50 protein-coding genes and 2 pseudogenes are annotated in these 47,671 nt (G+C 74.0%); 24 read left to right on the top strand and 28 right to left on the bottom strand.

All coding sequences use genetic code 11. The annotated features are described in order from the left end of the window. The 4 genes and pseudogenes from ACFWOG_RS10170 to ACFWOG_RS10155 form a co-directional block, all read right to left on the bottom strand. Nucleotides 1-624 (bottom strand): annotated as a pseudogene (locus ACFWOG_RS10170) (3-oxoacyl-ACP synthase); the annotation flags it as partial. Between the two features lie 149 nt (nt 625-773). Next, complete coding sequence (locus ACFWOG_RS10165; protein WP_380356636.1) at nt 774-1,613, bottom strand: SDR family NAD(P)-dependent oxidoreductase; 840 nt, start codon at nt 1,611-1,613, stop codon at nt 774-776. A 110-nt stretch (nt 1,614-1,723) separates the two neighbouring features. Beyond that, entirely contained in the window at nt 1,724-2,716 is a 993-nt protein-coding gene (locus tag ACFWOG_RS10160; protein WP_380356642.1) for a 3-oxoacyl-ACP synthase III family protein, read from the bottom strand. A 172-nt stretch (nt 2,717-2,888) separates the two neighbouring features. Next, the gene (locus ACFWOG_RS10155; protein ID WP_380356633.1) at nt 2,889-5,975 is read right to left on the bottom strand and encodes an acyltransferase domain-containing protein; all 3,087 of its coding nucleotides are present in this window, start codon (nt 5,973-5,975) and stop codon (nt 2,889-2,891) included. A 241-nt stretch (nt 5,976-6,216) separates the two neighbouring features. Between ACFWOG_RS10155 and ACFWOG_RS10150 the strand changes: the two genes are divergently transcribed. Next, nucleotides 6,217-7,560 (top strand): hypothetical protein, encoded by a 1,344-nt coding sequence (locus ACFWOG_RS10150; protein ID WP_329951922.1) that lies wholly within the window; start codon nt 6,217-6,219, stop codon nt 7,558-7,560. Between the two features lie 372 nt (nt 7,561-7,932). On the opposite strand, the gene ACFWOG_RS10145 is transcribed toward ACFWOG_RS10150, so the two are convergent. From ACFWOG_RS10145 to ACFWOG_RS10135, 3 genes are read right to left on the bottom strand one after another with little or no spacing between them, the layout of a single operon-like run. Further along, a complete protein-coding gene (locus ACFWOG_RS10145) occupies nt 7,933-8,418 on the bottom strand; it encodes an NUDIX hydrolase (RefSeq protein ID WP_329951921.1) in 486 nt (161 codons plus the stop codon). Between the two features lie 43 nt (nt 8,419-8,461). Next, nucleotides 8,462-8,737, bottom strand: a complete 276-nt coding sequence (locus ACFWOG_RS10140; protein ID WP_329951920.1) for a hypothetical protein — start codon at nt 8,735-8,737, stop codon at nt 8,462-8,464. After that, on the bottom strand, nt 8,734-8,940 hold the full coding sequence (locus tag ACFWOG_RS10135; RefSeq protein WP_380356630.1) for a hypothetical protein: 207 nt from the start codon (nt 8,938-8,940) through the stop codon (nt 8,734-8,736). Before ACFWOG_RS10135 ends, ACFWOG_RS10140 begins: the two co-directional genes overlap by 4 nt. A gap of 171 nt (nt 8,941-9,111) precedes the next feature. On the opposite strand from ACFWOG_RS10135, the gene ACFWOG_RS10130 reads away from it, so the two are divergent. The 4 genes from ACFWOG_RS10130 (at nt 9,112) to ACFWOG_RS10115 (ending at nt 12,172) form a co-directional block, all read left to right on the top strand. Then, on the top strand, nt 9,112-9,939 hold the full coding sequence (locus ACFWOG_RS10130; RefSeq protein ID WP_380356627.1) for a Scr1 family TA system antitoxin-like transcriptional regulator: 828 nt from the start codon (nt 9,112-9,114) through the stop codon (nt 9,937-9,939). After that, the gene (locus ACFWOG_RS10125; RefSeq protein ID WP_380356624.1) at nt 9,936-10,136 is read left to right on the top strand and encodes a DUF397 domain-containing protein; all 201 of its coding nucleotides are present in this window, start codon (nt 9,936-9,938) and stop codon (nt 10,134-10,136) included. Before ACFWOG_RS10130 ends, ACFWOG_RS10125 begins: the two co-directional genes overlap by 4 nt. A gap of 337 nt (nt 10,137-10,473) precedes the next feature. After that, a complete protein-coding gene (locus ACFWOG_RS10120) occupies nt 10,474-11,805 on the top strand; it encodes a hypothetical protein (protein ID WP_380356621.1) in 1,332 nt (443 codons plus the stop codon). A 241-nt stretch (nt 11,806-12,046) separates the two neighbouring features. After that, nucleotides 12,047-12,172, top strand: coding sequence for a DegT/DnrJ/EryC1/StrS family aminotransferase (locus ACFWOG_RS10115; RefSeq protein ID WP_380356639.1), 126 nt, complete (start codon nt 12,047-12,049; stop codon nt 12,170-12,172). Nucleotides 12,173-12,192: 20 nt separating this feature from the next. Here ACFWOG_RS10115 and ACFWOG_RS10110 read toward each other — a convergent pair whose 3' ends face one another. From ACFWOG_RS10110 to rpe, 4 genes are all read right to left on the bottom strand, one after another. Beyond that, nucleotides 12,193-13,071 carry a glycosyltransferase family 2 protein gene (locus ACFWOG_RS10110; RefSeq protein WP_380356619.1) on the bottom strand — a complete coding sequence of 293 codons (879 nt, stop codon included), beginning with the start codon at nt 13,069-13,071 and terminating at the stop codon, nt 12,193-12,195. 218 nt (nt 13,072-13,289) lie between these two features. Beyond that, a complete protein-coding gene (locus ACFWOG_RS10105; protein ID WP_380356616.1) occupies nt 13,290-14,249 on the bottom strand; it encodes a pirin family protein in 960 nt (319 codons plus the stop codon). A gap of 157 nt (nt 14,250-14,406) precedes the next feature. Next, a complete protein-coding gene (locus ACFWOG_RS10100) occupies nt 14,407-15,561 on the bottom strand; it encodes an alpha/beta hydrolase (protein ID WP_380356613.1) in 1,155 nt (384 codons plus the stop codon). Nucleotides 15,562-15,845: 284 nt separating this feature from the next. Then, nucleotides 15,846-16,529, bottom strand: coding sequence for a ribulose-phosphate 3-epimerase (gene rpe, locus ACFWOG_RS10095; RefSeq protein ID WP_329877426.1), 684 nt, complete (start codon nt 16,527-16,529; stop codon nt 15,846-15,848). A 411-nt stretch (nt 16,530-16,940) separates the two neighbouring features. Here rpe and ACFWOG_RS10090 point away from each other — a divergent pair, with 411 nt between their 5' ends. Continuing rightward, nucleotides 16,941-17,798, top strand: a complete 858-nt coding sequence (locus tag ACFWOG_RS10090) for a hypothetical protein (protein ID WP_329947993.1) — start codon at nt 16,941-16,943, stop codon at nt 17,796-17,798. Nucleotides 17,799-17,992: 194 nt separating this feature from the next. On the opposite strand, the pseudogene ACFWOG_RS10085 reads toward ACFWOG_RS10090, so the two are convergent. Continuing rightward, nucleotides 17,993-18,487 (bottom strand): annotated as a pseudogene (locus ACFWOG_RS10085) (DUF4188 domain-containing protein); the annotation flags it as partial. A 115-nt stretch (nt 18,488-18,602) separates the two neighbouring features. Continuing rightward, on the bottom strand, nt 18,603-19,205 hold the full coding sequence (locus tag ACFWOG_RS10080; protein ID WP_329947992.1) for a TetR/AcrR family transcriptional regulator: 603 nt from the start codon (nt 19,203-19,205) through the stop codon (nt 18,603-18,605). A gap of 209 nt (nt 19,206-19,414) precedes the next feature. On the opposite strand from ACFWOG_RS10080, the gene ACFWOG_RS10075 reads away from it, so the two are divergent. After that, the gene (locus ACFWOG_RS10075) at nt 19,415-20,221 is read left to right on the top strand and encodes an alpha/beta hydrolase (RefSeq protein WP_380356609.1); all 807 of its coding nucleotides are present in this window, start codon (nt 19,415-19,417) and stop codon (nt 20,219-20,221) included. A gap of 94 nt (nt 20,222-20,315) precedes the next feature. Here the strand turns inward: ACFWOG_RS10075 and ACFWOG_RS10070 are convergent, their stop codons facing one another. Continuing rightward, entirely contained in the window at nt 20,316-21,269 is a 954-nt protein-coding gene (locus ACFWOG_RS10070) for a helix-turn-helix domain-containing protein (RefSeq protein WP_329947991.1), read from the bottom strand. A gap of 71 nt (nt 21,270-21,340) precedes the next feature. Here ACFWOG_RS10070 and ACFWOG_RS10065 point away from each other — a divergent pair, with 71 nt between their 5' ends. Next, nucleotides 21,341-21,976: a DJ-1/PfpI family protein gene (locus tag ACFWOG_RS10065; RefSeq protein ID WP_380356606.1), complete on the top strand. Its 636-nt coding sequence runs from the start codon at nt 21,341-21,343 to the stop codon at nt 21,974-21,976. Nucleotides 21,977-22,173: 197 nt separating this feature from the next. Here the strand turns inward: ACFWOG_RS10065 and ACFWOG_RS10060 are convergent, their stop codons facing one another. From ACFWOG_RS10060 to ACFWOG_RS10050, 3 genes are all read right to left on the bottom strand, one after another. After that, entirely contained in the window at nt 22,174-23,160 is a 987-nt protein-coding gene (locus ACFWOG_RS10060) for an aldo/keto reductase (protein ID WP_329947989.1), read from the bottom strand. Nucleotides 23,161-23,250: 90 nt separating this feature from the next. Further along, nucleotides 23,251-24,132, bottom strand: coding sequence for an ABC transporter permease (locus ACFWOG_RS10055; RefSeq protein ID WP_380356603.1), 882 nt, complete (start codon nt 24,130-24,132; stop codon nt 23,251-23,253). After that, nucleotides 24,132-25,154, bottom strand: coding sequence for an ATP-binding cassette domain-containing protein (locus ACFWOG_RS10050; protein WP_380356601.1), 1,023 nt, complete (start codon nt 25,152-25,154; stop codon nt 24,132-24,134). Before ACFWOG_RS10050 ends, ACFWOG_RS10055 begins: the two co-directional genes overlap by 1 nt. Before the next feature lie 104 nt (nt 25,155-25,258). On the opposite strand from ACFWOG_RS10050, the gene ACFWOG_RS10045 reads away from it, so the two are divergent. Continuing rightward, nucleotides 25,259-26,047, top strand: coding sequence for a TetR/AcrR family transcriptional regulator C-terminal domain-containing protein (locus tag ACFWOG_RS10045; protein ID WP_329877410.1), 789 nt, complete (start codon nt 25,259-25,261; stop codon nt 26,045-26,047). Nucleotides 26,048-26,175: 128 nt separating this feature from the next. Here ACFWOG_RS10045 and ACFWOG_RS10040 read toward each other — a convergent pair whose 3' ends face one another. After that, on the bottom strand, nt 26,176-27,903 hold the full coding sequence (locus tag ACFWOG_RS10040) for a serine/threonine-protein kinase (protein WP_380356597.1): 1,728 nt from the start codon (nt 27,901-27,903) through the stop codon (nt 26,176-26,178). A 428-nt stretch (nt 27,904-28,331) separates the two neighbouring features. Here ACFWOG_RS10040 and ACFWOG_RS10035 point away from each other — a divergent pair, with 428 nt between their 5' ends. Further along, a complete protein-coding gene (locus ACFWOG_RS10035) occupies nt 28,332-28,946 on the top strand; it encodes a hypothetical protein (protein ID WP_380356594.1) in 615 nt (204 codons plus the stop codon). Between the two features lie 393 nt (nt 28,947-29,339). On the opposite strand, the gene ACFWOG_RS10030 is transcribed toward ACFWOG_RS10035, so the two are convergent. Further along, the gene (locus ACFWOG_RS10030; protein ID WP_380356592.1) at nt 29,340-29,837 is read right to left on the bottom strand and encodes a tetratricopeptide repeat protein; all 498 of its coding nucleotides are present in this window, start codon (nt 29,835-29,837) and stop codon (nt 29,340-29,342) included. Nucleotides 29,838-29,974: 137 nt separating this feature from the next. After that, on the bottom strand, nt 29,975-30,520 hold the full coding sequence (locus ACFWOG_RS10025; protein ID WP_380356589.1) for a putative immunity protein: 546 nt from the start codon (nt 30,518-30,520) through the stop codon (nt 29,975-29,977). A gap of 530 nt (nt 30,521-31,050) precedes the next feature. Here ACFWOG_RS10025 and ACFWOG_RS10020 point away from each other — a divergent pair. After that, nucleotides 31,051-31,554: a carbonic anhydrase gene (locus ACFWOG_RS10020; RefSeq protein ID WP_329877400.1), complete on the top strand. Its 504-nt coding sequence runs from the start codon at nt 31,051-31,053 to the stop codon at nt 31,552-31,554. A gap of 170 nt (nt 31,555-31,724) precedes the next feature. On the opposite strand, the gene ACFWOG_RS10015 is transcribed toward ACFWOG_RS10020, so the two are convergent. After that, the gene (locus tag ACFWOG_RS10015) at nt 31,725-32,393 is read right to left on the bottom strand and encodes an NAD(P)-binding domain-containing protein (protein ID WP_380356586.1); all 669 of its coding nucleotides are present in this window, start codon (nt 32,391-32,393) and stop codon (nt 31,725-31,727) included. Between the two features lie 106 nt (nt 32,394-32,499). Here ACFWOG_RS10015 and ACFWOG_RS10010 point away from each other — a divergent pair, with 106 nt between their 5' ends. Continuing rightward, a complete protein-coding gene (locus ACFWOG_RS10010) occupies nt 32,500-32,991 on the top strand; it encodes a winged helix-turn-helix transcriptional regulator (protein ID WP_380356583.1) in 492 nt (163 codons plus the stop codon). A 94-nt stretch (nt 32,992-33,085) separates the two neighbouring features. Here the strand turns inward: ACFWOG_RS10010 and ACFWOG_RS10005 are convergent, their stop codons facing one another. From ACFWOG_RS10005 to ACFWOG_RS09995, 3 genes are all read right to left on the bottom strand, one after another. Next, entirely contained in the window at nt 33,086-33,895 is an 810-nt protein-coding gene (locus tag ACFWOG_RS10005) for an alpha/beta hydrolase (RefSeq protein ID WP_329877394.1), read from the bottom strand. A 72-nt stretch (nt 33,896-33,967) separates the two neighbouring features. Next, entirely contained in the window at nt 33,968-34,690 is a 723-nt protein-coding gene (locus ACFWOG_RS10000) for a hypothetical protein (protein ID WP_329877392.1), read from the bottom strand. Between the two features lie 10 nt (nt 34,691-34,700). Further along, complete coding sequence (locus ACFWOG_RS09995) at nt 34,701-34,901, bottom strand: hypothetical protein (RefSeq protein ID WP_380356580.1); 201 nt, start codon at nt 34,899-34,901, stop codon at nt 34,701-34,703. A gap of 297 nt (nt 34,902-35,198) precedes the next feature. Between ACFWOG_RS09995 and ACFWOG_RS09990 the strand changes: the two genes are divergently transcribed. Continuing rightward, nucleotides 35,199-36,059, top strand: coding sequence for a helix-turn-helix transcriptional regulator (locus tag ACFWOG_RS09990; RefSeq protein WP_329947979.1), 861 nt, complete (start codon nt 35,199-35,201; stop codon nt 36,057-36,059). Further along, nucleotides 36,056-36,289 carry a DUF397 domain-containing protein gene (locus ACFWOG_RS09985; protein ID WP_380356577.1) on the top strand — a complete coding sequence of 78 codons (234 nt, stop codon included), beginning with the start codon at nt 36,056-36,058 and terminating at the stop codon, nt 36,287-36,289. Before ACFWOG_RS09990 ends, ACFWOG_RS09985 begins: the two co-directional genes overlap by 4 nt. A 78-nt stretch (nt 36,290-36,367) precedes the next feature. Here the strand turns inward: ACFWOG_RS09985 and ACFWOG_RS09980 are convergent, their stop codons facing one another. After that, nucleotides 36,368-36,991 (bottom strand): hypothetical protein, encoded by a 624-nt coding sequence (locus ACFWOG_RS09980; protein ID WP_329947998.1) that lies wholly within the window; start codon nt 36,989-36,991, stop codon nt 36,368-36,370. 137 nt (nt 36,992-37,128) lie between these two features. Continuing rightward, a complete protein-coding gene (locus tag ACFWOG_RS09975; RefSeq protein WP_329947977.1) occupies nt 37,129-37,515 on the bottom strand; it encodes a VOC family protein in 387 nt (128 codons plus the stop codon). Nucleotides 37,516-38,066: 551 nt separating this feature from the next. Here ACFWOG_RS09975 and ACFWOG_RS09970 point away from each other — a divergent pair. From ACFWOG_RS09970 to ACFWOG_RS09935, 8 genes are all read left to right on the top strand, one after another. Further along, nucleotides 38,067-38,183, top strand: coding sequence for a tryptorubin family RiPP precursor (locus tag ACFWOG_RS09970; protein ID WP_355405772.1), 117 nt, complete (start codon nt 38,067-38,069; stop codon nt 38,181-38,183). A 96-nt stretch (nt 38,184-38,279) separates the two neighbouring features. After that, nucleotides 38,280-39,326 (top strand): cytochrome P450, encoded by a 1,047-nt coding sequence (locus ACFWOG_RS09965; protein ID WP_380356572.1) that lies wholly within the window; start codon nt 38,280-38,282, stop codon nt 39,324-39,326. Between the two features lie 236 nt (nt 39,327-39,562). Then, nucleotides 39,563-40,018: an SSI family serine proteinase inhibitor gene (locus tag ACFWOG_RS09960; RefSeq protein ID WP_380356569.1), complete on the top strand. Its 456-nt coding sequence runs from the start codon at nt 39,563-39,565 to the stop codon at nt 40,016-40,018. 144 nt (nt 40,019-40,162) lie between these two features. Beyond that, nucleotides 40,163-40,528 carry a PadR family transcriptional regulator gene (locus ACFWOG_RS09955; protein WP_329877377.1) on the top strand — a complete coding sequence of 122 codons (366 nt, stop codon included), beginning with the start codon at nt 40,163-40,165 and terminating at the stop codon, nt 40,526-40,528. Continuing rightward, complete coding sequence (locus ACFWOG_RS09950) at nt 40,525-41,172, top strand: HAAS signaling domain-containing protein (RefSeq protein WP_380356561.1); 648 nt, start codon at nt 40,525-40,527, stop codon at nt 41,170-41,172. The genes ACFWOG_RS09955 and ACFWOG_RS09950 overlap by 4 nt, the downstream gene beginning before the upstream one ends. Before the next feature lie 253 nt (nt 41,173-41,425). Then, entirely contained in the window at nt 41,426-41,791 is a 366-nt protein-coding gene (locus ACFWOG_RS09945; RefSeq protein WP_329877372.1) for a hypothetical protein, read from the top strand. A 162-nt stretch (nt 41,792-41,953) separates the two neighbouring features. Beyond that, the gene (locus ACFWOG_RS09940) at nt 41,954-42,946 is read left to right on the top strand and encodes a serine/threonine dehydratase (protein ID WP_329947973.1); all 993 of its coding nucleotides are present in this window, start codon (nt 41,954-41,956) and stop codon (nt 42,944-42,946) included. A gap of 142 nt (nt 42,947-43,088) precedes the next feature. Then, nucleotides 43,089-44,285 carry an alpha/beta hydrolase family protein gene (locus ACFWOG_RS09935; protein WP_380356555.1) on the top strand — a complete coding sequence of 399 codons (1,197 nt, stop codon included), beginning with the start codon at nt 43,089-43,091 and terminating at the stop codon, nt 44,283-44,285. Between the two features lie 159 nt (nt 44,286-44,444). On the opposite strand, the gene ACFWOG_RS09930 is transcribed toward ACFWOG_RS09935, so the two are convergent. Together ACFWOG_RS09930 and ACFWOG_RS09925 are read right to left on the bottom strand one after the other, a co-directional pair. Then, entirely contained in the window at nt 44,445-44,660 is a 216-nt protein-coding gene (locus ACFWOG_RS09930) for a hypothetical protein (RefSeq protein WP_380356552.1), read from the bottom strand. A gap of 61 nt (nt 44,661-44,721) precedes the next feature. Continuing rightward, on the bottom strand, nt 44,722-45,789 hold the full coding sequence (locus tag ACFWOG_RS09925) for an ArsR/SmtB family transcription factor (protein ID WP_380356549.1): 1,068 nt from the start codon (nt 45,787-45,789) through the stop codon (nt 44,722-44,724). A 116-nt stretch (nt 45,790-45,905) separates the two neighbouring features. On the opposite strand from ACFWOG_RS09925, the gene ACFWOG_RS09920 reads away from it, so the two are divergent. After that, nucleotides 45,906-47,159: an MFS transporter gene (locus tag ACFWOG_RS09920; RefSeq protein ID WP_329947969.1), complete on the top strand. Its 1,254-nt coding sequence runs from the start codon at nt 45,906-45,908 to the stop codon at nt 47,157-47,159. Between the two features lie 130 nt (nt 47,160-47,289). Then, nucleotides 47,290-47,559 (top strand): hypothetical protein, encoded by a 270-nt coding sequence (locus tag ACFWOG_RS09915; RefSeq protein WP_329877360.1) that lies wholly within the window; start codon nt 47,290-47,292, stop codon nt 47,557-47,559. Nucleotides 47,560-47,671 lie beyond the last annotated feature (112 nt).

Here is a 47,671-nt window from a genome sequence, read left to right as displayed (position 1 = left end):
CGCCCGGCCGCGAATCCGCATTTCGCGCCCCCCCCGCCCGAGGCGGTGGCGGGGGGGGGGGAGCCGCGCCCCGCCCCGGGCGACGGCGATCAGGTCGCACCCGCCGCCGTCGCTCCCCCAGTCGGTCTCCAGCAGCGCCCCGGGCTCGGCGACATCGCCGGGGCGGAGCAGCACCGCTGCCGCCGCGTCGCCGAAGAGCGGTGCCGTGTCGCGGTCGAGCGGATCGGTGATCGCCGAGTACTTCTCGGCCGCGACGACCAGGGGCGCCCGGCAGGTCCCGCTGCGGAGCAGGGCGGCGGCCGTCGTCAGGGCGTAGAGGAAACCGGAGCAGACGGCCGCGAGGTCGAACGCGGGCACGGTCCCCAGGCCGAGGCGGTGCGCGACCTCCGGCGCGGTGGCCGGACAGGGACGGTCCGGTGTGGTGGTGGCCAGCAGGACCAGGTCCGGCCGCGGTCCGGCGGGCCCGGCCGAGGCGATCGCGGCGCGGGCCGCGGCGGTGGCCAGGTCGCCGGTGCTCACACCGGGCCCGGCCACCCGCCGGCGGTGGATGCCGGTGCGGCCGACGATCCACTCGTCGGTGGTGTCGAGGCCGCCGCGCTCGATGACCTGTCGGTTGGTCACCACCAGCGGCGGGAGGCTGGTGCCGATCCCCCCGATCACCGCCGCCGGCCGACGCACCGTCCGATGCGCCGCCCGGCCCGCGCTCCGGTCCGTGGTCGCGCCGCCCGGGGGCACACCGCCCGGGGGCCCGCCCGCGGCGCCGCGCGGGGGCGTCATCGCGCGAGGAACGGGGACGGCGGCTTCGGGATGCCCGCGAGACCGCCGTCGGGGACGGACAGCCCCCCGTCCAGGACGACGGCCTGCCCGGTGAGGAAGGCGGAGGCGGGCGAGGCCAGGAAGAGCGCCGCCGAGGCGACCTCCTCCGGCTCGGCCCAGCGTCCCAGGGGCAGGTGGGCGAGCAGCCAGTCGCTGAGTGCGGCGTCGGTGTGGACGGCGGCCGTCATGTCGGTCCGGACCCAGCCCGGACACAGCGCGTTGACCCGGATGCCCGAACGGGCCCACCCCACCGCGAGGCTGCGGGCCAGCGACACCTGGGCCGCCTTGGTGGCGGCGTACACCTCCATCAGCGGCGTACCCACCAGACCGGCCACCGAGGACATCAGCACGACGCCGGCGCCGTCGGACCGGGCCAGGTACGGGTGGGCGTGCCGGCAGACCGCCGCGGTGGCGTTGAGGTTGACCGCGACCACCTCGTCCCACACCGGCTGCGGGAGGAGTTGCAACGGCGCGAGGAGCGCGCTGCCGTCGGGCTCGGCGGGCAGGATCCCGACGTTGTGGACGACGACGTCGAGGCCGCCCAGGGCCTCCGCGGCGTGGTCGACGAGCACCGCCTGCCCGGTGTCGGCGAGGTCGCCCGGGGCGAGCACGGGGCTGTCGCCGTACTCGGCGACCAGCTCGGCGGTGTGCTTGAGCGCGGCGGCGGTGCGGGCGGACAGCGCGAGCCGCGCGCCGGCCTGGGCGAACGCGACGGCGACGGCCTGTCCGATGCCGCGCGAGGCGCCGGTCACCAGTGCGCGTCGGCCGTCGAGCCGGAACCGGTCGAGGACGGTCATGACGGGGCTCCTCAGATGCTGACGCGCCGCCGGGACGCGCGGGAGGGTCGGGGTTGGGGGCCGGGGGGCCGGAGGGTCGGGATCCGGAGGGATCGGGGGCGCCGGACGCCTCAGGAGGCGGGGGCGCGCAGGGCGGGCGCACCGGTCCAGGTGAGCAGGGCGCTGCCCCAGGTGAGCCCGGCGCCGAGGACGCAGACGAGGAGGCGGGCGCGGTCGGGCAGCAGGCCGCGGGCCGCGGCGTCGGCCAGCGCGAACGGGGCGGAGGCCGCGCCGATGTTGCCGGTGAGGTGCCCGGTGATGTGGAGTCGCTCGGGCGGGATGCCGGTACCGGCCGCGACGGTGCGCAGGAGCAGCGGGTTGGGCTGGTGGGTGATGAAGGCGTCGATGTCCTTGAGGTCGAGGCCGTGTTCGGCGAGCGTCTCCTCGACCATGCGCGGGAAGACCTCGATGATGAAGTCGCGCACGGCCCGGCCGTCCATGTGGATGTGGTGCAGCCCGTCCGCCAGGCTCCGGGGGCCGGCCGGTATCCGGCTCCCGCCGCCCGGGATGAGCACGTGGTGCGCGCCGCGGCCGTCGGAGCGGAGGCGGAAGCCGTGGAAGCCCCCGCCCCCGGGCACCGGGCCCAGCACCGCGGCGGCGGCGCCGTCCGCGAAGAGCACGGCGGTGCCCCGGTGGGAGGGGTCGACGAACTTCGAGTAGGCCTCGACGCCGACGACCGCCGCGTACCGGATGCCCGGGGTCGTGGAGAGCCAGTCGTGGGCGACCTTGGCTCCGAAGAGCCAGCCGGAACAGGCCGCGCTGACGTCCAGCGCCACCGCGTTCACGGCACCGGTCAGGGCCTGGACGCGGCAGGCGGTCGCCGGTCCGAGCTCGTCCGGCGTGGAGGTGGCCGCGACGACGACGTCGAGCAGGTCCGGCGGGATGCCGGCGGCCTCGCACGCGGCCAGCACGGCGGCGGCCGCGAGGTCGGACGCGGCCTCACCGCTCGCGGCCACGTGCCGTTCGACCACTCCGGTGCGTTCGAGGATCCACTCGGCGGACACCCCCGCGAGCCGGCCGATCTCGTCGTTGCCGCGCACCTCCGCGGGCAGGTACGTGCCCATCCCCAGCACGCCGATCGCGGAGGAGGTCCTCCCGGCCACCACGGGCCCCTTGTCCGGTCTCACGGTGTGCTCCTTCTCTGGTCGGCCCGGGGGGCCGGAACGGGGTGTGGAACGGGTGACCGCACGGGACCCGGAACGGGGCCGTGGGGATCACCGGGGGCAGCACGGGGCATCACGGGCCGGTGTCGCGGGTGCAGCCGTCGACGTCACGGGGGCCGTGGGCGTCGAGCAGTGCGGCGGGGTGGTCGGCCCGGTCGAGTGCGGAGAGGGCGAGGCCCCGGCCGGGGTCGAGGGCGTCCACGATGTCCGGGAGGACGGGTCGCAGCCGGTCGCAGAGGGCGTCCGTCGCGGCCGGGAACGCGCGCACGGTCGCGGGCGCGAGCACGCCGGCCGCCAGCAGCGGGCCGGCCAGCCGCCGGGCCCGGCGGAGTCCCGCGAGCGCCGCGAGGTCGTCGGCCAGGGGCACGGTCCACCCCGGGCCGTCCGCGCCGGCCGCCACGACACCACCCGCCGCCGCGTCGGCCGCCAGCCGGCAGGCCAGGACGTCCCCCAGGTCCAGGGCATCCGCCAGCAGCGGGTTCCAGAGGTCCAGCGCCCGGCGCCCGGCCGCGACGCCGGCCGCGTGCGCTGCCGCGAGGTCGTCGGCGAGCCGGTCCTGCAGGGTCGCGACGACGTGCGGCCACCACGCCACGTGCAGGGGCTCGCTCAGATCGTTCGGATCGCCCAGGTCGTTCAGGTCGTTCAGGTCGTTCAGATCGCTCGGCTCGCGGGCCGCGTCCGCCGGACGGACCGGGCGCTCCTCGACGAGGGCCCGCCCGGCGTCGAGGAGGATGAGGGTGTTGTCCCCGCCCGCGTTGTCGAAGGCGCGGGCGAAGCCGAGGTACCCCGCGAACCGGTTGCCGTCGAAGAAGCCGGACACACCGCACCGGTGCTGCAATCCGTCGATCAGTTCGGCCACCGACCGCGTGCTGTACGCCTTGTAGAGGGCGAGCGCCCGGTCGACGCCCGCCCACGGGGAGAAGGTCATCGCCGTCTCCGGCCGCTCGGCCGGCCCTGCGGCGCGCCCGGCCGCCCACGCGGCCAGGGCCGCCCGTGCGGTGCAGCGCAGCGCGTACGCCTCCGCCAACCCGCCGATCACGGCGTGCTGCTGGGGGCGGTACTCCAGGACGGGTACCCCCGGAGCCAGCCGGCCGTGGGTCCGACGGCCGGCGCTGAACCGCCAGGCCATGGCCGCGCTGCGGCCCGCCAGGCCCGCCATGGCCGAAGGCAGGGTGGCCCACAGACCCTGCCCGCAGCTCAGGGTCCGTCGGAGGCGGGCGTCGGGACCGGCCGACGGGTCGTGCAGCACTCCGGCGTCGTCGATCGTGGCACCGTCCGCGAGCCAGCGGTCGACGGGCACGCGCACGCCGTCGAAGCGAACCAGGCCGTAGGGCAGCGGGAGGGCGTCCACGGCGACCGGGGCCGAGATCGAGACGCCCGGCGCGGGCCGGCCCTCGGCACCGGTGATGTCGACGAGGAACGAGAACACCCCGCCGTCCCGGCCCTGTGTCAGCAACCGCGCGCACACCACCGCCTGCTGGGGCAGCCCCGCCGCGGCCACCGAGGAGAACTTCGCGGCGCGCTCGTCCGGGGTGCGGAGGACGAACGCGCGGCGCGCCACGTCGAAACGTGCCTCGGTACGGATGCCGAGGTGGCTGCCGGCCTCGCCGATCTCGGTGACCATGAAGGAGCCCTTGGTCCGGGCGTGTGCCAGCGCCCCGGACGGGTCGGCCTCCTCCCCGCCCAGGAGGACCAGCGATCCGACGCACAGCGTGTAGTGGGAGAGGAACGTCTGGTAGAGCGGCGGATCGGCGAGGACCGTCGCCTCCCCGAGGGCGGCCAGGAGTTCGGCATCGGCGACCACCTCGGCGGCGGGCGGCAGCAGGGCGGCCAGCCTGGTCAACCGTCGGTGGGCGCGGGTGTCCGTCCGCAGGTCGGCGGGACCGCCCCGCGCCGGCCCTCCCGGCTCCTCACCTCCCGCCTCCGCACCTCCCGGCTCCGCGAATCCCGGCTCCGTGTCTCGCCTCTCCGGCTCGTCCCGGATCGGATCCTCCGCCAGCACCTTCCCGAGCTCGTCCCCCCGTCCCGGTGGAAGGAGTGATGTCAGGCGCGCCACGACGTCCGCGGCCCCGCGCCGGTGCCCGTCCCGCTGTCCGGTGTTCACGACGCCTTCTCCCCTCTGCCCGCCCGGCCCGCGCCGGGCGAGGTCCGGCGGGGACGGACGCCCCGGGTCGTCCGCGTGCCCTCCCGTCCCGGCGGTGGGCCACCCGCCGTCGAAGACCGGTGCCAGGGCCACGACGTGCGGCATGGCGAGCCGCACGCTGGTGGTGAGCGTCCGGCCGGTGCCGGCTTCGAGTACCTGTGAGGCTCCGACCAGCGCCGGGCCGATCACCTCGGGCAGCGCGAAGGCGCGGACCAGGCAGGCGGACAGCGCCCGCGGCAGGTCCGTGTCCCGCCGGTGGAACCGCCCGGCGACCGCCGAGTAGACCGGCCGCTGCGGCGGGCCCAGGTGCAACTGCCGTGCGTAGTGGGCGAACGCGCCGGCCTCCCGGGCGAGCGCCGGGTGGTGGCTCATGAACGGCAGCCGCAGCCGGTGGACGACCACGCCCCGGCGCCTGGCCGACGACTCGACCGCGGCGAGACCGTCCGGGCTGCCGGAAAGCACCGTCTCCCCGGCATGGTTGACGCAGGCCACCACGACCGATCCCGCCCCGGGTCCGGCCTCGGCCATCAGTCTGCGGGCCCGGTGCTCCGCCGCGCCCAGCAGCGTCATGCCGCCGCCCGCCCCGGTCAGCAACTGCCCGAGCCGGCAGGCCAGACGGGCCCCGTCGGGGATCGAGCAGGACCCCGCCGCGGCGAGCGCGGGTATCTCGCCGAAGCTGACCGCGAGGATCCGGTCGGCCCGGAACCCGTCCGCTTCGAACGCCCGGTGCACCGCCATCGACACGCCGAACAGGGCGAGTTGGACGGTTCCGGGCGGTTCGCACGCCAGTACGCCCGCGCTGAGCACCCGCCCACCCGCGAGCCGCGGACCGATCGGCGCCACGCCGAACTCGGCGGCGACCGTGTCGGCTTCGTCGAAGACCTCGACGACCGCCCGCGCCAGCGACGGGACACGGGGAAGGATCCGCAGCAGCGGGGTCAGGCTGAAGTCCCCCTGACCGGGGAACATGTGGACCACCCCGCCGGGCGCCGCGGAACTCTTCGGGCCGGTGATCACGGGCGCCGCCTCCACACATCGGGGCGCTCCGGGAAGGACCCGCCGGTACCCCCGATGGTGTCGCCGATCACCGGTCGCACCGAGCCCCCGGCGGCCTCCGGCCCGTCAAGACTTGGGGGCCGTCAATTTTCTTTGTAGTCAAGAACCTTGGGGCCTGGCTGGCTAGCATGGACAGTGAGCGCAGGGGCCTTCCCCGTCGGGGATCCCCGCGTCCGGCCCACGGGACCTCCCAGGGGGAGACATGACCGGCCGCCGCATTCCCAACACCCGTCTTCGCGAACTGCTCGGGGAATCCCGCTGGAGCGGTGAGGAGTTGGCCCGAGCCGTCAACCGGGCCGCCGCCGAGGCCGGGACGAGCCTGGCCTACCGGCGCGCGTCCGTCCACCAGTGGCTCACCGGCGCGGCGCCCCGCAGACCTGCGGCGCACTTCGTCTGCGCCGCCCTGACCCGGCGCCTCGGGCGTACCGTCACCCTCGCCGACGCGGGATTCACCGGAGCCGGGGCGGAGGATCCGACGGAGGTGTCCGACCAGGAGGCGCTCCGCAGCCTCGCCGCGGCGGTGGCCGTTCCGGACCGGCACGGCGAGCTCCTCCCCTACCGCCCGCTCACGGCCGAGGAGTACGTCACCGCCCTCGTCCGGCCGACGAGGGACGGCGCCCCGCACCACCTGTCCGACCACTCACCGAAAGCCGAACCGGACACCGACCCGGACGTGCTCCGGCAGTTGCTGACCGTCTTCGCCACCGTCGACCGCACCCAGGGCGGCGGCCAGGCCCGCACCGCGCTCGCCGGGCTGCTCGGCACCACGGTGGCCCCGATGCTCGGCCGGCCCTGCGGTCCCGTGCGGCACACGCGCCTGCTGGGCGACGCCGCCCGGCTCAGCTACCTGTGCGCGTTCATGCACGTCGACGACGAACTCAACGGCCTGGCCGGCTGGTACTACCGGATCGGCCTCGCCCTCGCCCGCCGCGCCGGCGACACCGCCGCCCAGGCCATGGTGCTCAGGGCCATGAGCACCCAGGCGTACGAACTCGGCCGCCACCGCCAGAGCCTGCGGCTCGCCCGGGCCGCCGCCGCCTGCCCGATCGGCGCGGCGCCACCACGGCTCCGCGCCTCGGTGCTGGGGCAACTCGCCCTCGCCGAGGCCGCGTCGGGCGACGGCGCGGCGTCGCTCCGCCATCTCCGCGACGCCCACGACCTCCTCCCGCAGATCGTGGGCCCGCCACCGCCGATCGGCGACTACCACCGCGCGTCCTGGGACCACCAGCGCGCCCTGGTGCGCGCCGAACTCGGCGACCCCGCCGGGGCGATCAGGTCCCTGGAGACGTCCGCCGCCCGCCGGCCCCGGGCGGAACCCCGCTCCCGCGCCGTCGTCCTCGGCCGGCTCGCCGAGTGGCAGCTGGCCGCCGGGCACGTCGAGGGCGCGTGCGCCTCCTGGCACGCGTTCCTCGACGTCTACCCGCTGTTGTCCTCCCGCCGGATCCACGCGGCCAGGGCGCGGCTCCCCCGCCTCCTCCTCCCCCACCGACGCCGCCCGGCCGTCGACCACCTCATCCAGCGCGCCACCGCCCTACGCCCGTCCTGACCGCCCCCGGACACCCCGCCCGACGACACCCCGCCCGACGACGCCCAGCACCCCGCGCACCCCGCAGGGTCGGCGCACGCGCCCGCGCGCCTTGAGGGGGTGACGGAGCTTCCGCCGGACCGCCCGGACGGCATTCGCCCACCGGGCTCCGCCCGGCAGACGGTCGGCGCCGTCGGAGCTCGTCGACCGCCACGAGCGCGGCGTCCCAAGGGCAGGCCTCCGCCCGTCCCTGGCCCGCCGTGCCGGCTCCTCGTCCGAGAGGGCCGACAACTGCCCCCCGGGGCCCGGTCGCCCCGCCACCGACGCGTAGCGATCAACGGCCATCTGCCCGCCTGGCTTCGTGCGCCAGGCGGGCACGTGCGTTCACCACTCCTACGCCGCCGGGACACCCCGGAGGAGCATGGGCAGGTGGGCGCCCCGGCCGAGAGCGTCGAGGGCCTGTTCCAGCCGGCGGTGCTGGTCGGCCTCCATCAGGTCGCCGAGTTCGGCGCGGTGGGCCCAGCGGAGCTCGACGATCTCCGCCGGCGGCCGGTGGCGTCTCACGATCTCCTCCTGGGTCGGCACGAGTCTGCCGCCCCAGTAGACGAAGTTCACGCCCTCGGGCAGGAGTTGCATGCTCACGTAGTCCACGGCGAGGACGCGGGCGAGCGGGAGGGCGAGGCCGGTCTCGGTCTCGGTGTGGCGTCGGGCGGCGAGGTGCGGGAGTTCGTTGCGCTCGGCGCTGCCGCCGGGGAGCATCAGGCCGTTCTTGTAGGTGGTGCCGATCAGGAGCACGGCACCGTCCCGGTTGAGGATGAGGGCCTGGTGGCCGAGGCGCCGGCCCGGCGGGTCGGTCAGGATCCTGGGCAGGGAGGTCATCACGGGTTCTCCAGCGGAGTAGGTTGCGGGGAGGGATCCGAGCTCAGGCTGACTGCCCGCGGCTCTGGACGTGGCGGAAGCGGCGGCGATCTCGACCGGTGTCTTCCGGCGGCGCCGTGTCCTCGGGGCGGGGAACCCAGACGCCCGGGGCCGGCAGTGCACCGATCACTCCGGTCGCGAAGACGAGCCCGACGACCAGGAGCCACGGGCCGAGGGGTCCGTGCCTGATCGGCCAGCCGACCGCCAGGGCGGCGAGTGCGCTGAGCGCCACGACGACGGCGTACACCAGTGGCGCCATCACCCCGAGTCGGGGTTTCACGTGACCTCTCCGATCGGGGCCACCGAACGCGGCGGGCTCGGGTGCTGCACGTTGACGAAGCGGGGGGCGTCCAGCCGCCGGACGCTCTCCGGTCTGGTGGTCCACTCGCAGCCACCGCGCTCGGAGCGGAGGTAGTAGAGCCCGGCCAGGCAGTCCATGCAGACGCCCTCCACCGGCTCGCCTCCCAGCCCTCGCTTGGCCAAGTCACGGACGATCTCGCCGATTTGGGGACGGTACGCGGGGTTCGACTTCATTCGCGGCATAGCGGCCACTCCCTTCTGTAGTCGGTTCACTACCTGGGGTGGCCAAGACTGACGTACAGTCGAATCAGCCTTCAACGTGTCAGACGTGGTCGCAGAGTAAGGACACCAGCCGTGAACAAGCTTGAGCTGGACCCCGATTCGTCTCCCGCAGCCGCCTTCGGCGCGTTTCTGCGCACCACACGCGAGGCCCGGGGCTGGACTCAGGATGATCTCTCAGAGGCCACGGGCTACTCGTCCAAGCACGTCTCGGCCGTCGAAACTGGTCGACGGCCGCCAACTCTTCGTCTGGCATTGCGACTCGACACGGCATTCGGCACGGATGGCGTTTTCAAGCGACGGGCCGGCGACGTGAAGTACACGGCCTTGCTGGAGGGATTCGCGGAGTACGTCAGCCAGGAGCGCCGCGCCGTCGAGCTTAGGCTCTTCGATCTCGGCATCGTTCCTGGCCTGCTACAGACCAAGGAGTACGCGACAGCCATCGCTGCGGGGGCAGTGCGCCGGGGCAGCATCTCGCCGGAGCAGGCCAACGAGCGCGTGAAGGTCCTTGCCAGCCGGCAGGCACAGTTGCGCCGAGAGCCCTCTCCCCTGGTTCACGTCGTGATGGATGAGAGCTGCATCCGCAGGCCGGTCGGAGGCCCTTCGGTGATGGCGGCGCAACTGGACCACCTGATCGCGTTTGCCGAGTTGCCGCACACCGTCCTTCAAGTGGCACCGTATGCCATAGGCGAGAACCGGTCGTTCGACCTCCCGGTGAACGTGCTGACGCTTCCCAACCGCTCCCTCATGTCCTATGCAGAGTCCGCCCAGCAAGGGCATCTGGAGCGGGAGAACGACGCGGTGACACCAATGTTGACGGCCTACTATCAGCTACAGACCCTCGCACTCTCCCAGGCCGAGTCCGTGGCTGTGATTCGCCAGCTAAGGAAGGAACTACCGTGACCACCGAACCTCAGTGGTTCAAGTCCTCGTACAGCAGCAACGGCGGCAACTGCGTCGAGGTCGCACGGAACACCGCCGACGGCGTCGTCCCCGTCCGCGACTCCAAGGACCCGCAGGGACCGGCCCTCGTCTTCCCGGCCGCCGAGTTCGCGGCCTTCCTCACCGCCCTCCGGGCAGGCGAGTTCGGCGAGATCTGACGGCCGGCATGCAGGAGGCCCCCGCTCGATCGAGCGGGGGCCTCCTACGGCTCCCCCCGTAGCCGACGGAGGAGGAGACCCTGGCGCCGGGTTCGAGAGCGCCGCAGCCCCGGGCCCGCATCACCGGCACCACCGGCACCGGGCGCGCCCCGGCGCCGGTGGCTCTGTCACAGGACGGTCCCCGCTCGGTGAACGGATCCCGATCGCCGTTCCCAACTACCTTTCACAGCCCCATTCTTGGACCGGCGACCGGACGTCACGACCCGTCCGGGCGAAGGCGGAACGCCGGAGCGGGCCCGTAGGGCGGGACCCTCCGGGCGCGAGCGTAGGGGGACGGATGAGATCGGTCACGGTCATCGGCGCCGCCGCGGTGTCGGACGAATCCCCGCCCGAGTGGATGTGGAGGGTGATCCGGGGCGGGCAGCACGTCGCCGACGCGCTCGGCATCCCCATCCATCTGACCACCGGGGACCCGTACACCTCCTTCGGGGTGATCGTCATTCCGGTCCTCCTGGTTCTCGTCCTCGTGGGTGTCCAGGCCGGGCCCATCGCGCGCGCCCTCACCTCCCGGGACTTCTGGGACGACACCGGCCGCCTGCTCGGCGTAGCCCAGTTGCTGCTGCTCATACTGGCCTACGCCTTCGGATCGGGAGGGCAGGCCCGCTCGTTCGGCGCCGCCGTCGGGAACCTCCTCTCCGGGCAACTGGCGGACCTGCTGCCGATGGCCGTCGCGACCCAGTTTCTGTTGCTCTCCGCGCTCTGGCTGGTGGTGGGCGCGTCCGCCGGAGTCCGCCGTTCGGACCTCACGGCCCCGTTCGACGCCGTCCGGGGCATGGCGCTGATCGCGGTCTTCGTCGTGGCGTTCACCGCCGCCTGGATGGCGCCGCCCCTGGGCGAGGGACCCACCGCCCGGCTGCCCGCGGCGGCAGCGGTCGGCGCCGCCCTCCTCCTGTTCGGCTACCTCAGTGCCGTCAGCCGCGGACACGAGCAGCGGCCGCACATCGTGCGTCGGCGCCGCGAGATTCTGGAACACAGCTTCCGCAGGCGCGGCGAGGCACCGGGACCCGGCCCGGATGACCGGCCCGAGGACGCGATGATCGCCGCGCTGCTCGCCCGGACGCAGCAGCGGCCCGCACCGTCGGCGGGCAGCATCTGGCGGCCCGCTCCGGCCCTGGTCCTGCGGATGTGCCTGCTCTGGTCGGTGCTGCTCGGTGTGCCCGCCGCAGCCGTCACCTGGGTCTTCAGCACCGGACACTTCCCCCCGCCCGACTTCCGGGGCGTCATGCGCGTCGAGCTGGCCGTCCTGTCCGTCATGGTGCTGATGATGGTGTTCTCGTTCCGGCGCGGGCTCGACGGCCGGATCCGGGTGCCCCGGGCGGTCCCCCGGCTGATCGACCTCAGCCTGATCCTCTCGGTCGGCTGGCTGGGTCTGTCCCGCGCCTGGAGTTCCCCGGTGACGCTCGGCCCGCTGCCGGCCTGGGCGGTGGCGCTGGGGCCGCCACTGGTGATCGCCTCGCTGGTGCTCGTCCTCGGCGTCCTCCCGCACTGGCGGGAGACCCCGCGGCTGGCCGTCGCCCTGACCGTGGCCGTGGTCGCGGGACCGCTCGTCCTACCCCTGCGCTCGGCCCTCGAACACCTGCTGGGCGGCATCGTGAACGTCCTCGGCTAGCCCCCGCCCAACGGGTCCGCCGAGACCATCAACTCCGTTGGGCAACAGATTGGTTGTCATCGCGCGACGAATGTCGCGATCCGGGCCCGGTACTGGCGTGAGGCCCGGTGCGCGGGCCGCGGCTCATCGACCCGGCTCCCGGCCGTTCCCGGGACTCGGTGGCCGAAGCACTGCGGGACGTCCACGGCGTCGGCACCTGCGTGCACTTCCAGCCCGCGCATAGGCCGCCGCGTACCGCCGCATCGAATACCACCTGCCGGTGACAGAGCAGGCCGCCGCCCGGCAGCTGTCCCTGCTCTGCTACCCGGCGATCACCGACGACGAGGTCCAGCACGTCATCGGCGCCCTGCACACCGTCCTGTCCTGACCCGCGCGCCGGGCCGGTGGTCAGAAGATCGGTGGCCGGCCCAGCTGCGCCATGCGGCGCACCGTGCTCCAGCGCATCGGCCGCCGTGGCGGGCACGGGACCCGAACGCCCTCGAAGAAGCCGCCCCACCACGCCTTCAGCCCGTCCATCGGCGGGCGGCGCAGCAGGGTGTAGGCGATCCAGGAGGTGAGGTAGACCGGCACCAGTGGCGCGGGCAGGTGGCGCTTGGCGAGCCAGACGCGGTTGCGGGCGGTCATACGGTAGTAGGCCGCATGGCGGGCCGGGTCGGTGCGGGGGTGCTGGAGGACCAGGTCCGCCCGGTAGTCGATGCCCCAGCCGGCGTCGAGTGCGCGCCAGGCGAAGTCGGTCTCCTCGTGGGCGTAGAAGAACTCCGCGGGGAAGAGCCCGACTTGGTCGATGACGCTCATGCGGACGGCGTGGCCGCCGCCGAGGAAGGTGGTGACCGGGCCGGACTGCATCGGGTCGGACTTGCCGAGGCGGGGGACGTGGCGGCGCTGGGTGAACCCGGTCTCGTCTGCAATGCGGAAGGAGACGATGCCGAGGCGCGGGTCCGTCTCGAAGGCCTCGCGGATCAGGCGGAAGGTGTCACGCCTCGGGAGCAGGCCGTCGTCGTCCAGCACCACCAGCACCTCGGTGCCGCCGAGTTCGCGCAGCCGCTCGACGCCGGCGTTCCGCCCGCCCGGGATGCCGAGGTTCTCCGGCAGTTCGACCGCGTCCACCCAGCGGGGAAGCTGGGGCAGCTCGACGCCCTGGCCGAGGACGACGGTACGCACCCCGCTGTCGCTGCCCTCCTGTGCCCCGACGGAGTCCAGCAGCGCGCACAGCTCCGCCGGGCGATTGCCCATCGTCAGCACCACCACGCCCAGCGTGACGCCCATAGGACCGACTCCACTTCCAGGGAACCTCATGACCACGTCGACACTCCCGCCCGAGCCGGGCCGGACGCTGCGGGAGCTGGCCGAGGCCGGGCGGCTTGCGGGCCACCAGCTGATGGACCGGCCGACGTTGGACTGCATCGCCCGCAACCGGCCGGCAGGCGCGGGTGTCCCGGCCAGCGTGCCACATCGCCCGGCGCCGCTGGTACCGGACGCCCAGGTCAGCGTGCCCGACCCCGTGGTTTCAGGGGAACGGCGGGCAGCTGGGGAGCAGCCAACCGGGCACCGTCGTAGCCGTGGACTTCGCCGAAGCGGGTGCCGGTTTCCCAGTCGTTGCGGGCCTGGGTGATTTCTTCGCCGGTGCGGCCGATGAAGTTCCACCACATGACGAGTTTCTCCTCGAAGGGGTGGCCGCCGAGGAGGAGGAGGGTGGCGTCGGTGTGGGCGTGGAGGGGGAGGTGGGGGCGGCCGGTGCCGAGGTAGAGCATGGCGCCGGGGTCGAGGCGGAGGCCGTCGACCTCGGTGTGGCCGGACATGGTGAGGACGGCGTACTCGAAGTCGGGTTCGAGGGGGAGGCGGTGGTGGGTGCCCCGGGCGAGGGTGAGGTCGGCGCCGACGAGGGGGGTGTGGGTGGTGCCGGGGGAGGTGGCGGTGTCGAGGGTGCCGAGGATGACGGTGGCGTCGAGGCCGGGGGCGGTGACGTGGGGGAGGTCGGGGTGGTGTTCGAAGGCGGGGTCGGTGTGGCGGTGGGTGTCGGGGAGGGCGACCCAGAGTTGGGCGCCGTGCAGGAGGCGGGCGTGCGGGCGGGGGGATTCCTCGGAGTGGGAGATGGCGCGGCCGGAGGTCATCAGGCCGAGTTCGCGGGGGCGGACGGTGGCCAGGCTGCCGAGGCTGTCGCGGTGCAGGACCTCGCCCTGGTGGAGCCAGCTGACGGTCTGCAGGCCCATGTGCGGGTGCGGCGGGACCTGCATGCCGGGCTCCTCCGCGATGTCGTCCGGCCCGTAGTGGTCGACGAAGCACCACGCACCGACCATCCGGCGCCCGAGGCTGGGCAGCAGCCGGCGCACCACGGTGCTCTCGCCCAGCTGGACGCTGCGGGCGGGCAGGAGTTCCTTCACCGGGCCGGTGCCGGCCTCACCGCCGCAGCTGGTCGCGGCGGGCCTGAGGTCGAGGTTGCTCACGTCGGATCCACCACCGTCGGGGAAGGGTGGGCCGGGGAGGCCGGACGAGGGGTCGTCCGGTCGGCCGTCCGGCCCGGTCTCGGGGTCGTCGGGAACGATCCTCCACCAGGGCCGGGTGATCCTCCACCCGGGCGGTCCGGGCGGCGTGAGCGGCCCGTCAGCCGGCGGGGCGGTTCGTCAGGGCGTGGCCGACGAAGGAGACCACGTCGGGGAGTATGCGGCGCCAGTACGCGGCGTCGTGCGCCCCCGTGGTGAAGCGCGCCTGGACGGTGTCGCCGACCAGCTTGCGGGCGGCGTCGCAGAACGGGTCCTCGGTGCCGCACCAGACGCCGATCGGACGGCCGTGCGGCTGCTCCTGGTGGAGCAGCGGCTCGTGCTCGCGCCAGTCGGCCTCGTCCTTGAAGACTCCGACGGCCCGGGCGTCGCTCCAGGTGCGGAACAGCGCGGGGCTGAGCGCGGCCACCGGGCCGAAGCCCGTGCCCCGGTTGCGGGCGTAGCGCAGCGAGCCGAAGCCGCCCATCGAGATGCCCATCGCGGCGCCGGGGACGCGCAGCCCGCGGGCGGCGAGCCATCCGGGGAGCTCGTCGAGGAGCATCCGCTGCGGGTCGTCGCCGGACGGCGTGCGCCGCCAGTACGTCGCGTCGCCGCCGTCGAGGGCGACCACGGCGAACGGGGGGACGCCGGCCGCGATGGCGGCGACCAGGATCTGCGGCAGGCCGAGCTCGGTCCACGCCTGGGCGGTGGCGCCGCGCCCGTGCAGGGCGATGCAGACCGGCAGCTCGGCGGCGGGCGGGACGGTGGGGCCCTGCGGCACGATCGTGATCATCTTCACGGTGGCGCCGTTCCGGGCCGCCGAGCGCTGCTCCTCGTTGCGGAGCGAGGGGACGACCGCCGGGACCGCCGGCGCCGAGGGCGTGCCGGGCCTGCCGGAGGCGGCTGCGGACGTCGGTCCGGCTCCGGCGCCGGGCGAGCCCGAGGCTCCCGGGGCGCCGGTCGGGCCCGCTCCGGATACCGGGTCGGGCTCGCCGCCGGAGAACGCCAGGGTCGCGCCGGTGCCGACGACGGCGAGGCCGCCGAGCCCCAGTCCGGCCCTCAGCAATCCGCGCCTCCCGAGCGTCCGGGTGCTGCCCGGCAGCCCCGGGCCGCCCGACGCCTCGAACCCGGTCGCCGACCCCGGCGCACCCGCCGGCGGGTCTCCGGCTCCCGGGGGCGGTGCGTCGGCGCCGACGGTGGGCGGCGAGGACGGCGGCGGCGGTACGGCGGCCATGGCGCTCGTTCCGGTCCGTCCACTCCCCTGGTGGTCCAGGTCCACGATTCTCCCCTCCGACAGTCAGCCAGCACTGTACGTCGAGCGGCCGCGCCCATTCGCACCGAACCGGTCGCAAGCCGTCGAGAGGCGGAGGAGAAGTGGTGGAGAACGGTCGGAACCCGGCAGGTCGGGCCCCGGCCGGACGGCAAAGCACCGGAGGCAGAGCGCCGGACGGCAGAGCGCCGGACCGCCGGGCACCGGACGGCCCGACACCCGGCGCCCGGGCACCGTCGGGCGCCCCGCTCAGCCACCGCGCAACGACAGGTCGGCGACCGCGCAGCACCCGCTCAGTGCCCGCAGGCCCACCAGGCGTCCGCCGTCGCCCCGTCCGCCAGCGCCCGCAGCTTGGCGACCGCCCCCGCCGGGTCCTCCGCGCCGTACACCGCCGAGCCGGCCACGAAGACGTCCGCGCCGGCCTCGGCGCAGCGCTCGATGGTGCTCGCGGCCACGCCGCCGTCCACCTGGAGCCACAGCTCCAGTCCGTGCTTGGCGATCAGCTCCCGGGTGCGGCGGATCTTGGGCAGCATGATGTCCAGGAACGCCTGACCGCCGAAGCCCGGCTCGACGGTCATGATCAGCAGCATGTCCAGCTCGGGCAGCAGGTCCTCGTACGGCTCGATCGGCGTGCCCGGCTTGAGCGCCATCGAGGCGCGGGCGCCCTTGGCCCGGATCTCGCGGGCGAGCCGGATCGGCGCGGCGGCGGCCTCGACGTGGAAGGTGACCGAACCGGCGCCGGCCTCGACGTACTGCGGGGCCCAGCGGTCCGGGTCCTCGATCATCAGGTGGCAGTCGAGCGGGATGTCGGTGGCCCGGGCGAGCGACTCGACGATCGGCACGCCCAGCGTCAGGTTGGGCACGAAGTGGTTGTCCATCACGTCGACGTGCAGCCAGTCCGAGCCCCTGACGGCCTCGGCCTCCTCGGCGAGCCGGGCGAAGTCCGCTGACAGGATGCTGGGGTTGATCTGCGCCATGGGGGCTGGTACCTACCTCTTCTTGCCTTCGTGCGAGGGCCGTCGTGCGAGGGTCGTCCTGCGAGGGTTCGGGCACCCGGACCGGGCGCCTCGCCCCATCATCTCGCGCTCCGTCGCAGGGGCGTCACCAACGAGACCTCCCCGTGACCCTCATCACACCCCCGAGGGGGTTATCGTGACCGCCGCCGTGGTCATCAGCCTTGTACGACAACCCCCGTACGGTGCGGCACCTGCACCGGTACCACCCCGCCGCGTCCCCGCCGATCCCTCCGCGTACCACCTGCTCCACCCCGCACCGCCCGGTAGCGCCAGAACCACCGGTCACGCCGGAACCACCAGTACCGCCCGCACCTCCCTGTACCTCCCCGTTTCCCCCGCGCTCCCTGCGCGCCCTCCGAGGAAGGTCTTCCGTTGGCCGATCTGGTCCACCCCGCCCGTGCCCTGTGGTGGCTCTTCGAGCCCGTACACGCCGTCACCTACTTCACGCCGGAGGGCCGCGCCGCGTTCGAGGCGGCCGGGCTCCACGGCGTCGCGCGCGGCTACTTCGGCGGCCGTGCCGCCCCGCTGGGCGAGGTCGACGCGCCGCCGGTGATCGCCGCGTTCTTCAACTTCGCGCCCGCGCCGATCGAGCGCGCCCTCCCCGCGATCTGGAAGCTGGCCGATCCGGACACCGCCCTCGCCGCCCGCGCCGAGGGCGCCTCGGCGGCCCTGACCCGGCTACTGGAGCACGTGAAGCCGGCCCAGGTGGAGCTGGTGGCCGACCTGCTGGAGACCGCCGTCTCCCGGCTCGACTGCGCCGGGCGCGTCCTGGCCGCCGCCAACGCCGCCCTCCCCCGCCCGGCCGGTCTGTACGGGCGGCTCTGGCAGGCGGCCACGGTGATGCGCGAGCACCGGGGCGACGGGCACGTCGCCGCGCTGGTCTCCGCCGGACTGGACGGCTGCGAGGCCCTGGTGGTGCGCTGCGCCCTGGACGTACGGCGCGAGGTGCTCCAGCCGCTGCGCGGCTGGACGGACGAGGAGTGGGACGCGGCCTCCGCCCGGCTGATCGAACGGGGCTGGATCACCGAACGCGGCACCATCACCGAGTGCGGCCGGATCCGGCACCAGGCGCTGGAGGCGGCCACCGACCTGGCCGCCGCCCGGGTGTGGGAGAACAACCCGCGCGCCGAACTCGACCGGCTCGTCGCGGCGCTCAAGCCGATCTCGACGCTCTGTCGCACCGCACTGCCCCCGATCAACCCGATCGGGCTCCCGGCCGCCACCGCCTGACCCCCGGGTCCGTCCGGTGGGCGCCGCGGTGGCCACCGGACGGACTGCCGCTACCGCGGGGTTCCGTCGCCCGGAGCCGCCTTCTCCACCGGGCCGGCCCCCGCAGGCGTCTCCGCCACCGGGCAGCCCGCCGCCGGTTCAGCCGCCGGTTCCGCCCCCGCCGCGCCCCCGGGCGCCGTCCGCGCCCCCTCGGGCGCCGACCGGAAGGCGAACCTGTCCTTGGCCCGCCGACCCCGGTTCTCCAGCGGCAGCACCCCGGTGGCGCCCGCCAGCCCGAAGGGCGGCATGTCGAAGTAGATCGACTCGTACGACCCCTCCGGCACGACGTACGTCTCGTGCCAGAGCCCGACGTGCCCCCGCACCCGGCCCGCCTTCAGCTTGCGGTTGACGATCCCCCAGGCCCGGTGGTGGAAGGCGTCCGGCGCGGCCGCGTACCGGTACAGGCTCTCCTTCGACTCCCAGTACTGGACGACGTAGTACGTGCGCGGCGAGGCGGTCAGCAGGATGCGGCCGCGCAGCCCGCGGCCCGGGTCCCCGGCGAGTTCGTAGAGCATCCGGAACATCGCCAGCATCACGGGGCCCCAGTGGTGGACGGCCCAGAACCGGTTGATCCGCATGCCGATGAGGAGGACCACGGTGTCCCCGGTCGCAGCGGAGGTGGTGTAGCCCGGCGTCGGTTTCGCGAACACGTCTGCCCCCGGTTCCCCGCGCCGTCGGCGCAGTCGTCGGCCCTCATGTGAGCAGTGATTACATCAGCGCGCACCAACCCGGTCAACCCTCTGCGCAGGCACAACAACCCTGCTTTCAGGGCAGGTTGGCGACGCCCCGGCCGAAGGTGTCCAGCACCTGCGCGGCCAGCTCCTCGGCCTTCTCCGCCGGCAAGTACCCGTCCGCGATCATCTGCGCCAGCCCGTAGACCAGCGCCTGCCCCGCCAGCCCCACCAGGGCCGGATCACCCGGCCGCAGCCGCCCGGCCTCCTGGTCCGCGACGATGACCTCGGTGTACGCCTGGTCGATCCCGGACAGCCGCTCCCGCAGCTCCGGGTGCCTGGACGCCGCGAACACCCGCGACCGCACCAGCTCGAACCGGTGCGGGTACCGGATCGCGTACCGGACGAAGCCCAGCCCGACCGCCCGCAGCGCCGCCCCCTCGCTGCCCTCCACCTCCGCCCACTGCCACCGTTCGAAGTCCGCCAGTACCCGGTCCGCGACCGCCGTCAACAGCGCCTGCCGGTCCGCGAAGTGACGGAACGGCGCCCCCGCCGACACCCCGGCCCGGCGCGCCACCTCCCGCATGCTGATCTTGTCCTGCCCCTGCTCGTCCAGCAGGTCGAACGCCACCCCGACCAGCGTCTCGGGCAGCGCCCCGTGGTGGTAAGTCCCCCGCCCCGCGGGCCTCTCCGTCATGTCCGCAGTGCTACCAGCTACCCACCAGGAGGTCCAACCGGCCACCGGCGACGGAGCGGACGCTCGCCGCCCCGGTTCGACGGCGCACGGCGGTGGCCGCCTGCCGCGGAGTACCCCGGAAGGCGGCGCCCCCCGATCGTTGGTGCAATGGGAGGTAGTGCACTTCAGGGCGGGATCCGATGATCACCAGCCATGTCAGGAGCCGCACCATGACGTCCCCCTCCCCGACCCCGGTCATGTTCATCCACGGCCTGTGGTTGCATTCCACGAGCTGGGAGCCCTGGGCGGACCTGTTCCGCCAGGCCGGGTACGAGCCCCTCACCCCGGAGTGGCCCGGCGTCCCCGACACCGTCGCCGGGGCCCGTGCCGACCCGGAGAGCCAGGCCGGCAACGGGCTCGCCGAGATCTCCCGGGAGCACGCCCGGATCATCCGCGAGCTGGGCACCAAACCGATCCTGGTCGGCCACTCGGTCGGCGGGTTCATCGCCCAGCACCTCCTCGGCCAGGGCCTGGGCGCGGGAGCGGTCGCGATCTGCCCCGGCCAGATCCGCGGAGTGAAGGCGGTCGGACCGGCCCAGGCCAAGTCGACCTTCGCGTTCCTCAGCCACCCGGGCAACACCGGGCGCGCGGTCTCCCTGGACGCCGAGCAGTTCCGCTACGCGTTCGCGAACGCCGTCAGCCAGGAGGAGTCCGACGAGCTCTTCGAACGGTGGACCATTCCCAGCCCCGCCCGGCCCCTGTTCCAGCTGGCGCTGTCGAACTTCGCCCGGAACTCGCCCGCACGGGTCAACACCCACAACAGCAACCGGGGACCGCTGCTGCTCCTGTCCGGCAAGCTCGACCACACCGTGCCCGACGTCCTGACGCGTTCCACGTTCAAGCAGTACCGCAAGTCCGACGCCGTCACCGAGTACCGGAGGTTCGACGACCGCGGGCACTCGCTGATCGTCGACAGCGGCTGGCCCGGCGTCGCCGACACCGCCCTCGCCTGGCTCAGGGAGAAGAACCTCACCTGACCCGCTCCCGCCTCCCACCGCCGGCGCCGGCGCGGGACGGCAGCCGCGCCGCGCGACGCCGCCCAGCACCGCTCCCCACCACCAAGCCAGCCGCTCAGCGCCGGAACTGGCGCCGGTAGGTCGAGGGGCTGACGCTCATCGTCTCCCGGAAGTGGTGGCGGAAGCCCGCGACGGTCAGGCCCACACGACCGGCCACCGCGTCGATAGGCCGGTCCGTGGACTCCAGCAGCTCCGCGCCGGCCCGGACCCGCTGCCGGGTGATCCAGCGCCCCGGGGGCAGACCGGCCACGGCGGCGAAACGCCGTTCGAACTGCCGTACCGACAGGTGCGCGACACCGGCCAGTTCACCGGCGGTGAGACGCCGGTGGAGGTTGTCCAGCACGTACCGCATGGCGCTGCCGATCGGGTCGTCGGACGGCGCCGGACTCACCGGACGCTCCGCGAACTGCGCCTGCCCGCCCTCGCGGTGCGAGGCCACGACCATGCGGCGGGCGACGCGTGCGGCGATGTCGGGGCCGTGGTCCCTGCGGACGAGGTGGAGACAGGCGTCGATGCCCGCGGCGGTGCCGGCGGCGGTGACCACCGATCCGTTGTCGATGTAGAGCACCGACGCGTCGACCGTCACCTCCGGATGGCGTTCCTGGAGCAGGGCGGCGTGCCGCCAGTGCGTGGTCGCCGTGCCGCCGTCCAGCAGGCCCGCGGCGGCCAGGGCGAACGCGCCGCCGCAGATGGAGACCATGCGCGCGCCGCGCGCGTGCGCGTCCCGCAGCGCCTTCAGGACCACCGGGGAGACGTCGCGCCGCACGTCCGGGACCCCGGGGACGATGACGGTGTCGGCGTGGCGGAGGCGGTCCAGGCCGTGGTGCACCACGATGTCGAAGCCGCCCACGACGCGGTGCGGCCCGGGCACCTCGGCGCAGACCTCGAACCGGTACCACCGGTCCACGTCCAGCTCCGGCCTGGAGACCGCGAACACCTCGGCGACCGTGGCGAGCTCGAACGGTGCCATCCCGTCGAAGGCGAGGCAGGCGATCCGGTGGTGGCGCACGACGGGATCCTAGCGGTGCGTGCCGTTTCCGGCACTCGTCGGGTGCCTCCACGAGGTCCGAGCCTTGGGGCATGCAACCTGACGCCGCTGCTCCCCTCACCTTCGGCATGCTCGTGTTCGACGAGGTCGAGGTCCTCGACGCGGGAGGCCCCTTCGAGGTCTTCAGCACCGCCGGCCGGCTGGCCCGGACGGCCGACGACGAACCGCTGCTGCGCGTGGTGACGGTCGCGGCGGCCGACCGCCGGGTCCGCGCCCGCGGCGGGCTGACGATCGTGGCGGACCACACCCTCCGGGACGATCCGCCCTTCGACGTCCTGGTGATCCCCGGCGGCGTCACCACGGCCGTCGAGGCGGACCCGGACGTCGTCGACTGGCTGGACCGGCGCCGGCGGACGTCGGCGCTGACGTTCAGCATCTGCACCGGGGCCTTCCTGCTGGCCGCCACCGGGGCGCTGGACGGCCGACCGGCCGCGACCCACTGGGAGGACCAGGAGGAGCTGGCCCGCCGCCGGCCGCGCATCGACGTGCGCACCGACGAACGGTGGGTCGACGACGGCGACATCGTCACCTCCGCGGGGATCAGCGCGGGCATCGACGCCGCCCTGCACATCGTGGGCCGGCTCTTCGGCCGGCAGCTCGCCCTTCGGACCGCCCGCCAGATGGAATACACCTGGCGGACCGACCACGCGTCCGAGGTCCGCACCTGAGGCACCCGCGCCGAGCCACGGCGCACCGGCCGTATCGCCCGGCCCTCCTGGGCGCGACCGGGCCACCCCGCGGGCACCTGCGGCCTGCGGGGTGGCACCGTGCGGTCCGCTGCGCGCGCCCGAACGGCCGACGACTCACGGCCGACGACCGACGGCCGACGACCGACGGACGCGGCAGCCGGACGCAGCCGACGGGCCTACCAGGCGTAGTCCTCCGGGGCCGGCTTGTGGCCGGGGAAGAGGTCGTCGAGCCGGGCGAGGAGGTCGTCGTCGAGCTTGACGTCGAGGGCGTGGACGGCGGCGTCGAGGTGGGTCAGGGTCCGGGGGCCGACGATGGGGGCGGTGACGGCGGGGCGGCTGAGGAGCCAGGCGAGGGCGAGGTCGGCGGGGTGCTCCCCGATCTCGTCCGCGAGGTCCTCGTAGGCCTGGATGCGGTCGCGGTTGGCGTCGAGGATCTCGCCGGCGTGCTGGAGGGCGCCGCGGACCAGGCCGCCCTCGCGCTCCTTGCGCAGGGCACCGCTGAGGACGCCGCTGCGGAGCGGGGACCAGGGGAGGAGCCCGAGGCCGTAGTGCTGGAGGGCGGGGACGACCTCCAGCTCGATGGTGCGGTCGAGCAGGTTGTAGAGGGACTGCTCGCTGACCAGGCCGAGGAAGTGCCGGGCGCGGGCGGCCTCCTGGGCCTGGGCGATGTGCCAGCCGCCGAAGTTGCTGGAACCGACGTAGATGATCTTGCCCTGGGCGACCAGGACCTCCATCGCCTGCCAGATCTCCTCCCACGGGGTGTCCCGGTCGATGTGGTGCATCTGGAAGAGGTCGATGTGGTCCGTGTTGAGCCGGCGCAGGCTGGCCTCGACGGCGCGGCGGATCGCCAGGGCGGAGAGTCTGCCCTCGTTCGGCCAGTCACCCATCGGGGCATAGGCCTTGGTGGCGAGCACGGTCCGTTCCCGTCGCCCGCCCCCCTGGGCGAACCAGCGACCGATGATCTCCTCGGTGCGGCCCTTGTGGTTGCCTTCGGCGTCACGGCCGTAGCCGTTGGCGGTGTCGAAGAAGTTGATGCCCCGCTCGTGGGCGTTGTCCATGATCAGATGGGCGTCGGGCTCCTCGGTGTGCGGGCCGAAGTTCATGGTGCCCAGGCAGAGTCGCGAGACGGTCAGGCCGGTGCGGCCGAGGTGGGTGTACTCCATGGGGCCCAACCCTCCGACGCACCGGCTGTGGTGTCCAGCACATTTCGTATCGTGACACCCGGGTACCGCAGGTTTCGCACACCCGGTCGATCACCGGCCGTGGGTGGCGAACTTCCTTACGGCGAGCGGACCGCAGAGCGCCAGCAGGGCACCGCACCAGAGCACGGCGGCGAGACCGGCGTGCTGCATCGGCCAGGCGGAGCCCGGCGCGGACGGGTTGCCGAAGAGCTCGCGGCCGGCCTGGACCACCGCGCTCATCGGGTTCCAGTCGGCGACGGTCCGCAGCCAGCCGGGCATCCCGCCGGTCGGCACGAAGGCGTTGGTCACCATCGCCAACGGGAAGACCGCGATCGCGAGTTGTCCGGCCGCCTCCTCCTTCCCCACGGCTAGGCCGAGCAGCTGGCCGAGCCAGGTCATCGTGAAGCGGAAGAGCAGCAGCAGCCCGAACGCCGTTGCGGCGTCGGCCGGTCCGCCGCGCATCCGCCAGCCGACGGCGAGTCCGACGGCGGCCAGGAGCGCGAGGACGAGCGCGCTGATCAGCAGGTCGGCGAGGGCCTGGCCGAGCAGCAGGCCGGTGCGCGAGACCGGCATCGAGCGGAGCCGGTCGGTCACGCCGCGGCCGACGTCACGGGCGGCGCCGATCATGGTGGGCATGATGCCGTTGACCGCCACCAGGGCGAACAGGCCGGGTATCAGGAACTCCCGGTAGCTCCCGGCGCCGGCGCCACTGCCGCCGACGCCGCCGGACGAGGAGTCCGGGATCCGGACGGCACTGCCGAACACGTAGCCGAACACCACCACCATGACCACCGGAACGGCGAGCGAGACGGCCAGCAGCCCGGGCGAGTGGCGGTAGTTGAGCAGGACGCGGAGCATCGACGACCAGGTGTCGGACACCAGCCGGACCGCGGCGGGCGGGATCACCGGAGCGGGTGCGGCGGGCCGGGCGGGCGGCGTCGTCGCGGCGGCCATCAGGCGGCCCTCCCCTCGGTCCCGGCGGCGCCCTCGACCGCCGCTCCGGAGGCACCGGCGGCGCCTCCGGAGCCCCCGGTGAGCGCGAGGAACACGTCGTCGAGCGACGGCGGGCGCAGCGCGACGTCCAGCGCCACCACCCCCGCCGCGTCCAGCTCCCGTACGAGCCCGGGCAGCAGCACCTCCACACCCGGCCGCGAGACGGCCTCGACCGTCCGTTCGACGTGGTCGACCCGCACGTCCCCCGTCCCGGCGAGCGCCGCCAGGACCACGGCGGCCCGGCCGAGCCGGTCGGGGTCGGCGAGGGTGACCGAGATCCTGCTGCCGATCGCCGCCTTGAGCCGCCGGGGCGGCCCGGTGGCGATGGCGGCGCCGTGGTCGACGACCACGACGGTGTCGGCGAGCCGGTCGGCCTCCTCCAGGTACTGGGTGGTGAGCAGCACGGTGGTCCCGCCGTCCGCCAACTCCCGCACGAAGGACCAGATCTGCTGCCGGCTGCGCGGATCGAGGCCGGTGGTGGGTTCGTCGAGGAAGAGCAGGGGCGGCGCCGTGACCAGGCTGGCGACGAGGTCGAGCCGGCGCCGCATGCCGCCGGAGTAGGTGCGGACGAGCCGGTCGGCGGCCCCGGTGAGGCCGAAGTCGTCGAGCAGCCGGTCGGCGCGGGCCCGGGCGGCGCGGGCGCCGAGGTGGTGCAGCCGGCCGAGGAGGCGCAGGTTGTCGCGGCCGGTGATGCCCTCGTCGACGGCCGCGTGCTGGCCGGCCAGGCCGATGCTGCGGCGGACGGCCTCGGGCTCGCGGACCACGTCGTGGCCGGCGACGAGGGCGGCGCCCCGGTCCGGGGCGACGAGGGTGGCGAGGACGCGGACGGCGGTGGTCTTGCCGGCGCCGTTGGGGCCGAGCAGGCCGCAGACCGTGCCCGCGGGGACGACCAGGTCGAGGCCGCGCAGGGCGCGGGTGGCGCCGAACCGTTTCTCGACGCCGATCATCTCGACGGCGGTGGTGGACCGACTGGTGTCGGACATGGCTCTTCCCTCTCACTAGGTACAGCGTACGCAGAAGCGAGCGTGAGCGCATCGTACTACGTACGCCGTACGTATCTAGAATGGGGAACCGAGGTGATCAATCAGTGCCGACCAGCAATCCGCCGTCCGGACACCGGACCGGCGAACGACCCGCGAGCCGACCCGAAAGCCCCGGCGGCAGAACACCCGCCCCCCTGCCCGCCGAGGCACCCGAGCTGATCTGGCTGCGCCCCGAGCGCACCGGACGCGGCCCCCGGCCCGCCCACAGCCGCGCGTCGATCGCCGCCGCCGCGATCGTCGTCGCGGACGCCGAGGGTCTGGACGCCGTCTCCATGCGCCGGGTGGCCGCCGCGCTCGGAGCGGGCACGATGTCGCTCTACAACTACGTGCCGAAGAAGGAACACCTGCTGGACCTGATGCTCGACGCCGCCGTCGGCGAGTACGACTACAGCACCCTCACCCCGACCGGCGACTGCCGCGCCGACCTCCACAGGCTCGGGCACGAGCAGCTCGCCGCGCTGCGCCGGCACCCCTGGCTTCCCGCCCTGGTGATCGCCCGCCCGGGCCTGGGCCCGAACGCGCTGCGCTACACCGACCACTTCCTCGCCGTCACCGAGCCCAGCGGCCTGGACGGCGGCACACGCATGGAGGCCCTGGCGCTGCTCAACGGGTTCATCTGCCAGTACGCGCAGTACGAGCGGACGGCGGCGGCCGGCGCCCAGTGGCAGACCGACCTCGTCGGCTACCTCGCCCGCGCCGCCGGGAGCGGCGAATACCCGCACCTGGCCGCCGCGTTCGCCACCACCGGGCCGCCCGCGAGCGACCTGGACGCGACCTTCGACCGGGCGCTGAACCGGGTGATCACGGCCGTCCTCGCACCACCGGAGGAGTAGCCGCGTGCAGCGGCCCGCCCGCACCCTGCCGGGGCGTCAGCTCCGGCAGGGTGCGGGCGAGCAGGGTGCGGGCCGACAGGATGCGGGCCGCGAGCGTACGGCCCGGCCGCGTGCGGGCCGGCAGGGCGTCAGCTCCGGCTGCGGGCGGGCCGCTGACGGCTTCCCGGGACCACCAGCCAGAGCAGCCAGGCACCGGTGCCGAGGATCAGCATGTTGACGGCGATCTGCCACGGGAGGGAACCGAAACCGGTCTCCCAGTAGCCGAACCAGTACTCCAGCAGCGACCCGGTCAGCCACCAGAGCCCCACGTCGGCGACGACGGCCACCGCCCAGACGGCCATCGGGTGCCAGCGCGGACGCGGGACCGCGTGCACGAGGGCCAGCGCGGCCGTGACGCCGAGGGCGACCGGCACGAAGTCCCGGTCCACCAGGTCCAGGTAGTTCCACGGCAGGGTCGACCCGACGATCCAGATCAGCGCCATGCAGCCGATGAAGCGCACCAGCATCGCCGACGCCGGATGCGGCACCGGACGGTCGGCGGCGGCGGGAGCCGGGGTCGCGGTGGGGGCGGTGGCGGGAACAGGTGTGCCGTGGCCCGGGGCCGGCGCGGAGTAGCCCTCGGCGGGCGCGCCGTAGCCCGGGACGGGCGTCCCGTAGCCCTGGTTCGGGCCGCCGTAGCCACCGGGCACGCCGTAGCCACCGTAACCACCCGGCCCGCCGCCGTGACCACCGCCGGAACCACCCGCACCGCCGCCGTAACCACCCCCGTAGCCACCCCCGTAGCCGCCTCCGTAACCACCGAACGCTCCGGTCGGCGCGCCGACGGCACCGTCGAACGGCTGCGCCGGCGGGCCCGCCGTCACCGCCGGTACGGCGGACGGCTGCGCCGGGACCCACGCCCCGCCCGCCGCCCGGGACTGCCACCCGCCCGCCGGCGCCCCCGACGACGCGCCGGACGACGGCGGCGACGGCGACCCGCCCAGGGCCGTCGGCGTCGGCTCCACCGGCCGGACCGGCCCCGTCACCAGCCCCGCACCGGCCCGTACGACCGACTCCAGCGCGGCGAGCGCCTGCTCCGCCGTCGGCCGCTGCGCCGGGTCCTTGGCGAGCAGCGCGCCCAGCAACGGCGTCAGCCCGCCCGCCCGCAGCGGCGGGCGCGGCTCCTTGGTCACCACGGCCACGCACAGCGCCCCGAACGTGTCCCCGCTGAACGGCGTCTCGCCCTCGACCGCCGCGTACAGCGTCGTGCCGAGCGACCACAGGTCGTTGGCGGGCGCCGGCGGCCTCCCCTCCAACTGCTCGGGGGCCATGTAGGCCGGCGTGCCGATCACGGCGCCGGTACGGGTGAGCGCCGTGGTGGCGTCCGCCATGTGCGCGATGCCGAAGTCGGTGAGGATGACGCGGTCGCCCATCAGCAGGACGTTGTCCGGCTTGAGGTCTCGGTGGACGATGCCGGCCGCGTGGGCCTGCTGGAGCGCCTTGACCATCGCCACGCCGATCAGCGCGACCCGTGACAACGGCAGCGCGCCGTCCCGCGAGATCGCGGCGGCCAGCGAGACACCGGTGACGAACTCCATCACGATCACCGGTGCGCCCTCGTGCTCGACGACGTCGTGCACGGTGATGATCCCGGGGTGGTTGAGCCGCGCGGCGGCCCGCGCCTCGCGCAGCACGCGCTGGACCAGTTGCTCGCGTTCGGCCTCGGTGACGCCCTGCGGGAGCAGCACCTCCTTCACGGCGACGTCACGTCCCAGGGTGGTGTCCCAGCCGCGCCAGACCCGCCCCATGCCGCCCTGGCCGATCAACTCCCGCAGCTGGTAGCGACCCCCGACCAGTGCCCCGTTCACCCCTGTCACGGAGGTCACCCTAGCGGCACCGAAGCTCCTCCCCGGGTCCGCGTCGTCAAATCGTTTCCGCCCGCGACCACTGCCGCGTACGGTGACGTGTCGAGGATCGTGGGCGCGGCCTGCCGGAGGTCGAGCTACCGCACCCGGCCCGGCCTGCGGAGGCCGAGGGTCCGCCGATGCCCGGACCGGCGGCCCGCGGACCTGCATCGTGACGATGAACGGCGTGCTGGTCCTCCCCAGCCGGGGCACCGCTACGGACGACCGGCGCGAACTCTCCTCCGGGGAGGGCTTCCCGGGCTTCGCCATTGGCTCCCGGCGGGCTCCGGGGTGGTGCCGGATTCCAGCAGGGAGGGCACATCGACGTCTCGGCACCGGAGACTTCGTGTGCTGCCCCTCAGCGTGCCCTCTCTATTTGCCTCCTGTGTCAGGCTGGGGACGTGCTCTCCGACTCCGCCACCCCCGACGACTGGCACACCCCGGCCGAGCTGACGCCACTCGACGGCAACGAGGCGTTCCGAGGCATGGGTGTCGGTACGGTGCTGGACTTCTGGCGCTACGCGATGCCCGACCTCCGGACCAACACCACCCGGGGCTTGCTCGCCGAATTCCTGGTCCACAGGGCGGTCGGCGCCGTGGCACACACCACGGCGTGGGAGAGCTTCGACGTCCTGACTCCGGACGGGCTCAAGGTCGAGGTCAAGACCAGCGCCTACCTCCAGGCCTGGGGCCAGCCCCGGCTGTCGGAGATTCGCTTCTCCCGGCTGCGCGGGCGCGCCTGGAATCCCGAGGACGGTGGCGCCGCAGAGCAGTCCTACAACGCCGACATCTACGTCTTCGCTCTCCATACCGCTCTCACCCACGCCGACTACGACCCGCTCGACACCGGCCAGTGGGGCTTCTACGTCGTCTCCCGCCCTCTCGTGGAGGCCACCGGACAGGCGAGCCTGGGCCTGGCCTCCGTGCGGCGGCTCTGTGGCGAGCCCGTCGCCTACGAGGAACTCGCGGATCGGATCGCGACCTGTGCCTGCCAACCGCTCCCGTTCACGCCCTGACGCCGCCTGTCCGATCTGCGGGAAGGATCCGGCCCGGAGGTGCGGACCGCTGCCGCCCTGGTCCGGTCCTGCACGCTCGGCTCCTGCACGTGGACGACGGCAGTCCTTCGGACGAGCATCGCGGCAAGGTCCCCGCATCTGCCAGTTCGGCGGGCACGTCTCCCGGCCGGGAAACGTGCCCGCCGGGGGCCTACGTGCCGTCGCGGTCGGGGTCGACCGCGAGGCCGATGACTCCGAGGTAGCCGTCCCCGCTCTCGGTGATCTTGAGCAGCGTGCTCGGCCGGTAGACGCCGTCGCCGTCGCTGAACGTGTCACGACCGGTGTGCGCCGCGAGGAGCGCGCCGCGGCCGATGCTGGTGATGCCGGCCAGTGCCGTCCGGGGCCCCGCCGCTCCTACGGGGTCTCGTCCAGGTGGTCGGCGTAGTACCCGACCGCCCGACGGTACTTCCGTACGCCCGGGTCCGCGCTGGTCTCCCCCGTCACCTGGAGCAGGGTCCGCACCGCCTCCCGCGATTCGCCGACGTTGTACAGCGCCATCGCCAGGAAGGTCCGGAGCGCGGCGTCCCCGGGGAACTCCTCCAGACCGCGGCGGAGCGTCCGAAGCGACGACTCGTAGCGGCCCAGCACCCGGTAGGTGCTGCCGAGCCCCAGCAGTGCCCCGTGACGCTCGCTCTCCGACAGACCCGCGGCGCCCAACGCCCGTTCGTAGCAGGGGACGGCCTCCGCCTCCAGGCCGAGGGAGTCGTGCGCCCATGCCGCCTGGTACGCGATCGCGGCGTCCTCCGGGTAGCGGTCCGACAGGGCGATCAGTTGCTCGCACGCCTGCCGGGTCCCCTCCTCGCGCAGCCGCACCGCCTGTGCCAGGGCCGTCCCGTGCTGTTCGTCGTCCATCCGCCGCACGCTGCCACGGCGCCACCCGGACCGCAACACCTCCGGGCCGGTCCCCCGGCGGATCGCCGGACCGGGGTCCTGGACGGGGCTCCCGACGGGGAGTCCGGGCGGCCCGGCGGCGGCACCGCACCTCGCGGTCAGGTGCGCAGGGCCTCGTCGAGGCGGCGGCGGAGTACGGCCGGGCGGGTACGGCCGGGGGTGCACTCCGGGAACCGGCCCACCAGCTCGCGGACGGCCGGCGGGGCGTGTTCGATCGCCCAACGGATCTCCGCGTCACCGACGTCGGTGGCGGCGTCCGTGGTGACGTCGCCCCCGTCGGCCGCCGCGAGTTCGCACGCGAGGGCCGCGTGCGTGGCGGGCTCCAAGGCGTGCTTCACCTGGTGCGGAGTCGCCAGCGGGTGGATGTAGGGGGACGCCGCCGCGTAGCCCGCGGCCCGGGCGGCGGCCGCGGCGGCGGGGTCGTCGACCTCGCGTGCGGCAGCGAGCGCCGCGTGGGCCTGGGCGCGCAGGAGCGCCGTCCGCTTCCCTTCGCGGGCGAAGGTGCGGACGCCCTCGATCGCCTCGCGCGGACGGGTGTCGGCCGGGGCCTTGGCCTCGAACAGCGCCAACGCCCGTTCGGCGCAGTCGGCGGTCCAGAGCCCGAGAAGGCGACGGTCCTCGTCGCTGATGATGACCTCGTTCATCCGTTCATCCTGCCGGTTCCGCCCTCCCGTGTCGCCCGGGTTGTGCGGACGCGGCCGGCCACGCCGGGCTCTCTCCGCTCCGGGGCCCCTCCCTCACCGACCGTGCCGTGTCAGGGTCGGCGAGGGAGGGGCACGGCGCGGCCCCGCAGGGCCCTGTGAGGCCGCGTGAATCCAGCACGAGTCCGCGTGAGACCACGGGCGGAACTGACGGACGGTCACCGAACGTCGACGCGGTCACGGCGTCCAGGCCGGTCGGCGATCCGCGGCCGGGCCGCGAACTCCCCTCGTTCGGGTGGGGTTTGGGCATTGCCGTGGCGCCGCGCCCGTGCGGCGCACTACCGTCGCCGTATGACCGAGCTTGTCCGCCGTCGTCATGTGGACTACGGCTACATCGCCGGCGCGGGCTGTCCCGCCGGCCGCTGACCGCGCCCGCCTCCTCCGGCCGCACGGTCCGGGCGTCGAGGCCCGTACGCCTCCGCCCCGTGGTGCCCTCCCCTTCCCCGTTCGCATCCTTCCCTCAAGGGACACCCATGACCGCGTTCAACTCCGCCACCGAGCACTACCTCCACAACAACAGCGCCTACGCCTCCGGCTTCGAGGGCCCGTTGCCGCTGCCCCCGGCCCGCCGGACCGCCGTGCTCGCCTGCATGGACGCCCGACTGAACGTCTACGGCGTCCTCGGCCTGAACGAGGGCGACTCGCACGTGATCCGCAACGCCGGCGGCGTCGCGACCGACGACGCGATCCGCTCGCTGGCCATCAGCCAACGACTCCTCGGCACCGAGGAGATCATCCTCATCCACCACACCGACTGCGGCATGCTGACCTTCGGGGACGACGCCTTCCGGGAGTCGATCCGCGAGGAGACGGGCGTCAAGCCGCCGTGGGCCGCGGAGGCCTTCGCCGACCTGGAGACCGACGTGCGGCAGTCGATCGCGCGGATCACGAGCAGCCCGTTCGTCCCGAAGACGGACGCGGTGCGCGGCTTCGTCTTCGACGTGGCCACCGGCAAGCTCGCGGAGGTCGTGCTGTAGACCGTGCTCCGGGCCCTGCCCCAGGTCGTGGAGCCGGCGGTGCCGTGTCGTCGGTGGTGCCGTGTCGTCGGCCTGCCGGGCGGACGGGCCGGATCGAGCTGCCCGTGCAGGGCTCACCTCCCCGAAGCGGTGAGCCCTGCACGGGCCGGCCCCGTCCCCGCCGTCCCGGATCAGACCTGCTCGTCGTCCACCGCGCCGGGCGCCAACGGCGGTGCCGGGAAGGCGTGTCGGGCCTCGCCGCCGTCCCACCACACGCCGATCGCGAACACCGCCGCCGCCTCCAGCAGTGCCGCCCGCTCCAGTCCCCCGCAGCGGACGGCCGTACAACCCATCGACGCGACGAGCTCGGTGACCAGTTCGGCCGCGGCCGGCGCGTCCGCGCAGAAGGGCACGGTGAGCGGCACGCCCTCGAAGGCCGGGCGCGGCATGGTCCAGATGCTCTCGTGGCAGATGCCGAACACCTTGGCCACCCGGGCACCGGGCGCCGCGGCCGCGAGCCGGACCGCCATGGAGTCGCCACCGCCGGCCGTGGTCAGGACCGGGCCGCCCGGGCCGGGGGCCATGGGCACGGTGCAGTCGAGGACGGTCCGGCCGGCCAGGTCCCCCGCAAGCCCTGCCACCACCCCGGCCGCGACCTCGGCGGGCAGGGCGACCAGCACCGCCTCGCCGAACCGTGCCGCGTCCGCCGGGCCGCCGCTGCCGACGGCCCGGATACGGGCGGCCGTCCTCGCTGCCGCGCCGGGGTTGCGCCCGCCCACCACGACCTCGTGTCCGGCCCGCACCCAGGCTCCGCCGAGGCCCGCCGCCATGGCGCCCGTTCCGAGAATGCCGATCCGCATACCGTGCTCCCCACCACTGTCCCGATGGCGGCCGACTGCCGCACCCCGGACCCTAGGCGGGCCGATACGCACCATCCGGTAGGCAATGGACCGGCAGGATGTGCGTATGGGAGACGCCGAGAGCCTGCGCAGCCTGCACGGACCGGTCGGGACCGTCGGAGTGGCCGGGGCTGTCGGGGCGGCCGGGCCTGACGGACCGGACGACCTCGGTGGAGACGTGTTCGCGGCCGACTGCCGGGCCCGGATCGCCTTCGAGGTGATCGCCAACCGCTGGGACAGCGTGGTGGTCTACGTCCTCGGCGAGCAGGGTCCGATGCGCCCGCGCGCGATGCTCGCCCGGATCGGCGGGATCAGCCCGAAGGTGCTGAACGACGCGTTGCGGCGGCTGGAGTACAACGGGCTGGTCGAGCGCCGGCGCTACGCCGAGAGCCCGCCCCGGGTCGACTACACCCTGACGGCGGCCGGTGCGGCCCTGATCGGGCCGATCCGGGCGCTGGGCGCCTGGTCCGCCGTCCACGGCGACGCCGTCCTCGCGGCGCAGGAACGCTTCGCGACCGAGGATGCCGACCGCGCCGCCCGGCGCTCCCCGCCCGCGTGAGCCGACGACCCACGACCGACCCACGACCGGCCCACGACCGGCCCACGACGCCCCTGGGGCGTGAACCCCGCCCCGCACGCCCCCACCGTGCGCCTCACCCCAAGACGCGCGGCAGCATGACCCGCACCCATTCCTCGGGTTGCGACAGATGCGGAGCGTGACCGGCGCCGTGGTAGAGATGGCGTTCGGGCTTGGGCAGCGAGAGATCGATCAGGTCCAGCACCTCGCCGTACATCGGCTGGCTGTCGTCGCTCTGGGTGAGCAGCACGGGTTCGGTGAAGCGGTTCAGCGCCGTGAGGTCGAGGTCGAGCGCGTCGGGGTCGCGAAGCTCGTCCAGGTACGTGGGCGCGTTGCGGATGTACGTGTGCCGGACCGGCGCGGGCAGCTGCTCCCACGCCCCCGGGCCGAGGGCGATGGTGTCCACGTACAGCTCGGCCGCCGCGGCCGACTCCGCCTGCTCCAGCAGCTCCCGGACGGCGCTGATCCGCTCCGCGAAGGCCACCCCGATCGGACGAAGCTCGGGGTCGGCGAGCAGCACCCCGGTGGCGGGCGGTTCGTGCACGGCCACGCCGCGCAACAGGTCCGGCCGGGCGGCGGCCAGGCGGAGGGCGACGAGCGAACCGTAGGAGTCGCCGCAGACGTACGCGGGCGCGAGCCCGAGGCCCCGGATCAGGCCGGCCAGGTCGGCGGCGTCCTCGTAGACGGAGCCCTGGGTGAGGAGGTCCTCGCTGCGGCTGTGCCCGCGCCGGTCGTAGGCGACGACGGTCGTCTGCTCGGCGAGACCGGGCAGGACGCGCGCCCAGCTGTCGGCGTCGGTCCACGACCCGTGGACCAGGACCAGGCCGGGCCCGGCTCCCCGGGTCTCGTAGTACAGCGACACCCCGTTCACCCTGATCTCGGCCATCGCGAGCCTCCCGACCTCGGTCGTGCTCCAGCCCCGCCCCACCCCCCAGCGTGACACACCCGGTCGAACCGGTCAGATCAGCGGACCGAAGACCCCGCGTTCCCAGTGGCCGAGCCAGGACGCGGTCACGGAGTGCTGCGTCTGGCCGTCGGTCGACTCGTCGTACGGGAGGACGGCGGTGGGCGCGAACCAGCCCTCACCCGGGTCGATGCGCAGGCGCAGGACCCGCAGGGGGCGGCGGAGGGTGACGTATAGGCCCAGGTCGGAGGTGGCGGGGCGGTGGCTCTCGTAGCGGTCGTGGACGGTGCGGCAGACGGACTTGATGTCGGTGTCGGCGAGGAGGACGTACCGGCTGCCGGGGCCGAGGTTGACGCAGAGGCGTCGACGGGCGGTCTCGCGGTCGGCGTACGCGAGGCTCTGGTGGTTGTCGACGTGGAGGCCGGGACGGAGGCCGGAATCGGGGCTGACGTGGGTGACGGGCAGGCCGGGGGCGTCGCAGGTCTCACCGAGGGTGACGGGGAAGGGGTCGCCCAGCCCGTACACCAGGGTGGCGAGGGTGCGGATGTCGACGACCGAGTCGGGGAGCCGGAAGAGTTCGACCAGCCCGCCGTCCCGGGTGAGGAGGCCGGGCGCGAACCGCTCGGGGTAGCCGGCCGGAAGCGGTTCCCAGGCGCCGTCGGGGAGGACGACGGAGCTCTCGTACCCGGGCTGGAAGGTGAGGCGCCGGACGCCGGCGATCTCGCAGCGCGCGTGGAGGCGGCCGGGGTCCTGGAAAGCGATGGCAGCGGGGTGCATGGGGCGGGTGTCACTCCCTGTCGTGGCGGCGGGTGTCGAGGAAGTCGTCGGACCAACGGGTCTCCCGGTTCACGGCAGTGGCGAACGTCATCCACCGGATGGGGCCGGCGGAGGGCGGATCGACGAGGGAGAAGGCGAGGGAGGAGGCGAGGGACCCGAGCCCCGCGGCGGCGACCTCGACCGGGGCAGGCCGGTCGCCGCTTCTGGACATGGGGTCAACTCCGGATCTCCGGAAGTGGATTGACTCGCTCGTCGAGCAGGACCCGCACCCACACCCGCTTGCCGACCCCCCGCCTGATCACGACACCGAAGCCGAAGGCGAGCCGGCGGACCATCGATCGCCGGACGCTCGGTCAGAAGCATTCTCGTACAGTCACGTTGAGTGTGGGTCTCCTTGATTCGAAAACACAACAGAAAGCCGAAGAAAATAGGTGGATCTTGAGGGCGCTTGAGTGCCGCCGCAGAACAGAGCAAGACTGTTCATCAACATCCGAAGGGAGGGACCCACTTGACCACTGACCTCTCCGCGATCCGGCAGATCAGACTCGGCGACGAACTGCGAGCCCTACGACTGGATCAGAACAAGAAGCTCCTGGAGGTGACGCGCGGACTGAAGGGCTGGAGCGCCGCCAGGCTCAGCAAGATGGAGCGAGCCGACCAGCCTGTCGGTCCCCAGGACCTCGCCACACTCCTTGACTACTACGGAGTCGGAGGAGCGGACCGCGAGTACTACGAGAACCTCCTCGGCAGCGGCCCGCCCAAGCAGTGGTGGCGCAACCTCGACTTCGCGAACTCCATCACGGCAGCCTTCGCCGAGTACCTGGCACTCGAGGCCGACGCCTCGCACATGCTGGAGTACTTCCCATCCGCCTTTCCAGGGCTTGTCCAGACTGAAAGCTACGCGCGGGAGATGATCGCCGCCGGCCTCAGCGCACCCAATGACGAGCAGATCGAGACCGCAGCCGAAGTTCGAATGATGCGGCAGCGTCGCCTGGCCGACGAGAATCCGCTCGATCTGGAGACCTACTTCGGGGAGGTCACGCTCCTGGTCGCAGGCGACCGAGACACGCTCATCGCGCAGATCCGCCACACCATCGAGGTTGCGCAGCGTCCGAACGTCACGATCCGGATGGTCCCTCTGAGCGCCGGACGCCAGGGGATCCTGACTTCAGGACTCGTACTCATGAGATTCCCCGACGACCTCGAAAATGGCTTCGTATTCATCGAAGCCGTCGGCGGTACGCTCCCGCGTAGAACGGGACGCGATGTACGCCGTGCCGAACGGGCCTTTGCCCGCGTCAAGGCGTGCGCGCTGTCACCGGAGGAGACCATCGCCGCACTTGAGCGCAGGCTGGAAGAGATCACGTGAGCGAGAAGCACGACCCGTACGACCACAACCCCGCCGACGCCGTTTGGGCAAAGTCCCCGTTCTCCGGCGACGACAACGGCTCCTGCGTGATCATCGCCCGCTTCTCCAACGGCGATGTCTGGCTCGGCGACGACAAGAACCCCGACCGCCCCCACCTCGCCTTCGACCAGGCCGAGTGGGCCGCCTTCGCCAAGGCCATCACGAGCGGCTCCCCCGACTTCACCGCCTGACCGACGGCCGAAGGCCCTACCCACCCCGGCAGGGCCTTCGGCGGCGCCGGCCCCTGCCCCGACCCAACCTGCGCCGACTCAACCGACGCCGAAGGAGGCGACGACGCGGGCCGGGGCACGGAAGGCGTTGCCGTCGACGGGGGAACCCTCGACCGTGAACGTGACCGCCGTACCCGGGCCCGGCCTGTCGTACCGCCAGGCCGGCCCCCTGAGGGCCGGGCCGCAGAGCCCCTCGGGCAGCTCGCGTTCGTCCGGCCCCAGACCGTACGAACTACCGCCGTCGCCCCTGTCGAACAGGGACGTCCCCTTCGTGACGAACCCCGCACGGCGCAGGTGGTCCGGCATCCGGTCACTCAGGAAGGAGACTCGGGCGACGCCGGCCCTGGTGAAGTAGTGAATGTCCGAGGCGTCGGCGGGGAGCGCCGTTCCCCCGGCCGAGATGACCGGCGGCAGCATGGTGTCACTGCCCTTGCACGCCCGGGTGTCCCCGAACGGGTGGAACAACTGGTCCTGGAGCACCCAGACGACGCCTCCCGCCACCAACCCGACGACGGCCACCACGAACGCCAGGCACGACAGCGGCCCCACCCGCCCGGAGGCCGGACGGGGCACGTCCTCCGCGAACTCCGACCAGGCCCCCTCCTCGTCGAGCCCCTCCGGATCGGGCAGAAACCCCGGATCCTCCCCGCCCTCGGACCGCATCAACTCCCCCTCCGTACACGTCCGTCCGCAGCATAGTCCGGACCGACGCGCACCCGGCGGGAACCCCCGGAACGCGCCACGCACTCCCCCCGCGCACGGGAAGTCGGACCCGCCGACTTCCCGTGCCGGCCGAGTCCCTACGCGTGGTGGGTGATCTGGATCAGGTTGCCGCAGGTGTCGTCGAGGACCGCGACGGTGACCGGCCCCATCTCCTGCGGCTCCTGGGTGAACCGCACCCCGAGCGCGCGCAGGCGCTCGAACTCCGCGGGCACGTCCTCGACCGCGAACGAGGCGGCCGGGATGCCGTCCCTCACCAGCGCGGTCTTGTACGGCTTCACGGCGGGGTGGCCGTCGGGCTCCAGCAGCAGTTCGGTCCCGTCCGGGTCCTCCGGCGAGACGACGGTCAGCCAGCGGTCCGCACCCACGGGGACCTCGGTCTTCTTCACGAAGCCCAGCGCGTCCGTGTAGAAGCGCAGGGCCTTGTCCTGGTCGTCGACGAAGACGCTGGTCAGGTGGATCCTCATGGGGTTCTCCGGGACATCGGGCCTGAGCCACCGTGCCACGGTGCACCCAGGGAGGCTTAGGCGTTCCGACCATGAAACCGGGTGTCCCGGCCCCGCCCGGCCAACGACACGGGCCGCCCCGGCCGACGACGCGATCCCCCCGCCGCACCGGCCCGCGCCACTTGATCGCGTACTGCCCAAAGGGGCATACCTAACGTTCGGTCGGGCAGCGGGCCATCCCGACGCCGAGTCGGCGACATGTTGCCGCAATGCCCCGTTCACGTTTCCGCGGGCTGCGGGCGCAGCGTCTCCGACCAGCGCTGTCGCGTGCACCTCACGTCGCAACAACCACCCCCATCGGCAGAATCCACCTGAATCGGACCATCTCCCCCATTCCGCCACCAACCAGATCCCGGCGAACTTCAAACATGCAGCCTCGCGGCAATCGGCAGATGGAACCGACCACTTGACGCTAAATCCCGACGAAGATTCACTTCTGGGCGACGGGAGGCGGGCCTCGGATTCCACGGGATCCGCAGGGCTTTCCACCGCGACCCGTCGAGCACCGTTCCATGAATCGCCCGGTTCGCCGGCTGTCGAAGGGATTTTCCATGAAGCTCGTGCATTTCGTGAGGAAGGCCATGCCGGAGAAGAGCCTGAAGGCCTACGCCTGGTACCGCTGGATCTGACCGTCCGGCCCCCCTTCCTGATTCGTGCCCGGCGGACTCGAACCCGCCGGGCACGATCCGTTCACGAGCCGGCCGCTCACCCCTGGAGTGCAACCGATGTCCCTGTCCAGCACGGGAAGAAACGCCCGGGTCACCGTCTTCGCACCGCGGATCGAAGAACTCCTCCGCACGCACCGCGGGGCGGACCTCTTCCGCCTGGAGCGCGACACCGTCGGGGTCGCCGGCGCCGACCTGTTGGACGGCCTGCTCCGCGCCAGGCCGGCCAACCCCGAGGAGCGGCCCACCTTCAAGCCCGTCCTGGGGAGGCAGATCAGCCGGACGGACGCGTCGGCCCTCATGCAGGCCGTGTCGTCCGACGTCCGGGCCGCGCTGAAGAAGCCCCTGGACGAGACGGACGACCTCACGGGGAGGTGGCCGCACGCCCCCCACGTCCACCTCCGGGACCTCGTCTTCGGCCGGGAGAGCCTGCGTTTCAGAATCCTCGTGGACCGAAAGCTGGAACTCACGCCCAAACTGACCTGGATGGCCGTCGCGGCGGGCACCGCCATGCTCGGAAAGCCCGGGACGGAAATCCCGCTCTCCCATCTGGCGGCCCGGGTGATGGAGGCCGATTCGTACGCCGACCGGCGCTACGCCATGTATTTGTACCGGCGGGTCGCCGCTCCGATCTGCTTCACCGTGGCGGCACTCGTCACGAACGCGGTCTGGCTGGGTTCCCCGTTCGACGACGACGTACCGAACCGGGACATCCTGTGGGAGACGCTGCGGCTGCTGCCCCCCTCCTGGAACATTCTCCGGGTGGCCTCCCCCGAGTTCCACGCCCTGGACGACCGGATCGGGGTGCGGGACGACATCCTGATGCTCCCGCTGCTGAGTCACCGCGACCCCCGACTCTGGGACGCCCCCGACGAGTTCCGCCCGCAGCGGTGGGCCGAGCTCGACCCCGAGAGCCACCCCGGGTACCTCCCGTTCGGGCACGCCAACGAGCGCTGCTGGGGGCGGCACATGGTGCTGCCGCTGGCGGAACGCCTCCTCGACATCGTCCGCCGCGACGGGCTCGTGGTGAGCCCCGACCAGACCGTCGGGAAGGTCGAACTGGACGGCCTGCTGGAGGTCTCCGGCGTCCGGATGGTCCGCCGCTGACCCGGTCCGGACCTGATCCGATCCGATCCCCGGTCCTGCGCCGGGGCGCCACCCGGCCGACCGTGAACTCCCGCCCCTCCGGCCCGTCCTGCCACGGGCCGCACGCCGAAGGCGCACCCCGAGGCTTCGCACCAGGACTGCGCACCGGGACTGCGCACGGGACTGCGCGCCGGATCGCGGGCCACGCACGCCGGGCCAGGGGTTACCAACGTCCGCACACGCTCGTTTCCCGGGGTGTGAAGACCCGAGCCTCCGCCTCCGCCGCCGTCGCGGCCGTCCTGCTGTCCGTAGGCCTCACCGCTGCCGCCGTGACCGCGACGACGACCGCGACCGCCGCCGAAGTCGACACCGGAGCCGCCGCCGCAGCCGATGTCGAAGCCGTCACCAGCCTCCGTCTGACCGTCACCCACGGCGCGACCCCCGTCGCCGACACCCCGCGCCTCGCCACCCTGGAGTGCCCGCCCGGCAGCGCCACCACCCATCCGGACCCGGCCACGGCGTGCCGCCTCGTCGACGCGGTCGACGGCGATCTCGACCGCCTCGACGTCGACCCCGGCATCTGCACCGCCGAGTACGACCCGTACACCGTCACCGCCTCCGGCACGTACCGGGGCCGGCCGCTCTCCTTCCGGCGCACCTACGGCAACCGTTGCACCCTGGCCCACACCACCGGCGCCGTCTTCGCCTTCTGACCCGGCGGGCGGACCCTCCCCCGACGGCCCCGGCCCACGCCCGCCACGGGCGGGGCCGGGGCCGCCGCACGTCTCCCCCGGGACCGCGTCACCCACCTGCGGATCCTTGCTTCGCCTGCTATCTTGCTGTGCATGGTACCTGGTATGACAGACCCTGACGGGGCCGGCGCAGCCGACGGGTCGGTGGCCACCCAGCTGCGCAAGGGAGTGCTGGAGTACTGCGTGCTGGCCCTGCTCCGGGACGGCCCGCGCTACGGCGTCGAGCTGCTCCAGGAGCTCGGCCGGTTCCCGATGCTGGCGACCAGCCAGGGCACGATCTACCCCCTGCTGTCCCGGCTGCGCCGCACCGGCCTGGCCGACACCTTCCTCCGCGACTCGGCCACCGGCCCGTCGCGCCGCTACTACACCCTCACCCCCGCCGGCCGGAGCGCGCTGGAGGAGTTCGCCACCCTGTGGCCCGACTTCCGCACGGCCGTCGACCACGTCCTCACCCCGGGAGAGCAGTCATGAACACCCCGATGGAGCACCCGCTGGTCCTGGCCTACCTCGACGAGATCACCCGCCGCACCACCGCGTTGCCCGCCGAGCGCCGCCGCGAACTCCTGGCCGACCTGCGCGAGCACGTCGAGGTCGCGCTCGCCGAGCACGGCCACGGCGACGGCCCCGTCGACGACGGTGCGGTGCGGCAGGTCCTCGACCGGCTGGGCCGCCCGCAGGAGGTGGCCGGCGCCGCTCTCGCCGAGGAGGGCCAGGGGCGGCCCGAGCCGGAGAGCGCCGTCCGCACCCACCTCACGCTCGGCCTCGTCCTCCTCTCGCTGCCGCTGCTGGTCGTCCCGGCCGTCGGGCCCGTCCTCGCGACGGCTGCCGCCGTCACCGCCCTGGTCAGGATCTGGCGGTCCCCCCAGTGGGACCGCCGGGAGAAGAGGCAGGCGACCCTGCTGCTGCTCTCACCGGTCCTGGTCACGCCCCTGGTCGCGGGCGCCCTCTCGATGTCCTCGATCGGCCTGGGCCCGCTCGCCGTCCTCGCCGCCTGCCTGGTCGGCGCCTGCCTGCCCGGCATCGCCGTGATCCGGCTGGCCCGCTCCGCCGCCCTCCTCCGCGCCGACACCGGCCGAAGCGGCGGCGGCAGCAGCGGCAGTGCCGTGACCGTCTGACCCCCGGCCGCCCCACCACCGCTGTCGCGCCCGCCCGCCGACGCGGCCCCTGCGGGCGAACCGGTGCAGCCGTGGACGCGGACCACGTGGTCATCGGCGCGGCGGAGCTCGGTCAGGTCGTCCGGCACGGCACCGACCGGGCCACCGGCCGAACCGCCCGGGGGCGCGGCCCTTCAGGACCCGCCCGACTGCCGCCGCGATCATGACCTGTGGAATGCTCTTCCCTTCCACCACACCGGGGACAGGGGAGGCCATGGCGGTAGCGGAGCTTCTGCAGGACCACGACGAGCGGGCGTGGCGGAACGCCCACCGCCGCCACCGCTGGGGCGTGAACCTCCTCGGGGTCCTGGCGGTCGTCGGGTGGATCTGGGCGATCGGCCTCGCCTTCCTTCCGGTCGCGGCGGGCAGTAGCAGCTCGACCGGCTGCGGGTCGCCGGCGCTCGTCGACGACTCCCCGCGCACCTACTCCCGCGAGCGCTGCGCCCGCGTCATCGACGGGCGCATCCGCGGGGCGGTCGGCCTCACGGTCCTGACGGTCCCGCTCTCCGCGGCGTGGATCTGGGGCGCGGCCACCCTCCGCCTCCAGCGCCTCGCGGACACGGCCACCGCCGAGCGGTAGCCCCCGGGGGACGACAGGGCCCGGCGGGACAGGGCACAGCACCGGCACAGCACCGGCACCGGCACCGGCACCGGCAAAGGATTTCCCCGACGCCGCGGCGGCTGCGAGGCTGGACCCGATCCCCCCGCCACCGGCCGACCGTTTCCCCACAGGAGCAGCGACGTGCACGACCTTTCGTACGACGACATCAAGTCCGCCGCCGACCGGATCGCGGGGCACGTGCGCCCGGTCGCGATAGCCCCGGGGCCGGACGGGGTGTGGCTGGCGCTGGAGCACCTCCAGCACACCGGCTCGTTCAAGGCGCGGGGCGCGCAGAACTTCCTCCGGGCCCACCGCGAGGCCGGCACCCTCCCCGACGCGGGGGTCACCATCGCCTCCGGCGGCAACGCCGGCCTGGCCTGCGCCTGGTCCGCCCTCCGCCAGGGCGTGCGGGCCACCGTCTTCCTGCCCGCCAACGCGCCGCGCGTGAAGGTCGCCCGGCTCCGCTCGTACGAGGCCGACGTCCGGCTCGTCGGTACGGAGTACGCCGAGGCGCTGGCGGCCTGCGAGGAGTTCGCCGCCGCCTCGGGTGCGCTCGCCAGCCACGCCTACGACCACCCGCTGATCGCCGCCGGGGCGGGCACGCTGATGGAGGAGATCAAGCAGCGGATCCCGGACCTGGACACGGTGGTGGTCGCGGTCGGCGGCGGCGGGCTGTTCGCCGGGGTGGCGACCGCCGCCCGGCAGCACGGCGTCCGCACCGTGGCGGTCGAGCCGGAGAACTGCCGCGCGCTGGACGCCGCGATCGCGGCCGGCGCGCCGGTGGACGTCACCGTCGACTCGGTCGCCTCCGACTCGCTCGGCGCCCGCCGCGCCACCTCCCTGGCCGTGCAGGCCGCCCGCCGGGGCGACGTCCGCCCGGTGCTCGTGCCGGACGGCGGGATCGTCCGGGCCCGCCGGGCCCTGTGGGACGACCACCGCCTCGCGGTCGAGCACGCCGCCGCCACCGCGCTCGCGGCCCTGCCCGCCGCCTCCGACCCGGCCGCCGGCCCCGGCACCGCCGCCTACCGGCCCGAGGACGGCGAGAAGGTCTGCGTCATCCTCTGCGGCGCCAACACCGACCTCCGCACCCTCACCGACGACGAGCGGGACGGGACCGACGGTCCGGTCACGTAGCAACGCCTGTCCGGCAGTTCACGTCGGATCGGCACGCGGGGTCAAGGGGTGTGCGCCGGACGGGGCGGGTGCGCACCCCTCCCCCCTGTCGCCTTCCGGAAAATTTAGGTAAGCCTTGCCTATGTTCTCTAGGATGCGATCCATGAAGAAGATCATCCGAACGTTAGCGGCCGTCACCGTCGGCCTGATCCTGGCCGCCCCCGGTGTCGTCGCGGCCCCGGCCACCGCCGCCACCGGCCCGTCGGAGAGCCCGGCCGGAAGCCCGGCCGGAAGCCCGGCCCGGCTCGAACTCCCGCGCCCCACCGGCGACCTCGCCGTCGGACGGGACACCCTCCACCTGGTCGACCGGAGCCGCAAGGACCCCTGGGTACCCACCGAGGACCGGGAGCTGATGCTGTCGCTCTACTACCCGGCGGTCGCCCGCACCGGATCCCCCGCCCCCTACATGGCCGTCGCCGAGGCCAGGGCCCTGCTCACCGACCGGGGACAGCTCGGCGAGTACACCACCCCCGAGCGCGTGGCCGCGACCCGCACCCACGCCCGCACCGACGCGGTGCCCCGGATCTCCTCCCACCGCTACCCGCTGGTCGTGCTCTCCCCCGGTTTCACCATGCCGCGCGCCGCACTGACCAGCCTGGCCGAGGACCTCGCGAGCCGCGGCTACGTGGTGGCCGCGGTCGACCACGCCTACGAGTCGGACGGCACCGTCTTCCCGGGCGGACGGGTACTCACCTGCAAGGCGTGCGAGCAGGTGTTCCCCGACGGCTCGCTGCACCGGGTGTCCGACGGCCGGGCCCGCGACGCCTCCTTCGTCCTGGACCGGCTGACCGGCCCGCACCCGGCGTGGCGGTACTCCTGGCTGATCGACGCCCGGCACATCGGCATGGCCGGTCACTCCATCGGCGGCGCGGCGGCCTCGGCCACCATGGCCACGGACCCGCGGGTGGACGCGGGCGTGAACATGGACGGGACGTTCTTCACCCCGGTCCCCGAGGCGGGCCTCGGCGCTCGCCCCTTCCTGATGCTCGCCGGTGACCCCGCCCTGCTGCCGCCGGACTTCCCCGACACGTCCTGGGAGGACACCTGGCCCCGGCTGGACGGCTGGAAGCGCTGGCTGACCGTCACCGGGGCGGGCCATCCCGCCTTCACCGACTGGCCGGTGCTCGGCGACTCGGCCGGCTACCCGCACCCGGAGACCCCGCTCTCGGGCACCCGCTCGCACCAGATCACCCGGGGCTACGTCGGCGCGTTCTTCGACCTGCACCTGCGCGGCCTCGCGTCGCCCCGGCTGGACGGCCCGACCGCGGCCGACCCGGAGGTCGTGTTCCACCGCCCCTGAGGCACGGGCCTGGGGTGCCTGCCTGCGGCGGGCACCCCAGGCCGGAGGAACAGGGCGCCCCTCCGGGGCCTGCTGGAACGGGCCGTCGCCTCCCCGTGAGCCTCGCGCGGGTGAGGGGCAGCTCCGGGCCCGACGCCTGCGCCCGGCCCGGCGGCCGGGTCACTCCCCGTCGCCTCCGTCACCGCCCCGGTCGGCCGTGATCCCCCTCCCGCCCCGCCGCCGGTTCCGCCCGGACCGGCGCACCAACTCACCGGCGCCGAGCGTCACGGCGGCCACCCGACGCGCCCAGCGAGGCCCGCCGCGCTCCGCCCACACCACGCACGCGCACCCGCCGATGACCACCACCAGGATCCCCAGCAGCACCAGACCGATCATGCCTTCCCACCTTCGTACTCGCACGGTGCCGGCGATACTCCCAGACCGCGGCGGAAACGCCTCACGCTTCCGGCCGCGTCTTCCCGTTCCGCGACTCGGCCACGCCCGCCAACCCCGCCGCACCCGTCCGCGCCTCGTCCGCCTCGCCTGCCGCGCCGGTCAACCCGTCGCCCAGCGCGCTGCGGCGGTAGAGCACCTGGCGGCCGTCGCGGGCACGGGTCAGCAGGCCCGTGGCGTGCAGGACGCGGAGGTGCTGGGAGACGGCGCTCGGGGTGACCCGGAGGCGGCGGGCGATCTCGACGGTGGGCAGGGGCTCGTCCAGGAGGCCGAGCAGCCGGGCCTTGGGCGCGCCGAGGAGCGCCACCAGCGCGGCGGAGTCCGGGGCCGGCGGCCGGAGCCAGAGCGTCGCCACGCCCCGGCTCGGGTAGGCGAGCGTCGGCGCCTCGTCCGGACCGACCGGGGGCGCCGGCTTGTGGGCGAAGACGGACGGCACGAGGAGCAGACCGCGGCCGGACGCGGCGACGTGGTGGTGGCTGATCATGTCGGCGATGTGCAGGGCCCCTTCGTGCCACCGCAGGTTCGGGTGCATGTCGGCGAAGAGCAGCCTGGCCCCGCCGAGGGCGAGCCGGCGCGCGCGGTAGGTCATGTCGGCCTCCAGCACCAGCCGCATCTGCGGCCACACCGGCCGGACGGCGATCTCCCAGTACCGGCCGAGGAGTTCGCAGATGTCGTCGCGGAGGCGGACGACCGGCGCGTCGGCGGCGTCGCCGGCGGCCGCAAGCAGGGGCGCGGGCAGCGGGTCCGGTGCGTGGGTGGCCAGCAGGTCGCGGCGGACCACCTCGGGGGCGGTCCGGCGGACGGCGGCCAGTTCGTCCTCGAAGGCCGGGGCGAAGACCACCGGGCGCGGCGTCAGGAAGTCCGGCACGGTGCGCCGCACGGCGACCAGGGAGAGCAGCAGACGGGTGTCGAGCGCGCCGAGGCGGCCGAGGACGGCCCGCCGCCACGGCAGGTGCAGCGCGGAGAGCCCCGGCTCGCGCAGGACCCGGAGGCTGAGCACGGTCTCGTGCAGGGGCGAGAGCGCGAAACGGGTGTCCGCGAGATCCTCGACGCCCAACCCGAAGCTGATCATTGAGCCCCACGCTACATCGGTTGGCGGCGGCGCGGGGATGCCGTGCACTTCGGGTATGACACACCCGGCAACCCGGACGCAGCGCCCCAACGCCCCGCTCGGGGCGGTGGTTTGAGGTGAGCCGCCGGCTTCTCCTGCTCCTGTCGCTGACCTGCGCCGTCGGCGTGGGCACCCTCTACTTCCCGCAGGCGATCACCCCGTTGGTCGCCGACGGCCTGGGCGAGCCGACCGACGCCGCCGCCCTCGTGGTGACCGCCACCCAGATCGGTTACACGGTCGGGATCTTCCTGCTGGTCCCGCTCGGCGACCGGCTCCCGAACCGGTCGCTCCTCGTCACCCTGCTCGGCCTCACCGGCATCGCCCTGCTCGCCGCCGGCTGCGCCCCGGTCCTCCCCGCACTCGTCGCCCTGAGCGCCGTCATCGGCGTCACCACGGTGGCCGCGCAGATCATCTCGCCGATGGCGGCCGGACTGGTGCCCGCCGACCGGCGCGGGTCGGTCGTCGGCACCCTGATGAGCGGGTCGATCGGCGGCATGCTGCTGGCCCGCACCTTCGGCGGGACGCTCGGCGAGTGGCTGGGCTGGCGCGCCCCGTACCTGGCGGCCGGCACCGTGGTCCTGCTCCTCGCCGCCGTCCTGGCCCGCGTCCTGCCGGCCGGAGCCGCCCCGCCGGCCCCGCACCGGCCGTACCCCGCGCTGCTGGCCGAACCGCTGCGCCTGCTGCGCACCGAACCGGAGCTGCGCCGCTCGTGCTTCTACCAGGCCACGGTCTTCGCGGGGTTCTCGGCCGCCTGGACGTGCCTGCCGCTGCTGCTCACCGGCCCGGCGTACGGGCTCGGCGCGCAGGCGGTGGGCCTGCTCGCCCTGGTCGGTGCGGCGACCATGGTCTGCACCCCGCTCGCCGGGCGTCTGGCGGACCGTCGGGGGCCGGACCCGGTGAACCTGGTCTGCCTGGTCGGGACCCTCGCCTCCGCCGGGGTGCTCGCCGCGGGCGGGTGGGGCGGCGCGGCGGGCATGACGGCCCTGGTGGTCGGCACGCTGGTGCTGGACGTGGCGATGCAGTCGGGCATGGTGGCCAACAAGACCCGGGTGTACGCGCTCGATCCCGACGCCCGGGGCAGGCTCAACACCGCCTACATGAGCTGCGCCTACCTGGGCGGCAGCGCCGGGTCCTGGCTCGGGCTGCGTGCGCACGACCGGGCGGGCTGGCCGGGCGTGTGCACGCTCGTCGCGGTACTCGCGGCCCTCGCCCTGGCCCGTCACCTGCTGCCGCCGCGCCGGGACCGGACCTCGGCCGGGCGGGCCGCCGGCCCCGGAACCGCCGCCGGCGCGACCGCTCCGGCCGACGCCACGCCGACCCGGCCGGCCTGATCACGGCCGGGCACCTCCGTTCTCACCGGGTGGAACAGGGGGTTCCGCTCACGGAGGTTCCTGACAGACTGTGCCCCACATGCGCCCGACACCACGGGCCCGTACCCAGCGACCGTGCCAGGAGGCCGACATGACCGCGCCCAGCACCACCAACACCGACATTCGCGACGCCGGAACACCGGGTGTCGTGCGGACCTCCCTGGTCAGCGGTGTCATCGGCGGCGTGATCGGAGCGGTGATGAGCGCGGCCGCCAACTACTTGATCGTCGGCACCCCGGACGACGAGACGGCGAACGCCGTCAACCACGCCGTGTCCGGCCTGATCAGCGGGTTCATGGCCGGCTTCGTCGGCCTGCTGATCCACCAGCGCAAGGCGGCCTCCGCGGCCCGTGCGCGGTAGCACCACCCCGGCGGCCCGGCCCCGGTGGCGCGAACCCCGGTGACACCGCCTCGGTGACGCGGCCGCGCCCCGCCGAACGCCGCGGCGGTCCGCCCCTCCTCCGGTCCCGGAG

This window comes from Kitasatospora sp. NPDC058406 (genome assembly GCF_042722765.1).
Classification (GTDB): domain Bacteria; phylum Actinomycetota; class Actinomycetes; order Streptomycetales; family Streptomycetaceae; genus Kitasatospora.
Note: the sequence above shows the minus strand (reverse complement) of the source record. Positions and strands in the feature narration are given on the sequence as shown.

Coding starts and splice junctions, on each gene's coding strand:
- ACFWOG_RS09925 (WP_380356549.1), bottom strand. CDS start 45,789: ATGATCAGCTTCGGGTTGGGCGTCGAGGATCTCGCGGACACCCGTTTC.
- ACFWOG_RS09965 (WP_380356572.1), top strand. CDS start 38,280: ATGTCCCTGTCCAGCACGGGAAGAAACGCCCGGGTCACCGTCTTCGCA.
- ACFWOG_RS09930 (WP_380356552.1), bottom strand. CDS start 44,660: ATGATCGGTCTGGTGCTGCTGGGGATCCTGGTGGTGGTCATCGGCGGG.
- rpe (WP_329877426.1), bottom strand. CDS start 16,529: ATGGCGCAGATCAACCCCAGCATCCTGTCAGCGGACTTCGCCCGGCTC.
- ACFWOG_RS10075 (WP_380356609.1), top strand. CDS start 19,415: ATGACGTCCCCCTCCCCGACCCCGGTCATGTTCATCCACGGCCTGTGG.
- ACFWOG_RS09915 (WP_329877360.1), top strand. CDS start 47,290: ATGACCGCGCCCAGCACCACCAACACCGACATTCGCGACGCCGGAACA.
- ACFWOG_RS10160 (WP_380356642.1), bottom strand. CDS start 2,716: ATGGGCACGTACCTGCCCGCGGAGGTGCGCGGCAACGACGAGATCGGC.
- ACFWOG_RS09970 (WP_355405772.1), top strand. CDS start 38,067: ATGAATCGCCCGGTTCGCCGGCTGTCGAAGGGATTTTCCATGAAGCTC.
- ACFWOG_RS09945 (WP_329877372.1), top strand. CDS start 41,426: ATGGCGGTAGCGGAGCTTCTGCAGGACCACGACGAGCGGGCGTGGCGG.
- ACFWOG_RS09955 (WP_329877377.1), top strand. CDS start 40,163: ATGACAGACCCTGACGGGGCCGGCGCAGCCGACGGGTCGGTGGCCACC.
- ACFWOG_RS10005 (WP_329877394.1), bottom strand. CDS start 33,895: ATGGCCGAGATCAGGGTGAACGGGGTGTCGCTGTACTACGAGACCCGG.
- ACFWOG_RS10110 (WP_380356619.1), bottom strand. CDS start 13,071: ATGGGCGTCACGCTGGGCGTGGTGGTGCTGACGATGGGCAATCGCCCG.
- ACFWOG_RS09975 (WP_329947977.1), bottom strand. CDS start 37,515: ATGAGGATCCACCTGACCAGCGTCTTCGTCGACGACCAGGACAAGGCC.
- ACFWOG_RS10145 (WP_329951921.1), bottom strand. CDS start 8,418: ATGACCTCCCTGCCCAGGATCCTGACCGACCCGCCGGGCCGGCGCCTC.
- ACFWOG_RS10080 (WP_329947992.1), bottom strand. CDS start 19,205: ATGACGGAGAGGCCCGCGGGGCGGGGGACTTACCACCACGGGGCGCTG.
- ACFWOG_RS10010 (WP_380356583.1), top strand. CDS start 32,500: ATGGGAGACGCCGAGAGCCTGCGCAGCCTGCACGGACCGGTCGGGACC.
- ACFWOG_RS09980 (WP_329947998.1), bottom strand. CDS start 36,991: ATGCGGTCCGAGGGCGGGGAGGATCCGGGGTTTCTGCCCGATCCGGAG.
- ACFWOG_RS09950 (WP_380356561.1), top strand. CDS start 40,525: ATGAACACCCCGATGGAGCACCCGCTGGTCCTGGCCTACCTCGACGAG.
- ACFWOG_RS09995 (WP_380356580.1), bottom strand. CDS start 34,901: ATGTCCAGAAGCGGCGACCGGCCTGCCCCGGTCGAGGTCGCCGCCGCG.
- ACFWOG_RS10065 (WP_380356606.1), top strand. CDS start 21,341: ATGCAACCTGACGCCGCTGCTCCCCTCACCTTCGGCATGCTCGTGTTC.
- ACFWOG_RS10020 (WP_329877400.1), top strand. CDS start 31,051: ATGACCGCGTTCAACTCCGCCACCGAGCACTACCTCCACAACAACAGC.
- ACFWOG_RS10000 (WP_329877392.1), bottom strand. CDS start 34,690: ATGCACCCCGCTGCCATCGCTTTCCAGGACCCCGGCCGCCTCCACGCG.
- ACFWOG_RS10050 (WP_380356601.1), bottom strand. CDS start 25,154: ATGTCCGACACCAGTCGGTCCACCACCGCCGTCGAGATGATCGGCGTC.
- ACFWOG_RS10150 (WP_329951922.1), top strand. CDS start 6,217: ATGACCGGCCGCCGCATTCCCAACACCCGTCTTCGCGAACTGCTCGGG.
- ACFWOG_RS10025 (WP_380356589.1), bottom strand. CDS start 30,520: ATGAACGAGGTCATCATCAGCGACGAGGACCGTCGCCTTCTCGGGCTC.
- ACFWOG_RS10120 (WP_380356621.1), top strand. CDS start 10,474: ATGAGATCGGTCACGGTCATCGGCGCCGCCGCGGTGTCGGACGAATCC.
- ACFWOG_RS10055 (WP_380356603.1), bottom strand. CDS start 24,132: ATGGCCGCCGCGACGACGCCGCCCGCCCGGCCCGCCGCACCCGCTCCG.
- ACFWOG_RS10165 (WP_380356636.1), bottom strand. CDS start 1,613: ATGACCGTCCTCGACCGGTTCCGGCTCGACGGCCGACGCGCACTGGTG.
- ACFWOG_RS10015 (WP_380356586.1), bottom strand. CDS start 32,393: ATGCGGATCGGCATTCTCGGAACGGGCGCCATGGCGGCGGGCCTCGGC.
- ACFWOG_RS09935 (WP_380356555.1), top strand. CDS start 43,089: ATGAAGAAGATCATCCGAACGTTAGCGGCCGTCACCGTCGGCCTGATC.
- ACFWOG_RS10030 (WP_380356592.1), bottom strand. CDS start 29,837: ATGGACGACGAACAGCACGGGACGGCCCTGGCACAGGCGGTGCGGCTG.
- ACFWOG_RS10060 (WP_329947989.1), bottom strand. CDS start 23,160: ATGGAGTACACCCACCTCGGCCGCACCGGCCTGACCGTCTCGCGACTC.